The sequence below is a fragment of the Streptococcus sp. Marseille-P7376 genome (assembly GCF_902460385.1).
In the GTDB taxonomy this organism is placed as follows: Bacteria; Bacillota; Bacilli; order Lactobacillales; family Streptococcaceae; genus Streptococcus; species Streptococcus sinensis.
On record NZ_CABPTS010000007.1, the window covers coordinates 1 to 57,671 of the forward strand.

The window sequence follows — 57,671 nt, forward strand, 5'->3', positions numbered from 1 at the left end:
ATCGATAAGGCTGTCTATGCCGTATTATTGGAACACCTTGTTTCAAAAAATACCAGATGAGGTGTTTTTTTTGCATGCCCTTTTATGGCTCAAAAAGTGTTAAAAATAAGACAGTAACCTCGGAATAGCTACTGTCTTATCTCATTTTTCACTTAAAGCCTTGACAGACTTGACAAATGGTAGAAAAGAGCCCAAAAAGTTTCAGGTTCTTTTTCATTCTCCCCTCCATCACCAACCGCTCCCAATATAAAATAATTGGCTAGAATGTGACATTGTAGAGGGAGATTGAATCATGTAACTCTGCTACAAGATATAAACTGAATTAATCTCGTTTGAAAATATCCCTAGTGTAAACTTTTTCTTGTACATCTTCTAAGCTTTCATCAAAACGATTGGCAATAATCACTTGACTAAGTTCTTTAAATTTTTTGAAATCATTGACCACCTTACTGCCAAAGAAGGTAACACCATCCTCAAGTGTTGGCTCGTAAATAATAATGGTGACACCCTTGGCCTTCAGACGTTTCATAACACCTTGAATAGAAGATTGCCTGAAATTATCTGAGTCACTTTTCATTGTCAAACGATAAACACCGACAGTAATGTCTCGCTCCCTAGCTGGCTCATAGGAGTCATTGCCAACATAAGCACCAGCAAGATCTAAAATCCGATCGGCAATATAATCTTTCCTTGTCCGATTACTTTGTACAATCGCTGTCATCATATCCTGAGGAACATCAGAGTAATTTGCAAGAAGTTGCTTGGTATCTTTAGGAAGACAATAGCCACCATAGCCAAAGGAAGGATTGTTATAGTGAGAGCCGATCCGTGGATCTAAACAAACTCCATCAATAATAGCTTGAGTGTCTAGACCCTTCATCTCAGAATAAGTATCCAGCTCATTAAAATAAGAAACGCGCAGAGCGAGATAAGTATTCGCAAACAGTTTCACCGCTTCAGCTTCTGTAGAGCCCATATACAATGTATCAATATCTTCTTTTAAAGCTCCTTCTTGGAGCAATCCCGCAAAAGTTTCAGCAGCGCCTACCAAGTGCTCATTATTTTTATCTGTCCCTAAAATAATTCGACTCGGGTACAGATTATCATAAAGTGCTTTTGATTCACGCAAAAACTCAGGGCTAAATAAGATATTTTCAGTCTGAAACTTCTTCCGCGCTGACTCTGTATAGCCCACAGGAACTGTACTTTTAATCACCATGATTGCCTCAGGGTTATATTTCAGCACTGTTTTTATGACAGACTCTACAGCAGACGTATCGAAGAAATTCTTTTTTGGATCATAATTAGTTGGAGCTGCAATCACAACAAAATCTGCATCCTGATAAGCTTCTTCTGCATTCAATGTAGCCACTAAATTTAACTCTTTTTCTGCAAGATATTTCTCTATATAGTCATCTTGGATAGGAGACTGTTTTTGATTGATTAAGTCGACTTTCTCAGGAATGATGTCCATCGCTACTACTTGATGATGCTGAGACAACAAAACTGCAATGGACAAACCAACATACCCTGTACCTGCTACTGCTATTTTCATACTTTTTCCTTTCATGGAAGAATATTATCATTCATTATAATATTCTTTATACCATTCTGCAAATTTTCTTAAGCCTTCTCGCAAAGAAGTTTTTGGCTTAAAACCAAAATCTCTCTCTAGAGCACTTGTATCTGCATAAGTAACGGGAACATCCCCTGGCTGCATAGGAACTAATTTTTTATGATTATCGAAGTCATAATCCTCTGGTAAAACTCCAGCTCGAATTAGTTCTTGCTGCAGGATATCAACAAAGTTTAAAAGATTTTCTGGCTGATTATTACCAATATTATACACTTTATATGGTGCTAAGGGTAGATTATCAGTTCCTATTTGTTTTACCGGAGCAGATTGCATCACCCGTAAAATTCCCTCAACAATGTCATCTACATAAGTGAAATCTCGTTTACAATTACCATAATTATAAATTTCAATATCAGAACCACTTCGTAATTTGTCTGTAAAACCAAAGTAAGCCATATCTGGTCGACCTGCAGGACCGTAAACCGTAAAGAAGCGTAAACCTGTAGAAGGAATATTATAAAGCTTCGAATACGCATGAGCTTGAAGTTCATTAGATTTTTTAGTTGCAGCATAGAGCGAAACAGGATTATCTACCTTGTCTTCCGTTGCAAACGGAACTTTTGTATTTCCACCGTATACTGACGAAGATGAAGCATAAACCAAATGTTCTACACCACCACCGTAAATCTCATAAGACTGGCGACAAGCTTCCAAAATATTATGAAAACCAATAATATTACTTTCTATGTATGCATCTGGATTTGTGATCGAATAACGAACCCCCGCCTGCGCTGCTAGATTAACAACTATTTGAGGATGATATTGGTTAAAAACTTCATCAATGAAAGTTTTATCTGAAATACTTCCTTTAAGAAATATCCAGTTTTTTTCTGGATACTTCTCACTAAGCTTGTCAATCTGATCTAATCGATAATCTTTGAGTTCAACATCATAGTAATCATTCAAATTATCCAAACCAATGATTGTCATCGGTCCGTCTAACTCTAATAATCTCTTAACAAGATTTGAGCCAATAAAACCAGCAGCTCCTGTAATGAGGATTGTTTTATTTTTAAAATTGATATTTTTTTGTTCCATTATTATTTTCCTTTTGATTATCTTGCAAATCCAATATCATCATATTAAACATATCCTCTAAATCATATAGCGGCTTCCAGCCCAACTGCTTTAACTTACTTGTATCTAAATTCATACAAAGAGTAGGAGCATAACCATATTTGTTTTCTTCTTCCGCTATTATTACTTTGATTCTTTGCTTAGATATTTTACGAGATACAAAAACAGCCATATCATAGATACTACAATATGTAGCCTCATTAGCCACATTATAAACATTGCCACTGTCAGCTAGATAGAGCACTTGAAAAATAGCGGTCAATGCGTCGTACACATGTAGGTAACTTCTTTTTGTTAAACCTTTTGTTTTTAAGCAAATATCTTTATTTTCAAGTACGCAACGTGCAAACTCTGCAAAAATTCGTCCATCGTTGTATTCAACTCCAGGTCCAAAAGTTTGAGTTAAACGTAAAATATTAATAGGCAAATCATATTCCCGGCTGTAAGCTACACATAAATTTTCACATAGCCTCTTGCTTTCAGGATAGCATGAACGAACATCCATCGTATCAATATTAGTCCCTGAGGTTTCAAAGATTTTTTCATCAGATTGAGGATAGCCATAAACCTCCATCGTTGATAGATATATGAATTTTTTTAGTTTACTTTTTCTAGCAAACTCCAGTAGATTTTTAGTACCATCTATTGCAACAGACAACGTGTCTATTGGACTTTCTATAAATCCTTTGCTTGAAGTTTGGCTAGCAGCATGAATGATATAATCCACGTGGAGGTTGCTTAAGTCAACAGTTCTAACATCTCCTACTAGGTATTCTAAGTTGTCTACCTCTTCTCCAAAACATGCTTTAAGTTTTTTAACATCCCGAACTAGAGCGATTATTTTTAATTTCTGCTTTGATTTTGCATTCCATGCCAATAAAAAACGAATTAAGGTTTTTCCAATTAACCCTGTTGCACCTGTAATTAAAAATGTTTTTCCGTTATCCTCTTGTTCTAACAATTCATTTAATATTTGAAATTCTTTTTCGAACATCTGCATCTAAACTCCCTGAAAATATCAATTTCTTTTAAATTTTTAAGCAAATAATCTTTTAGATATAATTAGAAACAATGACACACCAATTTCCTTATAATACTTTATAAGACTTGGGAGAGCTTCTAAATATAGTTGATTATATCTATAAAATAAATGATAGATCACGACTAGTAATATAGCAATGCCTCTCAGTCCTTAAAGCTACGTGTTTCGTTCTCTCATTGCATCACCTCTTTTTAAATCTTTTTACGATTAGTTTAGTTGATAATTGAAAAATCATTTTTCGATAGCTAGGAAAACACAAAATAACAATACTATAGATGAGCATAGCAAATACTATAGTAAAAAATTCCCATCCAACACCACTTGATAATGGCAGTAAAGCAAAGACTACAATTCCCATAACAGACGAACTCATATAAGGTGGCAAAAGATTTTTCAACATCTGCAAGAAAGGAATTTTGAGGTATTTTTTAGCTAAGAAGAGATTAATGAAACCATAAAATAATCTAATAAAACATCTCACTACAACAATTACTTCAAATCCAAAATTCGAACAAACTGCTAACAAAGGAATCATGAGAGTCAACTGGAGGCCTTGAGATAATACTGATAATTTTGGCAGTCCTTTGGCAGTAAATATCAAACTAATATATTGTCCAACAAGAATTGCAAAACAGTTCACTAAGCTATACAAACCAATTAAAAAGCTAGCTTCTTTCCATTGGCTTCCTAATAAAATATATGTAACTAAGTCCTGATACAGAAAAACTCCAACGCTTAAGGGAATTAGAATGATGCCAACTGTTTTCTGAAAAGTATAAAATAATTTATAAAATTGTTCATCATCACCTTTAGTTGCTGCTAACGCCGACAGTAGAACTGAACTTGTTGCCGCAATAATCATATTAAAAATGCTATTTGTTAGAGTAATGGAGTTTTTATACAAACCAATATAATAAGACGAAAGTGTTTGACTTAGTATAAAGATATCACCATTAGTTGTTAGCCACAGCAAAATAGATTCAACTAATATCCAACTACTAAAAGAAAACATTTCCTTCAGCTTGACAAGACTGTATTCGAAAGAAGGTCTCCATTTAGATTGTATTGTCAAAACCAATGCAACTGAAAACTGAGCTACTAACGACCCGATAATAACACTCCAATAGCTAAAACCTAAAAATGCTAAAGGTAGAGTTACACCAACGGGAATAACGACCATTAAAATACGTATCCAAAATAACACTTTGAATTGAAAATTTTTCTTCAAAATAGCCGATTGTATACTTGAAAATGAGGTGAAAATTAAGCTGATGCTAGAAAACGATATCGCATGTCCTAATCCACGACTCCCAACCATGCTAGCAATCTGCTCTGAAAATATTACAATCAGTAACATTAAAAGACAAGAAATTCCCATGTTAGTCCAAAATGCCACATTTGCGTTATCAATTAACTCTTTTTCATTATTAAATTTTTTTTGAATAATATATTTTTGAAATCCAGCATCTGTAAAAACATCCGCAAAACTGATGACCATATTAACTGTTGCAATAACACCAAATTCCGAAGGAGTTAGCAAACGTGCCAAAATCATTGCAGTTATTGGAGTTATTAATTTTGTTGCAATTTCTGTTAAACTTGACCATTTTACAGAATTGACGATAGTTCCTGACATTTTTGTATCTAACATACTAGCTCTTTTCCAAATCTGTATTCAAAGATAATACTATTAATATTAATATTGTCCTAAAATAAAAAACAATACGAGAATAAAAAGTAACTGTTATCATATCTGACAGGATCAAACTAATTATTAAAATCAATAACATATCTTTCAACTTAGATTTTTCTTTCAAAAAAATAGTTATACTAAGAAGCGATAAGTACCCATAATAAATGATAAATCCTATTATTCCACCACTTACTAACAGTTCTAAAAAAGTATTATGGCTGTAATATCCATATCCCCCAAATTTTGCAAATGCTCCAATCCCCCAACCAAATATAGGCTTTTCTGAAAACATTCTCCAGGCCGTTTCCAACATATCTATCCGCTTAAGTGTTGAAGTAGCATCTACAGACACCCCGGCTATATCACGTCCAATCCCTAATGTTAACAACATTTCATCAATTCTTTTTCCGACCAATGTATATAATAGTGGGTTATGCTGGATAGAAAACCACAAGATTCCTATTGCTAAAATAATAAGTATGGTTATTTTAATATTGAGTGTAAATAAACTTTTAATTCCGTAATATAAAATAGGAATTAACATAAAAAGTAGTCCAGCTTTTGATCCACTTAATAGTATAAAGATAACTTGAAGAACAATTAAAAACAAATATGTCTTGTGACGCTCATGAATGTATAGGAATAAAGTTAGCATGCCCAGTATTCCAAATAACCATGCGATTGTATTCGGATTTATATCTGAAGACAAGCCTAATCTATAACCTATATGTCCTTTTAAATAATCGGTCCACCTATACCTTAATATAGGAAGCTCACTTAAAAATATAAAAAACGAAGTGATAATAGTTGTAAAAAACAATGTATTCTTTAGGATATAAAAGAAATCTTCACTATATTTCAAAAATAATAGATAGATATTTAAAATATTCAAAAAAGAAACTATATTATATAAGAGAGAGAAATTCTCAGTGTTATCCGATAATTTTACTCCAATTAAAGATGTGTAAATTGATAATAATATTATCCATACGACTCCTGTGTTGATTTTAATTTTTTGATCATCAAACAATAAAAGAAACAATCCAATTATTGGAGTTATATATAATTCTCTTCCTCTGAAGTATAATTCATCAAACAATATAAAAGCTATGAAAGCCCCAATAAGCAATAAATTAAACTTTGTTCGTTTTTTATGTATAACAATTTTTCTCATTATAAATGATTCAACCCTCTATTAAACCTCGGATTTTTATTTAAATTATTACCTAATATACAAATTTCATCTGATGGAATTTGATTTTTCCATATTAAATATGGCAAACTTAATTGATCCCGAGTTGGGAATTTTAAATATTCCTCCCACCATTTATCCATTAATTTGCACATCAATTGACTATTATGATTTCGAATCATAATAGTATTTTCGTACAGGCCATTATGTGATGGGAAACCTTCATTTCGATAAATCTTGAGCTGTTGATTAACAATTGACATATCTGCTTTTTTAGCATACTTAATCATAATTGCTTCGTCATAAATACAGTCTCTCTGGTTGTGAAAATGAACTCCTAAACTAGATGATTTCATATTTTCAATTAAAGGTTTCATACTACAAACTATTTCAATCAACCCATCTACATAGATACTATAATCATAATCTTTCAGATAAACATGTGGCAACATTTTTATTTTACGGTTTAATTGAATAGGTGAAAGTTTATTATACTCTTCGAATTGTGTAATATCTATTTTTTTCCATTTGGAGTCACTTGGTAAATCTAAATCAGTAAACATGAAATAGTCAATATCGCAATCAATGTAAAGAGGTTCTATAATAGAATCATATCGTCCGACGATACAACTATAAACTGCAATTTTTTTTCCTGTTATATCTAACTCTCCTGATGTATTAGGCTTGATAACATTTCCGGCTGTTGATGACGGTATCTTAATAAAGATTTTAAAAAATATATCTTCAATAATCTTTTTAAAATTACCATTTTTAAAATAGTTTATATATTTTTCATTTCTACGTTTTTTTTGAAATGATGAAGAATAAAACAACTCCTGATATCTTTTATTTATTTCTACAGCAGTTTGATCATATTTTTCTTCATTCTTTTTCATTTTATCCACTATGTATTCCCTCTCATAATCAGTAATAGTTGAGAAATGAGCAACAGACTTCTGTATCTCTCTTTTATAAATAACATAACATATAATCTATCTTTAAATGAAGCATTTAACACTATCGAACTGTTCGCTTCTATATCAAATGCAACGCTATTTTTTAAATCTTTTAATTTAACTATTTTATCTAGAAAAGATAAACCACTCTCACGATGCATCATTACTTTAACTATTTGTCCTAAATACATCGCCATACTGTGGGCATAATATTCATTCTGAATTTTTTCATTAATTAGCAACTTCAATTCAGACTCTGCTACTTTTTTTATAGCTACAATTCTATTTTCCTGATATTTGGTAGAGGTGCTATGAGATAATCTTCTATAATAAATATAAAGAATATCTGGAATAAACAGTATGTTTCTAAATACTGCATATAATTCCAAGTTCAACAACCAATCTTCTCCACCGAATTTTATGTCTGTATCAAATCTAATTTTATTATTTTCAAATAATTCCTTTTTGAAAACTCCATTCCAAATACCAGAAAAACAACCGCTATTGCGCACTCTAGGATAGCTATTGAAAAATTCAGCACGACTCATATAAATTGGAGCATCATTTATACAGAGCCCTTTACAACCATATATATCTTCCTTTACTTTATTTTCAGTAAATATTTGGACTCTCTTACGATTAAATCGAACTATATCAACATTGAACTTATTTATATAATCACAAAGAACATTTAATGCATCTTCACTTATTTCATCATCATTATCCATAAACATTAAATACTTTCCTGAAGCATTCTCTATGCCAGTATTTCTAGCCGAACACAGTCCCTCATTCTTCTGACTATATAATTTCATCCTAAAATCGTTTTTACAGAATTCCTCACAAATACTCTGGCTATTATCTGTCGAGCCATCATTAACAAGAATAACTTCAAAATTCTTAAAAGACTGATTTTGTAATGAAGTCAAAGCAGGTATCAGGTATTTTTCAGAATTATATACAGGCATTATAATGCTAATCAGTGGTATCATAAAATATTTATTTCCTTTCAAAATATCCTTTTATGTTAAATACCAAATATCTGCGAATTTTCTTTAGCTTCTAAGATTGCTCTAAAAACATAGTAATCTGAAGGAAAAGTTATCTTGATATTCTCAGAAGGACCCTCGACAGTATGTAATGTATATCCAAAGAAACTCATTAAACTGGCCGAATCAATAAAATCATTAATCCCTTGTTCTTGGGCTTTTAAATGAGATTGATAAATATCCTTAAGTATAAAACATTGAGGAGCTTTTGCAATTTGACATTGACTTCTATCTATAATTTTGCCAACGGTATCATTCTCTCCTCTTAAGCTTATTGTTTCGCTGGCTACTGATACTGTTATAGCAGAGCGATTTTTTTGCACACATTCTATATCCTTGGATATAGTTTCAGCATTAATTAACGGTCTAACCCCATCATGTATTAAGACAATGCTATCCTCTGGGAACTTTTTAAAAGCCTCATCCAATCCATTAAAAATTGATTCTTGCCCAGTCGCTCCTCCTGAAACAATACTGCATACCTTAGTAATTTTAAATTTTTCTATCAAGTCCTGGCAATAGTCTTTCCATTCTGATAGGCAAACCAAAACAATAGCATCAATTTGTTCATGTCTTTGAAACTGTTCTAATGTATATATAAGAATAGGTTTCCCGTGCAATTCTAAAAATTGTTTTGGCTTGGTCTTAGAATTCATTCGTTGACCTGTTCCTCCAGCAAAAATAATGGCAATATTCATATTATTTCCCCACTTTTATAATTAAGTTTATTCATTTTTTATGCAGTAATAAATACCTTTGAATTGTTCATATGGTTCCGTGGTACTAATATATATAGTATCGTGCTTAGGCACTCTAGATTCAACTGGTGGTAGTTGCATATAATCTCCCCATATCTTTGATAAATATTCCTTGTAACCTCTCATAACTGGCAAACTGTAACCTTCAAAATCACACCGTATAACACTATCAAAATCTTCTTTTGGATGTTCTATCAACATCCCTTTAACAGCTCCTATTAATTCTGTAACCTTACTACACTGTTCCCAAGAATACTTAGACATTTGTTGTTCTGAGTATTTCCATAACTTATATCTAATATTTTGAGAGGGAACCAAAAAATACATAATTTTTGCCATGTTTCTAAGCAGCCCCCCCTTATTATCAGGTAATCTCTGGACATTAAACAGAGAGAAGACAAAAGCATGAAACAATTGCAAACATCGTCTAATTCTAGAATCAGGACAAGCATCAATCGGCATTATTTCGATTCCTATACCATGGCAAATATCATCATTAATACTATGTCTATTAATAAATGTTGTACTCCTATCTCGTATAGAAGCTCCTGCATCATGATAATTATGTTTTCGATCGGTTCTACAATAAACATATCTTGATTTTTGATTATATTTCGACCAAATTACCGCCAATCTTTCATAATCTTTTCTAGGCATAAAGATATCCACATCATCATCCCATGGAATAAACCCTTTATGCCTTTCAACACCAATTAGACAACCTCCACAGAGAAAATAGGTCAAATTATGTTCTTTGCAGAACGTATCAAAATACACTAAAATTTCTAATGTTTTCTCTTGCAGTTTTCGTACATTAACAGCAGTCATTAAATTTCCTCTTACTATTATTCATCAAACAATTGATTCAATATAAATTTATAGTTATCAATAATATATTCCACTTCCTTATCACTTAGTTTGGTATGTAACGGTAATGTAATTTCATTTTCAAAATAGCGATATGCGTTTGGATAATCTTTGATATCGAATCCTAAATCTTTATAGGCTGTCAACATTGGTAGTGGTTTATAGTGTACGTTGCACGCAATGCCTGCTTCAGCCATCTTTTGAATAATCAAGTTACGTTCTTCTAAACTGATTCCTTCGACATGTGTAACATACAAGTGTCTAGATGACTGATAGTGAGGCCCATCATGTTTCAGGGGTGAAATAGGCATACCTTCAAATGCCTTATCATATTGAGCAACAATCGCTTTTCTTCGTTCCAGTAATTGAGGATATCTTTTTAATTGTACTAACCCAATTGAAGCCATGATATCTGTCATATTACACTTATAAGCTGGCTTCACAATGTCATATTCCCAAGATCCTAACTGAGTTTTTGCTAATGCGTCTTTGGTCTGACCATGAAGTGATAAAATCTGAAATTCTTTATACAATTCATCATCATCAATATCAGGATGTGATTTCCAAGTGACACTGCCTCCTTCTGCTGTTGTAAAGTTTTTTACAGCATGAAAAGAAAATGATGAAAAATCAGCAATATCACCAGCAGGAACATTTTTGTACGTTGCGCCTAAGGCATGAGCACTGTCAGAAATAACTACAATCCGATTAAAGACATCTTGTAACTTACCAGTCGCTTTAAATAGATGCTGTTTTGTAAAAACAATATCGAAAATTCTATCATAATCACATATAATTCCAGCTAATTCTACAGGGATAATCGCTTTTGTATTGGATGTAATGGCTTTTTCAAGCAAATCATAATTCATTTCAAAAGAATTTTCCTGAATATCAACCATGACAGGAGTCGCACCTACATGAGTGATAACACTACAAGAAGCTGTATAAGTCATCGCTGGGACGATAACCTCATCTCCTTCACCAATCTCTAAAACTCGCAGAATAAGCTCCAAAGCTGCTGTAGCAGAGTTTAAACATACCGTACGATTAGTATGGGTATACTCTGATAAACGTTTTTCTAATTCTTTTGTTTTAGGTCCGGTTGTAATCCAACCTGAACGCAAGGTGTCTGCAACTTCAGCGATTTCTTCCTCTGTAATATCTGGGGGGGAAAAAGGGATATTATATTCTGTCATGATAGATCACTCTCCTATTTAACTACTTCCACTACTGTCTGAATCATGATTTTTAGATCATTAATAAAACTAAACTGTCTCAAATACTCTAAATTATAGTGCATTTTTGCGGGCAAAACCTCTTTCACATATGCATCATCAACCGTTAAGCCACGTTCGACACAGCCATTGATTATAAGATCTTCATCTTTGAACGAAATGCTTGCTGGAGAGGTTATCCCAGCTGGCAATAATAAAGTTGCTTTCATTTCATCTGTATACTGATTGGTATATTTAGGAACTTCTGGTCTGGTACCAACAAAACTCATATCTCCTAATAACACATTAACCAATTGCGGCAGTTCATCTATCCGATATTTCCGAATAAACTTTCCAATTTTAGTAATGCGGTTATCATTGTGAGAGGTTACGAGAGAGCCTTTTTTATCAGCTCCCTCAACCATGGTCCGAAATTTCCAAATTTTGAATTCTCTGCCATACTGCGTAATTCGGACTTGCTTATAAATAGCCGGACCCGGACTATCTAGTTTTATCCAAATCCCAATTATCAAAATAACTGGAAAAAATAAGACAAGTAGTACAAAGGCTAATAAACGGTCCATTAAGAATTTAAAAAACAATGAAAACCTTTTATCTCTGAGAAATTTGTAATACCTTTTTACTTCTTCGTTCCTAATTTGGATTGGTAAATCTTCGAACTTTATCATCTATACCCCTACTGCTGTGCAAATTCTACTAACTTTTCTTTCAATTCCGAACCATCTAAATTAGAAATAGACTGAATGAACGCATCCACTTCTGTATTAGAAACGGTCTGCACATTCCCTACAAATATCTTTTCATAGATTTGCTCATCAACCCGCTCCTCGTTTGAGAGTAGCTCCTCATATAATTTCTCTCCTGGTCGAATCCCAGTCTCTACAATCTGTATTTCTTCTTCCGTATGTCCGCTTAGTGTAATCATTTTTTTAGCTAAATCTAAAATTTTAACTGGCTCACCCATGTCTAATACGAAAATTTCTCCGCCATGCATTAACGCTCCCGCTTGAATGACTAGGCGACTTGCCTCAGGAATTGTCATGAAATACCGTGTCATTCGGAAATCTGTCACCGTAATTGGAACACCATTTGCAATTTGTTCCTTGAATAGTGGCACAACACTTCCTCGACTGCCTAAAACATTTCCAAAGCGAACTGCAGCAAATAAGGTTTTCCCCTCTTCGTTTAAACTTGTGACAATCATTTCGGCAACACGTTTCGTAGCCCCCATGACATTTGGAGGATTCACAGCCTTATCGGTAGAAACCATCACAAACTTAGCAACTCCAGCCGCCTTAGCAGCCTCAGCAACATTTCTTGTTCCATAAATATTATTTTTAACTGCTTCAGTTGGATTATACTCCATTAGAGGAACATGCTTATGTGCAGCTGCGTGATAGACACGATCTGGTCGGTACTCTTTCATAATATGAAATATCCGCTCTCTGTCCTGAATATCCGCTATGATAGGAACAATTTCTACCTCTTCTCCGTAGTTAGTAGTCAGCTCTTTATGGATTAAATAGATAGAATTTTCTCCATGGCCTAATAGTAATAACCTTGCAGGAGAAAAACGAACTATCTGGCGACAGAGTTCTGAACCAATTGAGCCTCCAGCTCCCGTAACCAAGACTGTCTTACCTTCAATATTGGACTGTAAACTTGTTTGGTCAAGTTTAACTTCTTTTCTCCCCAACAAATCAGCAATATCAATTTCTCTTAATTTGTGTACTTTTAACTTCCCTGTAACAACTTCTTCATACTTTGGCATAGCACTGACTTTAGCGCCTGTCTTTTTACAAAGAGAGAGAATGCGCTCATACTCATCTGGTTTAAGCGACGGAATAGCCACTACTATTTGACTTATCTCATAATTTGCTACAATTTCTGGAATTTGTTCGTCTGTGCCTACAACCTTAATACCATGCAGGAGCGAACCCTGCTTACTTACATCACGATCCACCACTGCAACAATTTTTAATTCTGGTGAGTCTTTTAGAGCGGTTGTGATAAATAAGCTTCCGCCATCTCCTGCTCCGACGACCAAGGTTCTGCTAACTTTACTTTCTTCAACTTCCGTATAAGTAGTCCCGTTCTTAAAACTGTACCACATTCTCCAGCCAAGTCGCATAGATATAGTAAACAAAATAGAAAACATGCAGCTAAGCAACAGAAAACGATAACTAATTTTCAGCGAGAATGCTATTTCTATAAGGAAAGTAATAAAATAGGCACCTAATAAAATAAAACTTATGGTACTGAGAGTCTTATAATCTGTGTAACGATTAATGATCGAAAACAATCGAATTTTAAGACCAATTATGAAATAAAGGGCGGCAACTCCTGTTAAAGTTTGTATTAAATTCAAATCTGATAACAGAACATACTCAGATAAGAAAAAGTATGCTACATATCCACTAAAATATATCAGAGTAGCATCAGCTAACATCAAAATAATTCTTTTTTGTGATCGTGTTAGTTCCATTGTCCCCCCCAGATTTATATTATCTACTTAGTATTTTCTTTCCCATAGTTTCCGTAATTACCATACGCACCATAGATTCCGTATGAGCCATATTTATCCATAGCCACGTTGTATTTATTTAAAATAACTCCTAGGAATGGTGTGTCTGTTTGTTCCAGCTGTTCTTTAGCCTTCTGAACCAGCTTGCGTTTGACAGCTCCTGCCTCTGTGACCAGGATAGAAGCATCACATTTTTGTGCAATGATGGCTGCATCGATAACAAAACCGATTGGTGGTGTATCGACAATAACATAATCATAATATTTGCGCAAAACATTCATCATAGAGTCAAAGTTTTTGCCCTGAAGAAGTGCTGTTGGATTAGGAGAGGTTTGTCCAGACTCAATAACAAAGAGATTCTCTACATCCGTCTCACACAAACCTTGAGACAGATCCGTCTTTCCTGCTAAATAGTCTGTCAAACCAGTTATTTTCTCTTTTGATTTGAAGACCCCAGACATGACTGAATTTCGGATATCCGCATCAATCAAAATAGTTTTATAGCCAGCTCTGGCAAAAGCAATGGCCAGATTTGTTGAAGTCGTTGACTTTCCTTCATTGGGCTGAACAGAGGTCAAGGCAATAATTTTGAGGTTGTCCCCGCTCAACTGGATATTGGTACGAAGGGCGTTGTAATACTCTTCTGTCTTCTCAATAGAAGCTTTTCTGCTTCTTGATAATTCTAATCTCGGCATACTATCTCCTTATTTCAGTTTATTCATGTCAGGTACAACGCCAAGCAAGGTCAAACCCATAACTTCTTCAATATCTTCTGGCTTCTTCACTCGGTCGTCTAGAATATCTACCAACAGTACAACTACAACCATCACAACGCCTCCCGCAAGGAAGCCAAGCAACACATTGCGGCGGACATTTGGTGAAGATGGCTCTTTAGGCACTTCCGCTTCTTCCAAGGTTGTAACATCTGACACTTTAGTAACCGCAATGATTTTTTCTGCAGCCACTTCGCGAAGCGTATTGGCTATTCGGCTAGCCTCGTTCGGATTCCCATCCGCTACCGTGATTGATACAATCCGTGTGTCGGTCGGTACTGCAACAGTCACTTTTTCAGATAATCCAGCCGGTGTCGTCGGCAGATTTAGCTCTGAAATCACGCTCGCTAAAACGTCTTGGGATAAAATGATTTCTTTATAGTCTTTTACCAGATAAGCCCCTGCTTGCAAATCTTGATTTGTCAAAGCATTGTTGTCAGATTGCTGGCGATTGACAACGTAGATCCGTGTCGTACTCTGATAAGAAGGTTTCGCTAAAAACACACTGTAACCCAATGCTAAAATAGCCATTACTAAAGCTGTCAAAACAATCAGAAACTTTCTTTTCCAGACTGTTTTCAACAAGGACAAGACGTCGATTTCAACCATTTGATTTTCTTGATTCATTTTCCTATTTTTCTCCTAAATTAAGATTGATGGTTTAACAATGCGAGGAACCGCTCCACAAATTAAATAAACTCATCACTTAACAGAATTTCCTGATTTTTTCTAAATATTCGTTCTGCATATGATTCTCCGTATTTCTTAGCGATGATATCATAGGCTTCTTTTAGATATGGTGGACGGGAAGCCAAATTATGCATATCACTCGCTACAAAATGCACCAAATCATGGTCAAGAAAGAATTGAGCTCGTTTTTTCATAAATTTATATTTGTCACCAAACAATTTTGGCTTCAGAACACTGGAGCTGTTAATCTGCATATAACAACCCATATTTATCAACTCACGGACTCTTTTCTCATCATTTTCTAAGCAATGGTAACGCTCAATATGAGCAACTACTGGAGTCAGCCCCAGACGCAAAACATTGCTCAAAGCTGAGTGAATTTCCTTGTAAGGAGTACTCATACTAAACTCAATCAAAGCGTAAGTCGTCCCCCCTAATTTGGGAATCCGCCCCTGCTCTAACTTTTCCAGAACATCACTTGTATAATAAATTTCTGCTCCGTAAAGAATCGTCAAATCATCTGCGATTTCCTTGGCCAACTCCTGTACTTGCTTGAAGTTTGCTGCAATCTTTTCTTCCGGAGTCTCAAACATTCCTTTTCTGCGATGAGAAGTTGAAACAATCGTCCTCACTCCTTGGCGATAGCTTTCTTCTAGCAAAGCTCTGCTATCTTCAATCGTATTCGGACCATCATCAACATCAAAAACAATGTGAGAATGAATATCAATCATGTTTTACTTTCCTTCCATAGTATCTTGAATGGCTGCTTTAGCCGCATTCAAGCTGTTTTGATCAATTTCCATCATATAAAGACTAGCATCTGGCATGGCATGAGATGGCAGGCCAGTCGTGCCATTTCCTGTTAGGGCTTGGGAAACTACATTATAACTACCACCAGATTCTAGCTGTGTATTCACTAAGTTAACCATGGTTTCAAGGGTCATATTTGTTTGCACAGAATCCTGCAGACCAGAGATAATACCATTGTAATTTCTCAAGGCGTCTGTTGACGTTAATTTCTGGATAATGGCCGCAATGACTTTTTCTTGATTTTTTCCGCGATCGTTATCGCCACCGCTAAGGGAATATCGTTCCCGAACAAAGGTTAACGCTTGTTCTGAGTTCAGAGAGATCGTTCCGATCGGATAGTTTGTATTTCCCACAGTAAATTCCTGGTCATTATAAACATCAATTCCGCCAAGCAAGTCAATTAATTTCAAGAAAGAGGTGAAATTGAGACGAACATAATAATTGATGTCGATCCCATAAAGATTTTCTAGGGTGTGAACGGAAGCATCAACACCGTAGATCCCAGCATGGGTTAATTTATCAGACTGGTTGAGACCGCCATCTGCAATTGGCACATAGGCATCCCGCGGTGTTGTCGTCAACAAGACTTTCTTAGTCTTCCGATTGACTGTCATAATGATATTTACGTCGGAACGAGACACAGATGAAATCGGCCCGTACGTATCAATTCCACTAACATAAATATTGAAGACATCCGCATTTGGATCTTGTTTCCCTATGGCTGTTTCAATCTTTTTAGTTAATTTATAAGAATATATTTTCTTAATCTTGGAAGCGTAGTCTGGATCCTCACTGCGAAGCGTATCCTCAAACACACTATTCAAAACAATGGCCTTTGCTTCCCCGTTTGTCAGAGACCGATAGGCAGCTAAGTAAGATGTTGCTGTGTCAACTGTCAAGTCAACTTTTTTTAGTTGAGCTACATTCTGCGTCAACGCATTGATGTTGTCAGCATCTGTCCCCGTCGGAGCTAAAACATTTGTTAAATCCTTAACATCTGTAATTTCACTGTCTGCCAGAACAGCAATGCTCATTTCATATTCTGAATAATTAGAAGTAGAATTTAAACCACTCGATAAATCCATGACTTCCTTGAAAGCATACATAGATATGGATCCTGCAAACAGAGCCAGAACAAGAACAATGCTGGTAGTAACACGCGCCTTATTTTTAAAGATAAGAAAGGCCGATGCGACTGCTAGCAGCAGAATGAAAAAAATGGTGACAATATTCAAATATCGGAAAGCCAATAGATTGTAACGAATAATCGTAAAAATTAGCAGGGCTGCTAACAAAGCATAGACACCCAAGAGTGCACTGTTCAGAATTCTAAAACGTTTTGTGTTCTTTGACGAGATCCTTCTTTTATGAGACATTACCGTTAACTACCTTCTATGTAAAATTACTCTAGTCTATTATATCACAAAAGTCCCCCTTTTTTAAGAAATTCTTAAGAATATTACATAATTGTAAAAAGTTTCTACTTTTTTGTGAACAATTTTAAATCTAAAATAGATGCCCTTTTTAAAATCAAAATAAGAAAACGATGCCTTAAAATAGGCATCGCTCGTTTCGGAAATATGTATAAAAATAGCGACAATCATTACTCTGCTAGTCTCGGATATTGACTTAAAAAAAGTAATTCTTTCGTCAAAAATAGCGCTTTGAATTATTACCAGTAAGAATCTACACTTTTTTGATTTATAACAAGGATAAAATACCAAACCCATTGGTTACACTTTATTCATTACACTAGTTTATCTCGGTCAACTTGTTCATAGGCCTGCAGCCCGTCATTGAGCTTGTCCCAGATGATTACCTCACCTGCCTGAAGGGATTTCTGCACATCGATGATGCGCTGATTAGAAGAACCGCGGAATTGCAGCATGAGATTCTTCTTTGTGATATCAAAACGGCCGTCCACCAAGATGTCAATCAGACTCAGCAGCTCCAGCTTGTCCTCCGTTTCCAGCATCATCTCCTCCCAGGTGTAGCCCGTCCAAGACCAGATATCCTTTTCCGGCAGCTCACGCCGAATCCGCTTGACCAAGGGCAGGAGAATGCCTGTATTGAGAAAAGGTTCACCGCCTAGGAGGGTCAGCCCCTGCACATAGGGCTCCGCCAAGTCTTTCATAATCTGCTCCTCCAGCTCTGGGGTATAGGGAATGCCAGCGTTGAAGGACCAAGTTGCGGCATTATAGCAGCCCTCACAGTGAAACATACAGCCACTGACATAGAGGGAGTTGCGGACACCTTCGCCATCTACAAAGTTAAAGGCCTTATAGTCAATGATTCGCCCCTTACTCAACTCCTCACTTTTCCATTCTTGGGGTTTAGGATTGTTCATCTTTATCCTCCAAACTTATCCAGTAACGCTGACTTCTATCGATTGTATTTTCGTAAACACCACCACCAGAGAGAATCGTGCGTCGACTGGCTTCGTTGTCTTCATCGCAGGTAATCAGCACTCGTTCCAATCCTTGCTTTCGAGCCTCTGCCATCCCTAGGTCTAACTGCAACTTAGCCAAGCCCTTTCTGCGTTGACTGGGCCGGATAGAATAGCCAATGTGACCACCCTCTACAAATAATTTGTCATTCAAGGACAAGCGCAGGGCTAAAAAGCCCAGAGGCAAGCCAGTCTCATCAAAGGATAAAAATTTGATTGCAGGAACCCAGCCTACTGGCAGGTTGGCAGCATCCTCCTGCTGCTCTACAATCTTTAACCAATCCTCATAATCCTTTGCTTGCTTCCAAGCGGAGCCCATGCCACCGTGCATATAGGATTTTGCAGCATCAAACTCCGCAATCATCTCTAATATCGCGTCTTTATCTTCCAAAGTTGGTCGTCTTAGCTCCATGCTCCCTCCTTAATCGACATCAATCCAGTAACGCTCTTTCCCGCCTCGAATATCCTCTAAAGCTCCGCCATTAGCCAGAATCACCGCTCGACTGGCAGCATTATCACAATCGCAAGTCACTAGGACTCGTTTAATATTTTTACTTTTGGCTACTTGCAAGCCTTGTCGCAGCTGCTCTTTGGCAAATCCTTGCCCACGCGCAGAAGGACGGATACTATAGCCAATATGCCCGCCTTCTTGGAGCAAATGGTCATTGAGCCGCAAGCGCAGATTGAGAAAGCCCACAGCCTGACCATCCGTAGCAAAAGAGATTAGTTGGATGTAAGGCACAAAACCTTGCGGCAAGCCTAGACCTGCCTCAGCTAGCTGAATAGTCTCCAGCCAATCCTCGTAGACAAAACCCGCTCCGCCAAAGAAGCCGTCGTGACGACCACCAGCTACTTCAAAGTCAGCCAGCATCTCTAAAATCTTTTCCTTGTCTTCTAGTTTCGGTCGTCTCAGCTCCATAGTGCCTCCTGATACGAAGAGAGTGAGACCGCCTTGCGCCCCACTCTGACTTCTATTATTTCTTGTTTTTTTCTAAAAATTGCTGGCGCAGTTTAGCTAACCGCTCTTTTTTGCCGCTACCGCCCTGTGAATGCTTTTCATGGAAACGCTGCACCTGAGCCTTTCCTTTGTCGTCCAATTGATACTTGCCCATCTTAATTTCCTTCGTACTTAATAGTCGAGCCATTCATGTGCTTGACCCGAGCTGATATTTCCTTGTGACGGCCATTGACCATTGGACGGGCTTGCGGATTGCCTAGGTAACCACAGGTCCGCTTGACCACATCAACCGTCTTGGGATCGCTGTTGCCACAGTTTGGACAGGTGAAGCCCCGCTCGGTCGGCGTGAAGTCTCCCTCAAAGCCACACTTGTAACAACGGTCAATCGGTGTATTGGTTCCCAGATAGCCGACCCGATCATAGGCATAGTCCCAGACCGCTTCCAGAGCTTTAGGATTTTGCTGCAGTACAGGATACTCGCAGTAGTGGATAAAGCCACCTGAGGCTCCGACTTCGGGATAAATCTTCTCAAAGTCCAGCTTTTCAAAAGGCGTTGGATTCTTGCGCACATCGTAGTGGAAGGAGTTAGTATAGTATTCCTTGTCAGTAATATCCGGAACGACCCCAAACTTCTCTGTATCCAAACGACAGAAACGGTCGGTCAGGCTTTCAGATGGCGTCGAGTAAACAGAGAAATGATAGTCATACTGATCTGACCACTCTTCCACCCGACGCTTCATATCTTTGACAATAGCAACCGTAAAGTCCTTGGCTTCAGGATTGGTTTCCCAGTCGCCACCATAAAAGACTGCTGCTACTTCATACAGACCGATATAGCCTAGGGAAACCGTTGCACGACGGTGAGTAAAGAGCTGATCCACCTGATCATACTTACCCAGACGTTGGCCAAAAGCCCCATACTGATAAAGAATCGGTGCATTGGCTGGACTGGCTTCCTTGGTCCGCTCCACTCGGTAGACCAAAGCATCCTCAGCGATATTCATCCGCTCGTTAAAGAGTTCCCAGAATTTATCCAAATCCCCCTCGGATTCAAGCGCAATCCGCGGCAGATTGACAGTCACGACACCTAGATTCATACGGCCGGAGTTGACTTCCTGACCATTTTCATCCTTCCAGCCTTGTAGGAAAGAACGGCAGCCCATCGGTACCTTGAAGGATCCAGTCAAGTCGATAATCTTGTCATAGGAAAGGACATCTGGATACATGCGCTTAGTGGCACACTCCAGAGCCAGTTCTTTGATGTCGTAGTTAGGCGTTCCCGGCTCGAGATTGAGTCCACGCTTAAGGGTGAAAATCAGCTTAGGGAAAATTGCTGTGCGGTGCTCGCTTCCCAGTCCCTTGATACGGATATTGAGAATGGCCGTCTGAATTTCCCGCTCAAAACGATTGGTCCCCAGACCAAAGCCCAGCGAAGTAAAAGGAGTCTGACCATTAGAGGTAAAGAGAGTATTAATCTCATACTCCAGCGACTGCATGGCATCATAGATGTCCTTCTTGGTCTTCGCCCAGGCGTACTCTTCCTGCTTATCCGGCAAAACCCATTGCTCCGCATCTTTGAGATGCTTTTGATAATTAAGCTCAGCATAAGGCGCCAAAACTTCATCAATCCGGTCCGCTGAGCAACCTCCGTACTGACTAGAAGCTACATTGGCAATGATTTGCGAGATTTGCGCCGTCGCAGTCTGGATAGACTTGGGACTCTCTACTTCTGCATTCCCAATCTTGAAGCCATTTTTCAGCATGCCGTCAAAGTCAATCAGACAGCAATTAGTCATAGGTGTATAAGGGCTGTAGTCCAAATCATGATAGTGGATGTCCCCCTTCTGGTGGGCATTGGCCACATGAGGCGGCAGCATCTTGAGCCCGATAGACTTGCCGACAATTCCTGCAGTCAAATCCCGCTGAGTATTGAAAACATCACTGTCTTTATTGGCATTCTCGTTGACTACCGTACGATCTTTGTTGAGAAGCTTGTCAATGCTAAAATTAATGTCTGTCGCTTTTGAGCGCTCAAAATCCCGTTGGGTGCGGTAAGTGATGTAGTTCTCCGCGATGGCATATTCCTTTGCATTCAAAAGCTCATGCTCAACGATATTCTGAATTTCATAGATTTTGACATACTTAGCGAAGCGACTAGAAATCTCGGCCACAACACGGTCCGTGATGGTTTCCAGTTTAGCTTCCAGCATAGGCGTCATGGGGCCAAGGTCTTGAGCTGCCCGAACCATGGCCTTGTAAATCTTACTGACATCAAAATTTACTCTCCGGCCATCCCGTTTTTCAACATAGATGGTTGGGGCTGTATCAAATTTTGTTTCTCTTAAAATCATCACGAACACTTCCTCTTCTTAATAAGTCATCTACCAAACATTATATCACTCCAAAATAAAAAATCAATATGTTGTGGTAAAAATCTGTTTTTTTTATTTCACACACAACATATTGTTTTGACTATTGGAGCTGATAAAGCTTGAAGTGACTGAGTTTGAGGTTTGTTTCTTTATAGTTTTTAGAAATTTTTGTATCTACATCAGGCAGAAGTTGAATATGATTATTTACTAAAATAAATTTTGGTTCAACTTGATTTAGGGTATTTCGCAAATAAATCTGATTTTCATCTGTTCCTGTGTAAAGGGACGGAGTCAGAATTGAAACAGCAGACAGACGCTGGCTCTGTTGGTAGAGGCTTGCTGTGTTATCCCAAGCATAAATCGTGTCTTTGGCGGAACTATTCTCCCGGATGTACCGAGCAGCCATCGCTCTTTCGCCAGAAACACCATTAGACAAAATGTACTCCTGTACAAAAGGAAAGCCAATCAAGTAAATCATCCCCACAAGAGGCAAAAAGACCTGTTTTGAAAAATAACGATTCCAAACCGATGTCTTGTGCCGTTCACGACGGCGTCTCCCTTCGTTTTCTACGCTAGTCTCCCCATTTTTGTTAAACCATAGGGCAAACAAGATAATAACAAATGGCAAAGCCGGGAGTAATTGGTAAGCCCCCTGTTCAGGCAAGCCCAGCGCTCCAATGAAGACGGTCAGAAAACCAAATAAACTGAGAATACGCATAAGACGAACAACCGCAGCTTCTTTTTTAAATTGAAAGCCCAAAACGAAAGCTGTTACAAAGCCCAGCCCAATCGTCAGCAGACCATAATAGAGAGCATTACTCGGCAGATGGCTGCCCGTCAATTTAAAAGCATCAATGGTATAGGTAACCTGACTAATGGCTACCCCAAAAGAGCCATTCCACACCGTGTAATATCCTAAAGGATAAAAGAGCAGAGAAAAACCAAGCAGGACAGCTAAACATTGATAAAGCCCCCTTGCTTTGCGCTTGGATGCAATATTATACACAAACAGAACTAGACCTGCCAGGGTATAAAAGACTATACTCAGCATTGGTTCGACAAGGAAAGATAAGGCTCCTACAGCACCATATAAAATGAAAACTTCATCTTTCACCGCATTTTGCACATAGCATACCAAAAAGGACATGCTCCAAAATACAAAGGGAAAAACAAAAATACTAGAGTAGAGGCCACCAAATCCAAGCGTCGCTGTCAACAAGTAAAACAAGGGTAGCAGATTTTGCGCAAGACTGGAGTTTGTGGTAATGTAGGAAATCGTTTTAAATAAATAGACTCCCGCTAAAACAAGGGCAAGGACTTGAAAAATCAAAAACAAGATTTGACCAAAGGCCATACTGCCAGCCCAATTAATAAGATAGTAGAGCAAACCACTAGTTCCATAGATATGGGAATAAATCGTTTGGCCCTGTGCCATAGCCCAGCCGGCATAGAGATTCTGAGATTGTAAGTTTGTAGCTAAATTCGTCAAAAGTGGATTGACAACACTGAACAGACTAACAAGAATACTCCAAGAAAGCACTTTAAAAAGCGGAACAGGACTCGTTTTCTTACGAAAGCGCTGAGTTCCTTCCTGCTCTGAAACTTCTACATTTGCTTCAGAAATTTCTGTCTTCATTTCAGGAATTTCCAAATTCTGTTGTTCATTTATATCATGCATAAAAAGCTTCTCCTCGATATCAGTCCTATATAGTATATCAAAAAGCTTCCTTTCTGTCAGCCTTATCCTGCATTCCTTTTTGCTTTTTACTCTTTTTAGCTGTTCTTTCTAAATCTCGAAAACGCTGATACGCCCTCCTTTCATAAATCTCTTGGCCTGTATACAGTATCTCCAGCAACGTCATGAAATCTTTCCTTTATTTTTACTATTCGGAAAAGAGACAAAAAAAGACCTGAATGAATCTCAGATCTTTCATTTACAACATTGGTGCAAACAACTGCATAATTTCTTTCACTAAGCGTTTATACCAAGAATGGTTCATGTTCTCAGGCAAAATTTCTTCGCAAATTTCAAACATTTCTTTAAAATCTTGCTTAATAACGGGAATCGTCTCCGTTTGATACATCAATACAGCATTCTCATAATGGTGAACCAGACTGCGATAATCAAAATTAATCGTTCCCACCACGGCCAGCTCATCATCTGAAACAACATGCTTGCTATGGATAAAGCCCGGCGTATACTCATAAATCTTAACACCAGCCTCCATTAAATCTGGATAGGCTCCGCGCGTAACAATCTGAATCAGCTTCTTATCAGGAATGAATGGTGTCACAATGCGCACATCCACCCCTCTCATGGCTGCATTCTTGATATCCTCTGTCAAATCGTAGTCGATAATCAAATAAGGGGTTGTGATATAGACATAATCGATGGCTTGATTGATAATATTCTGATAAACAGCTTTCCCCACCTGTTCCTTATAAATCGGCTTAGGCCCGCTGCCATACGGAATATAGAGCCCCTTGCCTTCAACCCGCTGGCTATCAAAATGGTAACGGTCAAAATCCGTAATTTCCCCACGATTGATGTACCAGTTCATCAAGAAAAGACGCGTCAAAGCCTTCACCGCTTGACCTTCCAAGCGAATACCGCCATCTTTCCAATGACCGAAACGAACGATATGATTGATATACTCGTCCGCTAGATTAATGCCACCCGTATAGCCAATCTGCCCATCAACCACCAAAATCTTGCGGTGGTCACGATTATTATAGGCTACCGTCATCCGCGGAATCACTTTGTTAAACTTATGGGCATCAATTCCTAGGTTGCGTAATTTTTGAGTATAATCACCAGGAAGAGTCGCCATGCAGCCAATATCATCATAAAGCAGCTTAACCTCAACACCTTGCTTGACCTTTTCAAGCAAAATATCCAGCACACGATTCCACATCAAACCTTCATCAATGATATAAAATTCCAGAAAAATGAACTTCTTGGCTGACCGTAAATCAGCCAGCATGGCCGTAAACATCTCCTCACCTGTAGCGAAATACTGCGAGGCTGTCCCATCATAGACATCTGCATTATGGTCCATACTCAAAAGAGATTTCACAATCCCAAAAGCCGATTTATTCTCCTGCTTGAGCTCTACCCGCAAATCATAGCTATTGTCTTCTCGAAACTTCACCGAGTCCATATTTTCTAGTTGCTGGACTTCCTTTTTGGACAAATGCCGCTCTCCAAACATCAGATAAAGCAGGAAACCAAAAATCGGCACAACTGCGATTAACAGCCAAGTTACCTTGCTTTCTGGCGGCATATTGCGATTGACAATCGCTAAAATCGTTCCAATATACAGAAAAATAATCACAAGCGCTGATAACCAATTGGGAACAAGCTGACTAAAATAGAAAAAAGCCACAAACACCAGAATCAATTCCAGCAACATAATAATAACACTGAACCCATACTTGGACATTAACAAACGAAATTTTCTGAAATTCATTCCCGCTCCTATCCTTTTACATATATTCTAGTATAACAGTAAATGAAGATTAACACAATCTTCACTCTGCTAAAAATGAAAAAGGCCCCTTTTAACAGGACCTTCCTATCAATTTTTATTCTTTTGTAAAGACGATTGTGTCATCATCATCATTTTCCTGCGATAAATCTTCCAGAGTTAGTTGATTGCCCTCAAGTCGATAGCGCGCAACATCATCTCCAACAATCATAGTTTGATTAGTCGGATCAATCTGCACCTGCTTAATTTCCTGTTCACCATCGCGTTCGATTTTTGTCAGCGTCCCTTTATTTCCATAAATTTCCAGGGTTAGGGAATCCCCTTCATGAGTCGCCTTATAGACTCCATCTAAGTCACCGACAGCTGTTTGACTGGAAGTAGAAGCCTCTGAACTACTACTATTTGCACTACTGTTTGCCTTGCTATTTGATGACATCGTCTCAGATGACTGAGGAACAGAGGAACTCGCTTGAGATTGAGAAGATTGCTTTGAGTGATTCTGACCAGAATTTCCACAAGCCACCAATACAAAAGCGGTCATAGCCGTAAAGGCTGAAAGAATTATTTGTTTCGAAAACTTCATATCGTTTCTCCTTTCTTCGTTCCACTTCTATTTTATCAAACAGGCCTTCCCAAGGTCAACTTATACACGATAAAGATAGGCTCGAACCTCAGCAATAAAATAAAGCGATCCTGTGATAAAAAGAAGCTGGTCAGCAGCTTGCTCCCGCTTAAACCTCTCTATAAACTCTCTGTAATCTGCTACATAATCAAAGTTCGCAGCCTCTCCTTGTCCCACGGATTCTCCATAGGCAAAGCTAGTCACTGTCACCTGAACTTCCGGCAAAGCCTCTTGCAAATAGGCCAGCATACCGCTGTAATCCTTGCGCTTCAAAGCACCAAAAAGAAGATTGCATTTCTTACCCTTCTGTTCCTTGATAAACTCTACCAAACGAGTCAGAGCTGGCAAATTATGGGCACCGTCCAAATAAATCCCCGGACTAATCTCCTCTAGACGACCCGCCCAATGAGTCTCCCTCAAAGAAGAAGGAAGAACTGAAAAATCAATCTCCCAGCCCCTTTGCTTCATAAAAAGTAAAAAAGCTTGCAAGGCCAGAGCTGCATTTTCTTCCTGATAAGCACCTTGCAGACCCAAGACTACATGCGATAAGAGAAGGTCTCCATTTTTAAATGAGCCATTAGAAAAAGAAAAATCTTTGCCATATTCATAAAAATCTAAGCCCAAGGCTGCTGCTCGCTGTTCACAGACCAGCCGAGCTTCTTCCGGCAAGGGACCAATGACTGCAGAACAACCTTTCTTGAAAATTCCAGCCTTCTGCTCAGCAATAGCTGTAAGCGTCTGCCCCAGCGTCTCCTGATGATCCAAGCCCACTGATGTCACTACTACAACTTGGCCATCCAGCACGTTGGTCGTGTCCAAAAGTCCTCCTATCCCAACTTCGACTAAAGCCAGATCAACCTTCTCCTCCCTGAAATAAAGGAAGGCCAGCAAGGTCAAAATTTCAAAATAGGATAGCTGGTCATGACTCTTGATCAATTCTCTTTCCATCTCCTGAATCTGCCGCCCCAAGCGGATAAAATCAGCATCTGAAATCGGAAGGCCATTGATACAGATACGGTCATGAATGCTGACCATATGCGGCGATGTAAAACTAGCTACCTTTTTACCCTGATCTGCAAAAAGATTCCGCAGAAAGGCAATTGTCGACCCCTTGCCGTTGGTTCCCGTTACATGAATGACTGGGTAAACTCGTTCAGGATTCCCTAATAAATCTACTACTCGCTGCATCCGATCAAGACCTGAGCGAAAGTTTAGACCAATACGGCTGTTCAGCCATTCTTCAATTTCATTCATTTTTTCACCTATATAAAAAGAGAAGCGAAGCAGACTTCAAATGTGAATCGCAACTCGCTTCTCCCTTATTTTCTATTCTTTGCATTTCAGCTTAAATTTTAACAGAAATATCTTTCACAGATCAAAAAGGTCCCTCGAACCTTCCTCGCTCTCTAGTTTTCAAGCTCGGGCTAAAAAGGTCCCCCGGACCTTTTTACTCCTCCATAAAGCTGTTGAAGACTTCTTCAATCATATCCCACTCTGCATCAGAGTCTTCTGGGATTGGTTGGAGATCCCCTTCTGTTCCATCTTCATTTTCTGTGAATGAATAGGCTTGGATTTCTACCTCGCCATTCTCATCTTCTTCAGCATTGGCTGGAATCAAAAGAACATAGTTCTTACCAAATTCTTCCTTGCCATCAATGGTCAGGAGAATTTCAAACAAGGTTTCATTTCCTTGCTCATCTACCAGTGTGATTAACTCACGTTCTTCATGTTCGTGGTCATGGTTATGATCATGCGCCATACTACTATTTCCTCAGTTCTTTCTAAAAGTTTCGATCCAAATAATTCTGTAAAATCAGCTGAGCAGCCAACTTATCAATCACTTTTTTTCGCTTGCTGCGGCTAATATCTGCCTGCTCAATCAGCATGCGCTCCGCCGCTACCGTCGTCAGACGCTCATCCTGATAGTCTACCGGGATTTGAAAAAGCTCTGCAATTTTTTCACCATAGGCTCTACTAGCGTCCACTCGCGGACCGCTGGTATTATTCATATTTTTGGGCAAACCAATTACAAACTTATCCACCTTGTATTGCTCGACAAGTTCCGTCAAACGCTCAAAACCAAACTGCTCCTTTTCCTCATCAATCTGAATAATTTCAAGTCCCTGAGCAGTAAAACCGAGTGGATCACTAATCGCAACACCCACCGTTTTTGAGCCGACATCCAGTCCCATAATTCTCATCAGAGGTCGATGCCTTGCCCTTTCAGATAATAACGCACTAATTCTTCTACGATTTCATCTCGTTCATATTTACGAATCTGATTCCGAGCATTATTATAACGAGGCACATAAGCAGGATCGCCACTCAGTACGTAGCCTACGATTTGATTGATTGGATTGTATCCTTTGTCATTGAGCGACTTGTAGACATCGGTCAAAGTCTCGCTAATTTCTTTTTTATTTGAATCATCAAGATTAAAACGTACAGTTTCATCTGTAAATCCCACAATTACACCCTCTTTCTTTAGAATATTACTATTATAGCATATTTACAGGCTTTTCACAAATTTAATTAACGTTAATTTTCTATTTTTTCAGCATTTTCTAACTGTTTTCCATATGACCAGTTCAAAAAAACCAGCCCTTTTTCAAAGGCTAGTTTTCATCAGCAGAATTAGGATGGATTTGCGACTTCCTTGCCACCTTCATCTTTAAATGACTTGATAAACTCTTCCGGCGTCTGAGACTTCATTTGAGTAAAGAGTTGTCCATAAGTAGGGATCTTAGCAGCAGCATCGTAATCAAGATTTGTAGGATCGATAATAAATTCAATATTTACAACACCTTGTTCAGTAATGTCCACCTTAACTTCAATGCCTTTGACTTTTTCAAGCTTATCCACTCCAGCACCCTGTTTAATTGTGGAAATCAACTCGTCTTTTAGTGAAGACAGATCCTGATTAGCCAAGAATTCCTTGCTTTCCTCCGGCAAGTTTTGGTCAATACGAATGTTGACCTTTTCATATTTCTTGCCTTTGTATGTAACTGTCAATGTCATCGTTTGATCAAGGCCTTCGACTTTCTGATCTAACTGATAAGATTTTGTAACCGAAGCCTCCTTACCCGCATTTTGAGAAGATTGATTGCCACCAGACTGCCCACTATTTGATTGTTGACTGCAAGCTGTCAGCACCGCCAAACTAGCCACTAAAAGAATGAATGATTTTTTCATTTCTTTTCTCCTTTTAAAATTTTTATTACATTGTTGACAAAATATACAAATACGAAAAAGACTTCCGTCAACTGCTCAAGATGGAAGTTTTACTGTTGCTCCTCGGCTCCGTTCATCAGTAAATTATTGATGTATTCCTCAGGAGACATTTTTTCCATTCCCTTTAAATCAACATTTTTAAAATAAGACATTGAAGAAGCTTTTTCAATATCCAACTTTTCGAAATCGTAGGTGGATGTGATATTTAATTCATCTTCATTCGCAATGACTACCGAACTTGTAAAACCTGAAACCGTCTTAGCCTGAGCATATTCTTCATCTTTAGCAACCGACTCATCCAAGTACTTTTGAGCTTGCTCTATACCAACTTCTTTGATGGCCTCTTTTAGCTCTCCTTCAGTCGGCACAATCTTCTCCATCACAACTGTCAAAAAGCGTTTCCCTTGATAAGTTATCGTTTGACTCGACTGAGCTCCTTTCTCATCTTTGGGAAAGACTAGTTTCTTTGTAATAATTTCTTGTTGCTCAGCATTGTTGATAATCGGAAGATTGGTAGTGATATCTTCTTTATTTCCCTTTGCTTTTTCTTCTTTTTTCTGTCCACATCCTGTCAATATAAGCGTTACAAGCCCCAGGACGAGTAAAATTTTTTTCATGACAAGTCTCCTCAAGTATTATTCTATCACAGTTCCGCTACATGTCAATTATTTTCCAGTAAATTCAATATAAAAATATACTTGAAACAATAACCGTTTAATATCGTTCAGTTCTATCCTTAGCTAATGTAGAAAACTCCACGCAAGAAAGGGGCAACTTTAAACAGTCCCCCTTTTTTCATGTTAGAGCGCAGCTCGCAGACGCGCTTCAGCGTTTTCTACGTTTCGTACAGATCGCGGCAAGAAAGCACGAATATCGTCTTCCTTATAGCCTACTTGGAGACGCTTATCATCCACCAAAATCGGACTTTTCAGAATCCGCGGTGTTGTCATGATAATATCAATCACTTCATTGACACTGAGGTCTTCAATGTCAACACCAAGTCCTTTCGCATAACGATTTTTTGAAGATACAATGCTAGCAATCCCATTTTCAGTTTTTGCTAAAATATCTAAGATTTCTTCCTTAGTAATACCTTCCTTCCCAAGGTTTTGCTCCTTGTAAGTCAGCTGATGTGCGTTTAGCCAGGTTTTTGCTTTTTTACAACTAGTACAACTTGAGACAGTATAGATTGTAATCATGTAAGTGCTCCTTTCGCTACGCGATACTATTATCATAGTATATTATACCACAAAAACCATCGGTCTTGCGACCTATTTTGAAAAATTATTCCTCAATTTCAATGGCATCATCTAAATCAAGAGTCACTTCTTCCAGTTTTTCCACAGGAGTTTCAATCTTACCTTGAGCTACTTCTGCTGACTCATCATCTTCAATCAAACCGTAACGTACACGGACTTGACGGTCAATTTCGTCAAAGACCTCTGGATGATCAGCCAAGTATTTTTTAGCGTTTTCAGAACCTTGACCAATTTTTTCATCATTGTAGGAATACCAAGCACCTGCTTTTTTGATGATATCCAAGTCAGTTGCAATTTTAAGCAGTTCACCAGTCTTAGAAATTCCTTCTCCATACATGATCTCCACAAAGGCTTCTTTGAATGGCGGAGCTACCTTGTTTTTCACAACCTTAATCTTGGTTTCCTTACCGACATTGGTATCCTTTGCATCGCCAGTACCCTTGATTTGGGTATTGCCACGGACATCCAAACGGACAGAAGCATAGAACTTCAGTGCACGGCCACCTGGTGTTGTTTCAGGATTACCAAACATAACACCAACTTTTTCGCGCAGCTGGTTAATGAAAATCGCAATCGTCTTCGTTTTGTTGATAGAAGCTGACAGCTTGCGCATAGCCTGACTCATCATCCGCGCCTGCAAGCCGACGTGGCTATCACCGATGTCTCCGTCGATTTCTGCACGCGGTACCAGAGCAGCCACCGAGTCGATGACAACCAAATCAACCGCTCCAGAGTCAATCAGCTTGCCAGCAATTTCAAGGCCTTGCTCGCCAGAGTCAGGTTGAGACAGCAGCAACTCATCAATATTCACACCCAGAGCAGCTGCGTATGACGGATCTAAAGCATGCTCTGCATCAATAAAGGCTGCGATGCCACCTTCTTTTTGAGCTTGAGCAACAGCGTGGAGAGCAACTGTGGTCTTACCAGAAGACTCTGGACCGTAAATTTCAATAATCCGTCCTTTAGGATAGCCACCAGCACCGAGGGCGATATCCAAAGCCAGAGAGCCTGAACTCATGACCTGAACCTTTTGCTCAGCTCGCTCGCCCAGACGCATAATAGCGCCCTTACCAAAGTCTTTTTCAATGTTCTTCAGGGCATTATCCAAGGCTTTTTGGCGCTCATCGCCGAATTTCTTTGTGATTTCATCTAATTTTTTTTGTTTCTTTGCCATTTATTTCTCCTGTTTTAAAATAATCTTTTGAGCATCTTTACATTATATCAAAAATCAGTTCTTTAATAAAGTTTTTCGTACGAGGTTGAAGGCGTGCATGACGGCAATCTTCCGCACATCACGTCGGCTACGGCCAGCAATATTGACCTCAATAATTTCCGTTTCCGATTCACTAGCTAAGCCAATAAATACAGTTCCAGCTGGATGACCTTCCAATGAATCTGGTCCAGCCACACCTGTTAGACTGACAGCCAAGTCGCTCTGGGTCAGCTTTCTAGCCTGCTCTGCCATTTTCCCAGCCGTAAAAGCAGAAACAACACCGTGCTGCTCCAGCTCTTCCAATGGAATATCCAGCATCCGGCTCTTTTCCTCCATACTGTAGGTGACAAAGCCACCTGAAAAAATAGCAGAAGCTCCGGCAAAATCTGCCAAAATCGCTTGAAAGAGTCCTGCAGTCAGACTCTCCGCCGCTGAAATCGTCTTTGCTTGACTCTTGAGTAAGTCAAAGGCAACTTGAGCAAGCGAATTGTCGTCCCCATAACCGTAGAAAATCTCAGACAAAGGCTGCCCCTCAAAAGTCTGATAGGCCAAAATAGACTTTTCCACAGCCTCAAACTTGGCATCTGCTTCTGCCTGACTCAGAGCCTTGGTAGACAGTCGCAAGGTGACCTCTCCTGTCTTTGCATAAGGCGCAATGGTCGGATCGCTTTGACAATCAATCATTTCTGCTAAAATGGTCACTAGCTGACTCTCACCGATGCCAAAAAAGCGCAGCACCCGTGAATACAGCTTTTGACCTGTGGAAAGGAGCGGAATTAGTTCGTTATTGACCATAGGCTTAAGCTCGCTAGGAGGACCTGGCAGAACTACATAGGTCACTCCGTCAACTTCTAGCAAGCCACCAACAGCGAGACCTGTTGCATTTTGTAAAGGAGTTGAGCCTGTAACCAACTGAGCCTGCCGCTCATTGTTGGGCGTGCGAGTATAGTCCGGCCGGCTGGCAAAAAAACGGTCTAGCTTTTCCACAGCCTCTGGATCAAAACTCAGCTCCCGCCCTACAAACTTAGCCAAGGTCTGCTTGGTCAAATCATCCTCTGTGGGCCCCAAGCCTCCTGTTAGGACAATTAAATCACTGCGCTCTTTGGCAATTTCTAGGACAGAGAGAAGACGGTTTTCATTGTCCCCCACTGCTGTCTGAAAATAGACATCAATTCCTAGACTCGCTAGCTTTTCAGATAAAAATTGGGCATTGGTATTGACAATCTGACCTGTTAGAATCTCTGTGCCCACAGCAATAATTTCTGCTTTCATAGAACCTCCTACCTTACTATTCGGAATTGGCTTTATTTTATCACAAAAAAGAGCAAAAAAGTTGATTTTCATTTCAGGAAATAAAAAGAGCTGTCAACTTTATTGACAAACTTGTCAACATCCTGTGGAAAACTTTTAAAAAGCTGTTTGTTATGGAGAATAACTGGATTGTTAGGCCGATGCTATTGGCAAATGGTTTGAATCTTTTTATAATGGAGATAAAAAAAAAGGAAATCATCTAAATATTTTTATTCAAAGAAAGGAGATCATCATGAAAATCTCTCAAGTTCTCAAAGATATTCGTCAACAAAATCAACTCACTCAGGAGGCTTTGGCAGAAAGACTCAAGGTTTCCCGCTCCGCCATTGCCCGCTAGGAAAGCGAAAAAGGTATCCCTGATATTGGCAACCTGATAGCCATTAGCCGCGAGTTTGACCTCAGTCTGGATCAGCTCATTAAGGAGGATGAGCGCTTGGAGAAAAAGGTTATCGAAGACAGCAAGGCCAAGAAATGGCACTATTTGGTCATTTTCTATCTCTTCTCCGTTTTGGTTGAGATTGCTATTTTTGCCTATTTGCATCATATCTTTATGGCTGGCTTCCTCATCTCCACCCTCTTTATGCTTTTCTATGAGCTGCGCATCTTTATCAAGGAAAAGATTTGGATGCAGAAAGGAGAGTAAGGATATTCACAGGGTATAGAAAAAGGCTAGACAAGATATTTGTCTAGGTTTCTTTCTCGTCATTCTTTAACTTACTTTCATAGCGTAGACGGATGGTCGGCTCTCCTCGAAGGCTCAATCCCTCCTTTTCCCACATCAGTGTCATACCAATTTTTTCCAAAACTCGTTGACTAGCAAGATTAGGCTTAGTCGTGTGGGCAAGAAATATCTTTATCCCATGCATTTTCTACACCAATTCTTTCAAGGCTAATGCTGCTTCAGTGGCGTAGCCTTTTCTGTGATAGTTAGCATTGACAGTATAGCCTATTTCCGCCGTTTCTTATTCCGTATCTATTCGAAGAGAGATATTGCCAATTAATTTGCCTTCAGATTTCAACTCGATACCGTAGCGACCCAAAGGAGCGCTTAAATTATATAAAACAAGACCCTCTCGGCTCTCTTCTATGCTTTGGTGCTCTGGATAATCATATTTTAATAATTCTCCATCTGAAGTATATTCATGATAATCCAACAAATCATCCATGGTCATGGGACGTAGGAGGAGACGCTCCGTCTCCAAGATACGATTCTCCGCCAAATATATCAAGGCTCTACTGTCCATCCTTCATTTCCTTTCTGAATAATCTTAAAAGTGACTAGATCACAATATCTTCTTTTTATTGACTTAGCAGTCTACTGGCTTATTAAAAAAATTGTAATCACAAAAGCAATGATATTGTTGCAACAATGGAGGACAATTGGATACCAGATATTTTTGTCCTTTCTCAGATACAGGAGCGAGAAAAGAAGACCTCCGGCAACATACGAAATGGCTGTCACCCACTCAGACAAGGCCCAACCGTGCATATGGAGGGTGGCAAATAGAACAGTCGTTAAAATAATTCCAATCCAGTTAGAGAATTTTTCCAAGAAGGTGCCTAGGAAAAAGCGACGGAAGAAAAACTCTTCAACAACTGGTCCAATGAAGCAGCCGATCACCAAGATTAGAAAGGGATTTTTCAACAAGGCACCTTGAATACTAGCATCATTCTGCCCCTGCAATGGCAAGCCCAGACTCTGTTTAATCAGAACTGAAAGCAGGTTGCAGGCAATGGACAGGAGGAAAACAAAGAACATATACAAGGAGATCGTTTTTAGAAATTCCTTCTTCTTGGTCAGAATCAAGGCTAGCTGCTCCTTTAATTCTTCACGATAAGCTAAGATTCCCAAGATAAATAAAAGGAAATAAACTGGGTAAATCAACCAATTTATCCCAATCAACTGCAAGCCTCTACCTAGGAATAAGATCGTATAGAGGGTGATAAAAATAAGGAGAAATTTTCTTGTTTTCATTGTTCTACTTCCAATCACAATTATTTTCATGGTCATTGATAAGGCCAGCTGCTTCTAAGAATGAATAGACACAAACGGGTCCGACAAATTTGAAGCCTTGCTTTTTCAGCGCCTTGGACATAGTTTCTGACAGCTCTGTCTTAGTAGGGGCTTCCTTGTAGTTCGTAATTTGATTGTCAATCGTTTTGAAATCGACAAAGGACCAGATATAGTCGTTAAAAGAGCCAAACTGCTTTTGAACAGCCAAAAAAGCTTGGGCATTAGCCCTGGTAGCATAAATTTTCATCTTGTTACGGATGATGTCGGGATTGCCCAACAAATCATCCAGATCTGCATCTGTCATCTGAGCAATTTTCTGGGCATCATAGAAATGAAAAGCTTCCCGAAAAGCCTGGCGTTTATTCAGAATGGTCTCCCAAGAAAGTCCAGCCTGATAGGTCTCCATGCAAAGTAGTTCAAATAACTTCTGATCATCATGGAGGGGCTGGCCCCACTCCTCATCATGATAGGCCACATACAAGGGGTTGTTCATTTTTACCCAGCCGCAGCGTTTGGTCATCGCTTTCTCCTATTTCACCAACATCTTGAGAGCAGACTTGATATAGTTTTCTGCTGTATCCGTCGTTCCTTCAAAGAATTTCTTTATTTTCTTAAGCTCAGCAGCCTTATAGCCTAGTGCCAGCATGGCTTCCATGGCTTCTTCCAACTCCTGATTATCCGCAGTCTGGACGGGTGCCTTACTTTCTGCTGGACCATCCGACGCCACTACCTTGCCTTCTAAATCCAGCACCATCTGCTGAGCTGTTTTCTTACCAATTTTAGGAAACTTGGTCAGGTAGGTGATGTTTTTTTGCTCAATAGCCTGCACCAAGCCAGCATTATCATCCGCCGCAATAATAGCCAGAGCAGAAACTGGGCCAATACCTGAGACTGAAATCAAGCTGAGAAAGAGTTGCTTCTCCTCCTCGGTCGCAAAACCGTACAGGAGCTCCGCGTCTTCTCTCACCACCTGGTGGACATAGACCTTGGCTTCCTGATGGAGATGTCCTGAGTAAGCATAAGGATTAGCCACATGAAGAATATAGCCGATAGAGTTGACTTCCAATACAATGTACTTGGCTGTAATTTTACTGATGATTCCTTTAAAATATTCGTACATAATCTTCCTTCTTTTTGTATCATTTTGCCTATCTAGTATATCATATTTTCTGTCTGGAAACTGCAAACAGAAGTGCAACCATTGGTTGACAAAATGTACAGGAAGCTGTATTCTCAAGATAACTAAAAGCTGTTAGGATAGAGTTAGCAAAGAAAAGGAGGCTGCGAACATGAAACTCGCTGATAAATTATTTGAACTAAGAAAAGAAAAAGGCTGGTCACAAGAAAAACTGGCTGAACAAATCAATGTCTCTCGTCAGAGCATTTCCAAGTGGGAGTCTGGCCAAGCGCTGCCAGAACTCGAAAAAGTTGTAGAGCTGAGCAAGATTTTCCGGGTGACGACAGATTATCTGCTTTTAGAAGACAGTGACAAGTCGGAAATAAAACCCGTCCTCTCAGAAGACGAAAAAAATCGCTACTACAAGGAAGTAAAATCTTATGGCTTCTGGCAGGTTCTGTATATTTTTGTATCAGCCTTGGCTATTTTTCTCTTCTTCGCAGGTTCTAGCTTTCCAGCAAAATTCACTGCTCTGGTCTGGTTAACCTTTTTCCTCTTAATCGCATCAGCAATGGCTATTAACAAGGCTCTAAAAATCAAGAAAAAGTATCTGGACAAGGTTATAGGCCTTGATGATTTTAAGAAAGAAGGTGCTCAAGATGAAACTAAAAACTGACAATCCCATACCTGTCAAAACTCGTCTGAAAGAGCTGCTTGGAGACTGGCTCTTCATCTCATTCTATCTCATTTCTCTTTTTTTACTAGCTATGGGCTTTTACAATCTAGTTCTAGGAGATATTCCTACATTCACTGAATCCCAGAGCCAGCTTCTGGCTTTTTCTACCTCTGTCCTGCCTCTAACTGTTATCTTTGCTTGGCTAGACTATCGAAAAGGAAGTTTTGGCAAGCGTTGGGCAGGTTTACGGTTGGTTTACAAACATAAGAGCCTTTCCCACAGCCTTTTGCGCTCTGCTATGAAGTTTTTCCCTTGGCAGCTGGGGCATATGGGAGCTATCCGTAGTGCTTATCAAGCAGATGCTCTGTCAATTTTCTTGTCAAGTTCAGCAGGGATTCTCTTCTTGATCTTTCTGCTGATGGGACTACTTCGCAAGGACAAACGCCATCCAGCTGATTTGCTTGCTGGAACGCAAGTTCAGCTCAAAAATTCAAAACAGCTCTAGTTCTATGACTAGGGCTGTTTTATCTTCTATAAAGTTTAGTATTTCCCCAACTCACGTAGGCTAGTATGATTTTCCTGAATGCGGCGGAACATTTTTTCCATATCCGACTTGGTAAAGTTGACCAAGACCGGTCGGCCGTGTGGGCAGTTGTAAGGATTGTCACACTGGGACAGCTGAAAGAGCAAATCACGCGCAGAGTAGTCATCTAGACTGTGATTGGCCTTGATGGAACGCTTGCAGCTCATCATAATGGCTAGCTCCGCTCGATATTTTTTAATGGAAACTTCCTTGGCAAGGAGAAGCATATCACACATCTCATAGATACCGGCCTCAATCTCCTCTTCCTTGAACCAAATAGGATGTTCACGGAGGATAAACTGATTGGATCCGTACTCTTCTAAAAAGATGCCAGCATCTTCTAACAGCTCCATCCGCTGCTTGATTCGCAGCATGTCGTCTGCTGGAAATTCAAAGATATAGGGCACTAAGAGCTGCTGCTGGCTATTGTCCACATCCCCAATCTTCTCCCGATAATACTCATACTTAACCCGCTCTTGGGCAGCATGCTGGTCAATAATGTAAAGACCGCCCTTGCCCTGAGCAAAGAGATAAGTACCATGCATCTGGCCGAAATATTCTAACTCTGGGAAGCTTGATTTCTCTTCCTGCTCCAACTTATCCACAGCCCGCTCCAGACTAGCCTGGTCTAGCTCTGGATGGTCTAGTTGGTCATAGATGACTGACTTTCTCTCTGCGAATTTGACCGAAGTCGGTTGCAGTTCTGTTTTTTCATCTGTCGCTTTATGAACAGGCTCTGCTGATTCTTCAAAGGATAGTTGTTGCTCGGCCACCTGTGGCTTGAGGAAGAAGTCATTCTGCTCCTTATCGTAGTAGAGGCGATTTTCTTTCAGCGGAAGACTGGTCTGTTCGGGCTTAGTCGCACGCTTGACAGTTGATTTGGCTAGATTTTCCAAAGCATCTGGGATAAGGTCCTGCTCCTTGAGACTGGTCGCAATGGCTTGCGAAATCAGGGCCATGAGTTCCCTCTCTTTAGAAATCCGCACCTCTTGCTTGGTCGGATGGACATTGACATCAGCTAGATAGGGATCAATCTGAATATTGATGACCGCTAGTGGAAAGCGGCCTACCATAAGCTTGCTGCCGTAGCCATCCAAAATGGCACGATTGAGCAGGAAATTCTTAATATAGCGGCCATTGATGAGAATCGTAATATAATTGCGATTCGCACGAGTCAGCTCAGGCAGGCTGACATAGCCGCTCACCTCAAAGTCCAAATCTGAAGCAGAGATTTCCACCATTTTCTTAGCTGTTGCCAGACCATAGATACCTGCAATAGCCTGACGCAGATTGCCACTACCGGCAGTCCGTGTCATTTCGCGGCCGTCACTGACAAGGGTGAAAGCCACTTCTGGATGAGCCAGACTGAGCCGATTAATCACATCAACGATATGGGACAGCTCAGCCTGCTGGCTCTTCATATACTTGAGCCGGGCTGGAGTATTAAAGAAGAGATCTTCTATCTTGATTTTCGTTCCCACCGGACTGCTAGTAGGCTCATGCTCTTCAATTTCACCGCCTTTGGCAACTAGCAAGGTCCCGTGCTGGCCGGCTTCCGTTGCTGTCTCAATGGTAAAACGTGAGACAGAAGCAATGGAAGGAATGGCCTCACCACGAAAACCCAGTGTTCGAATCCGAAAGAGATCCGCCTGCTTCTTGATTTTACTGGTAGCATGGCGTCGAAGGGCCAGAGGGACATCTTCGTAGTCTATGCCCTCGCCATTATCCGTCACCTGAATGCTCTTGAGTCCGGCCTCCTCGATTTCGATGGTAATCTGGCTTGCACCCGCATCAATTGAATTCTCCACTAGCTCCTTGACCACGCTGCTGGGCCGCTCAATGACTTCACCGGCCGCAATCTGATTGGCTAGAATTTCTGGAAGTTCGATAATTTTTGACATCTTTTTCTCCGTATTTGTTCTGCTATCTATTATAACACATTGGACTCTTTCTATCAGAGGTCAACCTTGTCTCGACCATTCTGCTTACAATCCAAACCAGATAGACACTAACAGCTACCACATAGACAAAAGGGCTTGTTTTCTCTGCTGAGTTGCGGTTTAATAAGGGTGAAAGGAGGAAGTTATGAAAGTTAAGCTAAGAATCGATTCTCAAGTCTCAGAAGACTCCATCAGCATTGAGGCTCGCCTCATGACAGAAAGCATTCAGGAATTGGTCCGCTTTGCTCAAAATCTAGGCAAACAGGACAAGATTCATGCCAAGAAAGAGGATGAAATCTATTTGCTAGACACTAAGGAAATCCACCGAATCTATACAGAAAATCGGCAGGTTCAGATCCGAACAGCAAAAGACGGATACCGAGCTCAACAAGCTCTTTATCAGTTGTTGCAGGTTCTGCCGGACTATTTCCTGCAGATTTCTCAGTCGGAGATTATCAATAGCCAACAAATCAGCCACCTCAAGCTGACTCCAAATGGTCTGATTCAAATATTTCTGAAAAACGGTGACCAGACATACTCATCCCGCCGCTATCTCAAATCTATCAAAGAAAGGTTGCAATTATGAAAACTCGTCTTAAAGAACTATTTTTCGGAGGGATTGGAGGGATTTTCATCGGTCTCTTCTTCTCCATGATTGTTTCTTATTTTTACAATCCAGCTTATCTACCCCTTCACCCTCGCTCTCCTATCGGCCAATTCTTTTTGAGCCAGCATGTCCATGTTTCCCTCATCATGCTCTACTGCATGCTTATCTGGTTTATTATGGGAGCTATCTTCAGATGGAGTGGAAGCTTCTTCCAAAGAGATTGGAGCATCCTGCGCTCCGTCGTCAGCCACTATGGCGTGATGATTCTGACCTTTGCACTTTTGGCTAATCTAGCTGGATTTTTCCCAAGAGAAAAAATACTCAGCCTGACACTGACTGCCGTCGGGGAATTCACCCTTATCTATCTAATTATTTCAGGCGCCATCTACTGCCACACCTACCGCAACATTCAAAAAATCAATAACGGTTTGTCTAGTAAATCGTGAGAAATAAAAACAGTTCGAGTTCGAACTGTTTTTATCCTACTGGCGGAATTGGAGGCATAAACATCTCTTTCAAATCATCAACTGTATCTGCTCTCATCCATTCTGCCATTCCTGGTTTCCAGACTAAGGTTGAAGGGAGGAATTGCCCTGATAGAGACATTTGTGTTAGGGTATTTCTATCATAAGGTCCAGATGCTTGTCCATTGTCAGCAATATGGTAAGCAGTTGTTGGAATCGGAGGAGGCGAAACAACTGACTGTTGTTGGGAGTTGCCTGACATCATATTATTCATAGCTCCAGCAATATTTTGGCCTACAGCACCTCCTACTGCCATTCCTGCCACCATAGCAGCGGGGTTGAAGCCTGCATCGCCTCCCAGAGAAACTGTTCCCGAACCATTAGCGCCCATTTGCCCCAATGCATCAGCGCCAGCAATACCAACTTCGGACTGCTTTTCAACTTGAAATGCACCTAGGTTTGCAGATTGTGTTTGCTTATGTTGCGCATATTGTCCTTCTTCACGTTGGATACGTATCCGTTCAACATAGTCAGTAGTTTCAGCTTGTATTTTAGCTGTGGTAACATCCTTGGTAACCAACATAAGCTGTTGATAGCCTTGACTTGATTTATCTATCTCTATTGAAGCTATATCAAGACTTGAAACAGTGACACCAAAATTCTCCTTTAATCTTTTCATGACATCATGTTCAAGAGCTTCATTGATTTGTGAAATTTTGCTTTCAAGATTAATGACAGGAATGTTATTGTCTGCAGGAGCATTCGTTACAATATGTTTAGCATATCGGGCTACAGCATCCCGAATTTGCTTTTGAAAATCATCAAGATTAAAAGTATTCAGCCTGTGTAACTTGATAAATTCTTTATAATCAGTAATTTTAAAATTAATCATACCACGAACTGCAACAGGTACACCAAAATCTAAAAACCTTGGATCATAGACATCAAAAAACGGCACTGCAAACTTGACTTGAATAATTTGCGCAAGATTTATGAAATAGACTTCTGCCGGAAATGGTGTGCCACCTTCATAAGCCAGACCTACTATGCTTGCCAGCACAGGAAAGTTAGAGGTCTTAATAGTCTGATCATATGGACCTACAATAAAGTCCTGCAGTGTGCCATCTTTTTGTTTATAGACAAAGACAGCAACCTCTCCATCTTTGACTCGCAGAGAAGAACCCCAACGAATGGCATTTTCTCTATTACCTACACCCTGTTTCACTCCTACAGGGTGCCACTTCCATATCAAATAGGACACTTCATCACAACGAATCTCATCCATGAAACCGCCTATTTTTTTATTACCAAATAATAGCATTAGAGTCCTCTCTACTGTTTCAAATATTTTTTGAATAATTTATATCCCACAAAAGCTAAAACAACTACTCCTATAGTCACCCCAACTGTAGCAATAGTATAGTGCCAAAGCAAAAGAGAATAAAACAGAACAAAAACAAATGCAAAATAAACGTAAAATATTAATCCTGATTTAATTTTTAGAATTCTTATTTGTCTTTTTTTCTCTGTATAAATCTTATTTATTTTATAAAAATGAGGTGTGTCTCCCATTACTAGCTGAGCTTTTTCATAAATTTGTTCCAACTTTGAAATCCAAGCTTTTGTCTCTTCATCATTCAATTCTTTTTTCATGTTAATATTAGAAGATACTAGAATCATAAACTCAAGTATGTCTTCTTTTGTATTTGGCACAGGAAAATTAACTATTATATTAGATTTTTGCTCTCCTTTTTGTCTATCAAATCTTTTTTGTGCTTCCGCAACTTCATCGACATCTTTGAAGTCACGACCAAATACTGACTTTATAAGCGATTTTTTAGATTCAATATGAGGCATTTTTTGTGCTTCAATTTCTTCTAGTTTAATAGCAAGATCTCTTGCTGAACTTATTGAGTGAAGATTTCTAAACTCATAGCCACATGATGAACAATGGCTTTTAAAAGAATCAACTAACTCTCCACAATTCGAACATTTATGCAGTTCACCATCATATAGTATTTTTCGTTTTGATGTCTCTGCTTCCCTTTCTCCTACAGCTGTTCCGCAGGCACCACAAAATTTAACACCTTCAGCAAGCGCAAAACCACAGTTAGTACAAAATCCCATTGCTTTTACTCCGTTCTCCTATTTAACACCAATGTAGTATAAGCTATATAGTCTAATTATACAGCATTCCCACCACCATGTAAATATAAATTATCGCCTCAGTAACAAGCTTCTAAGCGATTACAAAAAGTGACTGAAGCAAAAAAAGAGCTTGAACAAGTTTCAGGCTCTTTAGGTTTGTTTTTACAGCTTTTTCTTGAGCTCGGCTACCGCCGCCATGACTTCCAGCGGAGTCATATTATAGATATTCAAATTTCTCAATTCAGTCAGAACTGGATTTTCCGGCCCTTCTGCAAAAAGAGAAATTTGTTCAGCCACTTGCTGACTACCTGCTGACTTAGGAGAAGCTGCCAATGTCTGTCTTTCTTGACTTTCTAGCTGACTTAGAATATGGTCAGCTCGGCCTAATAAGTCATCCGGAAGTCCGGCAATCTTCGCCACATGAATCCCATAGGATTTATCAGCTGGTCCTTGCTCAATCTTATGGAGGAAAGTGACTCGGCCATCCTGTTCCAAGGTAGCAACATGGACATTCTCCAAGTGCTTTAGGCTATCCTCCAAAGCCGTCAGCTCATGATAGTGGGTCGCAAAGAGAGTCTTGGCCCCTGTTCGGTCATGAATGTACTCGATAATAGCCTGAGCCAGAGCCATTCCATCATAGGTAGCCGTCCCGCGCCCCAGCTCATCAAAGAGAATGAGCGAACGATCGCTAGCCTGCCGAATGGCTCGGTTGGCCTCCATCATCTCCACCATAAAGGTAGATTGGCCGGACACCAAATCATCCGCCGCCCCGATCCGAGTGAAAATCGCATCAAAAATAGGGAGACTAGCAGATTCCGCCGGTACATAGGAGCCCATCTGTGCCATGATGACGATGATGGCTAACTGGCGCATATAAGTTGATTTCCCACTCATATTAGGGCCGGTAATCAACTGGATATTGGTAACTGGATCCAAGGTGATACTATTAGGAATATAGCTCTGGGCTCCCATGACTTTCTCAACCACAGCATGCCGCCCCTTTTCGACAGTTAGAGCTCGCTCCTCGGTAAAGACCGGGCAAACCAGATGCTGGGTCTCAGCGACAACCGCAAAGCTCTGGAGAACATCCACCGTGGCCAAGGCAACGGCCAGTTCCTGCAAGCGTTGGATATACTTACCTACTTCCTCCCGAATCCTCATGAAAATCTCATATTCCAGATTGGCGGACTTGTCACGCGCCTCCAGCATCTCTCCCTCAATCCGCGCCAGTTCCTCTGTCCCAAAACGCTCGGAATTTTTCAGCGTCGCCTTGCGGAAGAAATGGCTAGGTACATGAGCTAGCTGGGAATTAGTCACATGGAAGTAGTAACCATCTTTTTTATTGTAATCAATTTTTAGATTATTGATTCCACTGGCTTCCCGCTCCTTAGCCTCGATAGCAGCAATCCAACCAGCCCCATCCCTCATGACCACCCGGTACTTGTCCAAGGTCTCATCAAAACCGGTCCGAATGATATTACCCTCAGTGATGATATGAGGGGCATCTGGAGAAATAGCAGAGCTAATCAAGGCAGCCAATTCTGGGATTTCATCCAAACGACCAATCAGCTCATCCAGCACCGGACTGCCAATGCCCTGCAAAATAGCTTTGATTTGAGGGACATTGCTCAAGGTTGAAGCCAGCTGCAGCAGATCCTTGGGATTGGTCTTACCAAAGGATACTCGGCTGGCTAGCCGTTCAATATCATAGACTCCCTTAAGGCTTTCTGTCAAATCACTCCGCTCAAAGAAATGATCCAGAAAAATCCGGACTACATCCTGACGGCGGACAATCCGCTTCTGGTCAATCAAGGGCTGTTGAATCCACGTCCGCAACAAGCGTCCTCCCATAGCTGTTTTGGTCTCATCCATCAGCCAGTAAAGACTACCATGCTTCTTACCAGTTCGGGTATTCTCTGTAAGGTCTAAACTAGCCTTGGTGGCATAGTCCATCTGCAAATAGTCCTGAATTTGATAATGATGGGCTTTCTTAAGGTGGCTGAGCTCCCGCATCTGGGTCTGGCGAACATAAGCCAATAGTTTCCCCGCCGTCTGGTACTCAATAGGCAACAAATCACTGCCTAAGAGCTGGACATCATCCAAAGGCTCCTTGACAGGAGACAAAAGGAGATTCATCTGACCTGCCAGGACCTGCTCCTCCGCCTCAGACAAGGTATAACCCAATACTACCTCTCGAGCCCGCAGATTGCGAATCTCTCCGCAAACTAGAGAAAAGTCCTTCAGACTGGTCACCTGAAACTCACCTGTCACCAAATCCATGTAGGCTAGACCATAGACTCCGTCTGCCCAATCCAGAGCAACCAAGAAATTATTTGCTGCATCAGGTTTGCTAGAGTCTACAACTGTCCCTGGGGTGATGACTTGGACCACCTCCCTCTTAACCACACCGACTGCATGTTTGGGGTCCTCCATCTGCTCAGCAATCGCTACCTTATAACCTGATTCGACTAAAACATCAATGTACTGTTGAGCCGAATGATAAGGCACTCCTGCCATAGGAATGGGATTGTCCGCATTTTTATTGCGGCTGGTCAAAGAAATCTCTAAAATCTGAGCCGCATTGACCGCATCATCATAAAACAACTCATAGAAATCGCCCATACGAAAAAGCAGAAAGGCATCTGGATAGTCCTTCTTGATATCCACATACTGCTGCATACCGGGTGATAATTTTTCTGCTGCCATTTTTATCCTTTCCAAAAACCTAGCCAGAGACTTTCCCTGAAAATAAGTCTTCTCATGCAAAATAAACGAGGCTAAGACTCTGTCTCCAACCTCTTTGCCCTCTCCAACATAGCTATCTATGCCATCCGTTCCTTGACATTCCCCTCTATTTCCTCAGCTGCCGCCCTATCTCGACAAATAACCAATAAAGTATTGGCGCCAGCCACAGTTCCTAAAATCCGGTCATCCAAGGCTCCATCAACAACATTAGCCAACACAGTTGCTTCTCCCAAACCAGTTCTGAAAACCAGTGAAAATTCAGCCCTAGCAACACTTTGAATATGCTTAGCTAAGAATTCAACCAAGTTCATTTCCTCTGTTTCCTGCGCTACAATATAATAAATTTGATTGTTTTTCCGAAGCTTTGTTAAACCAATCTCGCGCAGATCCCGCGAAAGAGTCGTTTGAGTTACAAAAATTCCCTGTTTCTCTAATCGTTCCTGAATCTCTTTCTGCGTCCCTAGCTTTTCTTGCTTAATCATCATTTTGATTATCTGATGACGATCGATTTTCTTCATTTTTACCTCATTCTTTTGAATATTTATCCCTTAATTATACCAAAAAATTCAGATTAGGCCCAAAAAAATTGAAGATTCCATTAAAAATGTGATAGAATAGTAACAAAAGACCCAAAGGAGTAAATATGGATAATAAACAATTAATAACCAGCGAATTGGCTAAGGTAATTAACGGCCTTGACCAAGACGCTATTTTAAATTTATTAGAGCAACCAAAAAGTTCCGATCTTGGGGATATTGCCTTTCCTGCCTTCTCTCTTGCAAAGGTAGAACGCAAGGCTCCACAAGCTATCGCTGCTGATATTGTAGAAAAACTTGACACCACTTATTTTGAAAAAGTTGTTGCAACTGGGCCTTACGTCAACTTCTTCCTCAATAAGGCAGAAATCTCTGGCCAAGTCATCAAAGAAGTGATTAAAGAAGGCGCTGATTATGGCCAGCAAGATGAAGGCAAGAATGGAAATGTCACAATTGACCTATCCAGCCCTAACATTGCTAAACCTTTCTCTGTCGGTCACCTTCGTTCGACCGTTATCGGAGATGCTTTGTCTAATATCTTCCGCAAGCTAGGCTACAATACCATCAAGGTCAATCACTTGGGTGATTGGGGCAAACAATTCGGGCTCCTCATGGTTGCCTATAAAAAATGGGGTAACAAGGCAGCTGTCGAGGCCAACCCAATTGATGAACTCTTGGAACTCTATGTCCGCATCAACGCTGAAATCGAAAATGATCCAAGCTTAGATGACGAAGGACGTCTCTGGTTCAAAAAGCTGGAAGATGGAGATCCAGAAGCAACCGAACTCTGGCAATGGTTCCGCGATGAAAGTCTGGTCGAATTCAACCGTATCTATGACTTGCTAGGCGTCCAATTTGATAGTCTAAACGGTGAAGCCTTTTACAATGACAAGATGGACGAAGGTGTACAAATCTTGGAAGACAAGGGCCTTCTGAAAGAATCTAAGGGTGCCAGCATTGTGGACTTGGATGATGTCAACCTTCCACCAGCTATGATTAAAAAATCAGACGGTGCCACTCTATATATCACCCGTGATATCGCGACAGCAATGTATCGTGCCCGCACGTATAACTTTGTCAAAAATGTCTATGTAGTAGGACAGGAACAATCCAACCACTTCCGTCAGCTCAAGGCTGTCCTGAAAAAGATGGGCTTTGACTGGAGCGACGATATGATCCACGTGGACTTCGGTCTAGTCACCAAGAACCGTCAAAAACTGTCAACACGTAAAGGCAATATCATTCTGTTAGAGCCCACTCTTCAAGAAGCTATCAGCCGTGCCAAGGCGCAGATTGAAGCGAAAAATCCAGATTTGGAAAACAAAGAAGCCGTTGCCCATGCAGTCGGTGTTGGTGCCGTTAAATTTTACGATCTTAAGACGGATCGTCGCAACGGCTACGACTTCGATTTGGAAGCTATGGTTTCCTTTGAAGGAGAAACTGGTCCGTATATCCAATACGCTTATGCTCGTATCCAATCTATCCTGCGCAAGGCTGACTTCCAGCCAAATCCAGAGGCAAATTACAGTCTAAACGATGCTGAAAGCTGGGAAATTATCAAACTGCTCCAAGACTTCGCTCGTGTAGTCAAACGTGCAGCTGACAACTTTGAGCCATCTCTGGTTGCCAAGTATGCCATCAGTCTAGCTCAAGCTTTCAACAAATACTATGCCCATACCCGCATCTTAGACGATAGCCCTGAACGCGACAGCCGCTTGGCACTTAGCTACTCAACCGCTCTGGTATTAAAAGAAGCTCTTCGCTTGCTCGGTGTCGATGCTCCTGAAAAAATGTAATAGATAAGGCTCAGAAAGTAATCCGCTTCTTCCATCTAACATTAAAAGAAGACAAAAACGCATGAAGTTCATTTCACAAAACGTTGACTTCCTGCGTTTTTCTTGTCTTAATCCTCGATTCGGTAGAGATTCTCAATGATTCCAGCCACTTTTTTGATATCTCCCAACATTCCACGCATTTCAAAATCAGCTAATACGGGGAAGCCAAAGCGTTTTGCATATTGCTTGGCAGTCAGACAATATTGATTGTTAAAGTTGCGATTGCCACTGCCGACAACCCCAAAACACTTGCTGGCATTATTGCCGTAGGCAATGAAATCTGCAACATCTGTCGTTAAAATTTCGACATCACCATTATCAACACCATTTCCGCCTTCTAAATAGGTCGGCAGAAAAGCAATAAATTGGTTTTGCATTTCAAAGAAAGGCTGGCCTTCTTTAACCAAGTCTTTGATATGGATTTTTTCCACTTCTAAACTTGGATGATGTTCCAGCAAATAATCTGTCAAACGGCGGACAAAGCTTTCTGTATTGCCACTCAGGCTGATATAAACTAAGGAAACTTTCATATTTTCTCCATTCTAAATAAAAAACATCTGAGAACTCCTTAAATTGTAAGCTCTCGGATGTTTTTTGTCAAATCTTAATCTGCTATCGGGAAGAGCTCTTATCCCAACTCATCCTTTTCCAATTCTTTTTGCTGCTTCATTAATTTATAAAGAACCAAGCCTAAAAAGATAAGGTTTATAACTAGCATAACAACCGTTGAAATTAAAAGTCCACCTGATACAAGCTTACGATACTGCGCGTCTAAAACGTTTAGCAAAGAAGAAGCGCCGATATAACTATAGGCAATCCCAATGATGCTAATTACAAGATAGGCAAGATAAGTTAAGTTTGCATAGACAATATTCTTACGAATCAAGAAGACTAATGCCGCAATGATCACAATCAGACTGAGAATAGCCAAAATTTTGTTTAGTGGATTCTGTACAAATTCACTATTTTTAGCAGTGTAATCTACCAGCTGTTTTACAACATCTTCAGGAATACCTGCTCCTTCATAGGCCGCTGCACTTTTAGGAGTGGAAGGCACCATCGTAGCATATATTCCCAATAAAGACAAGAGCAAAGACAGACCGACTAAAATATAAAGATAAATTGGCTTTTTCATCACTTTCTCCTTTTTCAAAAACATATATGTTATTATACACCGAAAAAGCTCCAAAGGCAAGAGCCCCTCCTGTTCTTAGAAATTACTCTTTTAGAAGACAAGCAAAAAACTCTCAAGAAAATTTTCTTGAGAGTTTTAATGGTCATTGGAATTAGTTCTCCAAATGCCATACTTCGTCATTGTATTGTTGGATTGTACGGTCTGCTGAGAAGAAACCAGCTTTTGCGATGTTCACAATGACTTTTTCCATCCAAACATCGCGGTCTTCGTAGTCTGCAAGCATTTGCTCTTTGACTTTGATATAGTCTTCCAAGTCAAGTAGAGTCATGAACCAGTCTTTGTTCATTAACTCATTGTAAAGGCGTTCCAAACGTTCTTTCTTACCAACGGCCAGAATAGCATCGCTTACGATGAAGTCCACCAATGGTTTGATTGCTTGACGAGCGTAGAATTCGCTAGGCTTGTAAGCTGACTTAGCATAAAGGTCGATAACAGTTTCTGAATCTTCACCAAAGATGTAGATATTGTCTTCGCCAACCAATTCAGCAATTTCCACATTGGCACCGTCCATGGTACCAAGTGTCAAAGCACCGTTAAGCATGAATTTCATGTTACCAGTACCTGAAGCTTCTTTAGAAGCAAGTGAGATTTGCTCAGAAATATCACCAGCTGCAATCAGGAAGCTAGACGCTGTAACATTGTAGTTTTCAACCATAACTACTTGCAGGTGTGGAGCCACTTGAGGATCATTAGCAATCACTTCTGACAAGCAAAGGATGAGGTGGATGATGTCTTGAGCAATTGTGTAAGCAGGAGCTGCTTTACCACCAAAGAAGACAGTGATTGGACGCGCAGGAATGTTACCAGCCTTGATATCCAAGTATTTGTGGATCACATACAAAGCGTTCATTTGTTGACGTTTGTACTCGTGCAGACGCTTGATTTGGATGTCAAAGATAGAGTCTGGATTGATTTCTACACCTTGAGCCTCCTTCAAGTGACGAGCCAATTTACGCTTGTTGTGAGACTTAATGCCTTCCAGTTTTTCTTTCACTTCTTGCTTACCAGCAAAGTCAAGTAGGCCTTCCAACTTAGCAGCATCATGGTGCCAGTCGCGACCAAGAAGTTCATCTAAGTAGCTAGACAAACGTGGGTTAGCGTGCATAAGCCAACGACGGAATGTAATACCGTTTGTCTTGTTGTTGAATTTCTCTGGATAAATATCGTAGAAAGCTTTCAACTCAGAATTCTTCAAGATTTCAGTGTGGAGTGCTGCAACCCCGTTAACACTGTAGCCATAGTGGATATCCATGTGGGCCATGTGTACACGGTCGCTCTCGTCAATGATTTGAACAGCTGGATCTTTGTACTCTGCTTTGACACGACGATCCAATTCTTCAATGATTGGTACCAAGTGAGGAACCACTTCTTGCAAGAATTCAAGAGGCCATTTTTCAAGGGCTTCAGCAAGGATGGTGTGGTTTGTGTAGGCAGTCATGTTACGAACGATTGAGATCGCTTCATCAAGCTCGATACCACGCGCAGTCAAAAGACGGATCAACTCAGGAATAACCAGCGATGGGTGAGTGTCATTGATTTGTACAACTGCGTAGTCTGCAAGATCATGCAAGTTGCTTCCTTTTTCGATCGCTTCGTCGATGATCAATTGCGCACCGTTTGAAACCATGAAGTATTGTTGGAAGATACGGAGCAACTCACCTTGCTTGTCACTATCATCTGGATAGAGGAAGAGTGTCAAGTTGCGAGCGATATCTGTCTTATCAAAGTCGATACCATCCGCAATAATGCTAGAATCTACTGAGTCCAAATCAAAGAGACGCAGGCGGTTTTTAGCAGGTGTCTTGTAACCTGGCACATCAATATCGTAAAGAGTTGATGTCAGTGTGAAGTGAGCAAACGGCACCTGGTAGCTACGGCTTGAGCGAACCAGCCAATTTTGTTCTGTCAGCCAGAAGTTTGGAATAGTGGTTTGCTCATTGTTTTTCAGAACTTGCTGGAAGAGACCGAAGTGGTAGTTAAGACCCACACCGTCACCGTTCAATCCAAGTGTTGCGATAGAGTCCAAGAAGCAAGCTGCCAAACGACCCAAGCCACCGTTACCAAGAGATGGCTCCAATTCCACTTCTTCTACTTCGATCAGGTCTTTACCTGCTGCTGCCAACTCATGTTTAACATCATCATAAAGACCAAGGTTGATCAAGTTGTTAGACAAAAGTTTACCAATCAGGAACTCAGCTGAGATATAGTAGAGTTTCTTTTTCCCAGTATTTACTGGTTTTTGAGCGCTGGCTAATTTAGTATAGTTTAAAAGAGCCAGATAAAGTTCTTCATTGCTGCAATCAGCAAGATTTTTTGAATAAGTATTTTTGATATAAGTTTGTAAGTTTGACATGATTACTCCCTTCAAGTCTAATTAGCTATTCTTTATTTATTAATTAAATCGGTATTCATACGACGGTAAGTCTTGGTCAAGCTGTAAAGCTCACCTTCGACGATTGGATTCAGCTCGTCAGCCGTCATCCGCCATGCCCAGTTACCGCCAATAGTAGATGGATAGTTCATCCGTGCTGAGCTGTCCAATTCCAGCAGATCCTGCATAGTAGCAATGGCCATAAAGCTGACAGAAGCAAAGATAGTGCGAAGCATAGCATGCGGAACTGTTTCGTATTCTTTACGATTAGTGTACTGAGCCATGTATTCGCGGGTTGGATCATCAATTTCATCACGATACCAGCCAAGAACCGTGTTATTATCATGAGTTCCTGTGTACATAACGGAATTGTTTGGCGCTAAATGTGGGCTGTCAATACTTTCATCATTCGGATTGAAAGCAAATTGAAGAATCTTCATACCTGGGAATCCAGTGCGTTCACGCAGCTCAATTACTTCATTGGTCATGAAGCCAAGATCCTCTGCAATAATATTGAGTTCACCAAGTGCTTCTTTAACAGCTGCAAAAAGTTTGTAATCAGGACCTTTCACCCATTTACCAGTTGCAGATGTTTCAGAATCAGCTGGTACTTCCCAGTAAGACTCAAAGCCACGGAAGTGGTCAATTCGAACAATATCGTAAATCTTGAAACTTTCGCGCAAACGATCAATCCACCAAACATAGCCGTCACGGTCCATTGCTTCCCAGTCATAGATTGGGTTGCCCCAAAGTTGACCAGTTGCAGAAAACTCATCTGGCGGACATCCAGCAACACAGGTTGGTTTGCCTACTTCGTCTGTTTTGAAGAAATGAGGCTGAGACCAAACATCGCAGCTGTCAGCCGCAACATAAATCGGCATATCTCCAACAATTTCAATATGATGCTTGTTTGCATAGGCTTTGAGTTGTAGCCATTGCTTGAAGAAAAGATACTGAGTCACACGGTGATAAACCAATTTATTTGATAATTCGCTGCGGTAATGAGCCAAACGGTCAACTTCACGACGACGGATAGCCTCATCTGGCCACTCTGTCCAAGCTAGGTTATCAAAATGTTCCTTGATAGCCATATATTCTGCAAAAACTTCCAGCCAAGCTGCATTTTCTTCAGCAAAGCGATAAAAACTGTCAACATCTCCAATTTCAAGGAAGCGAGCAACCGCTTTTTCCAAAAGCGGACGACGAGCCTCAAAAATTTTTGCATAATCCACTTCTCGAGGATTATCGCCAAAATTAATACCGTGCAGATCTTCTTCGCTCAGTAAACCTTCATCAACTAAAAAGTCCAAGTCAATGAAATGTGTATTTCCAGCAAACGCTGAGAACGACTGATAAGGAGAATCTCCATAACTGGTGGTTCCCAAAGGCAAAATTTGCCAATAGCGTTGCTTAGTTCTAACTAAGAAATCCACAAAATCATAAGCAGACTGACCAAAAGAGCCAATCCCGTATTTACCTGGCAAAGAGGAAATGTGCATCAATACACCACTTTGTCTTGCTTTCATGTTGTCACCTCAAAAAAATTTTTCCTGCCGTTTCCTACTTTATTAAGTGAAAACGTTTGCGTCGATTAGATTATAACTTATTTTTTTTTAAAGCGCAAGCTTTTTTGATATTTTTTTATTTTTCACACTAAAAAACTGTATCTATTCTATTATAAATAGGGTGAACACAGACCTTTTTAAAAATTTTTTAATTTTTTTCAAAAAGATATTGCAAACGTTTACTTTTTGTGTTAAAATTATTTTTAGTCAAGAAAACGTTTGCGCTGAGTAACCGCTTTCTTAGAAATCATTACATTTTTTTATTCTTTAGGAGGAATAATCATGAAAAATAGAGTGTTAAAGAGCGTGGCTGTGTTAGGAACCGTTACTTTAGCTGGTTTACTTTTGGCGGCCTGCGGAAGCAAGTCTTCTAATAAAGATGCTGCTGCAAGCAACGAAATTACAGCTTATGTAGATGAAGGCTACAAGAGCTACATGGAAGAAGTTGCCAAAGCTTATGAAAAAGAAACTGGCACTAAAGTTACAATCAAAACAGGTGACGCCCTTACAGGTCTTGACAACCTTTCACTCGACAACCAATCTGGCAAATCCCCAGATGTTATGATGGCTCCGTACGACCGCGTAGGAAGCCTTGGTGCAGATGGACAACTTTCAGAAGTTGAGCTAGAAAAGGAAGCTAAGACTGATAACACTACTAAATCTCTTGTAACAATTGATGGAACTACTTATGGTGCTCCTGCTGTTATCGAAACTTTGGTAATGTACTACAACAAAGACTTGATCCAAAAAGCTCCAACAACTTTTGCTGAAGTTGAAGAATTGGCAAAAGACAGCAAGTACGCTTTTGAAGGCGAAGAAGGTAAAACATCTGCTTTCCTTGCTGACTGGACAAACTTCTACTATGCTTATGGTCTCCTTTCAGGAAATGGCGCTTATGTCTTTGGTAAAGACGGTACTGATCCTAAAGATGTAGGCTTGGCTAACGAAGGTTCTATCAAAGGAATTGAATACGCTAAATCTTGGTATGAAAAATGGCCTAAAGGTATGCAAGATACCGAAGGTGCTGCTAACCTGATTCAAACTCAATTCCAAAACGGAAAAACTGCAGCAATTATTGATGGTCCTTGGAAAGCTGCAGCTCTCAAAGAAGCTAAAGTAAACTACGGTGTAGCTACTATCCCTACCCTTCCAAACGGCAAAGACTACAAAGCCTTCGGTGGTGGTAAAGCTTGGGTTATCCCTGCTGGTTCTAAGAACATTGAAGGCGCACAAAAATTCGTTAACTTCCTTGCATCAACTGCACAACAAAAAGCTCTTTACGATGCAACAAACGAAGTTCCTGCTAACACAGAAGCACGCGAATATGCTGTAAGCAAGAAAGATGAATTGACAGACGCGGTTGTTAAACAATTTAAATCTGCAGAACCAATGCCAAACATCTCTGAAATGAGTACTGTTTGGGATCCAGCTAAAAACATGCTCTTTGATGCTGTAAGTGGCAAGAAAGACGCTAAGACTTCTGCTGAAGATGCTGTTAAATTGATCAAGGAAACAATCGATCAAAAATTTGGTAACTAATAAACAAGCTTAAATAGAGGGGTGGGAATTTTCCCTACCCCTTGTTTGATAGAATAGGGCTTCTGCTCTGATTGCCTCATATTCTAATAAGCAAAACTCGGATTAGGGATTGTATTTGTGCAATTCCTCAATCTTTCTCGTATCTTAAGGAGACTACAATGACAAAAAAAGATCCCAAACAAGCCATGTTGCGCTCCCTCATTCCAGGGTTGGGGCAAATCTATAATGATCAAAAAGCCAAAGGATACATCTTTCTTGGGGTTACTGTTGCATTCTTAGCTTATTTTGTAGCTATTGCCCTGCCAGAAATTGAAAATCTCATCACTCTTGGGGAAGTACGCGGTGATAATTCACTCTTCATGCTGATTCGTGGTGCCTTCCATCTCATCCTCGTGATATTTTTCCTGATTTTCTATGGCTTCAATTTGAAAGATGCCCGTACGGTTGCTAAGCAGTGGAATAATGACTACCCTGTTCACACTACCTTAAAGGAAATGACGAACGGAATCTACGAAAATGGCTTCCCTTACTTGCTCATCATTCCTTCCTACCTTGCGATGACCTTTGCAATCATTTTCCCTGTCTTGGTGACACTCTTGATCGCCTTTACAAACTATGATTTCAAACACTTGCCACCAAATAAACTGTTGGATTGGGTTGGCTTTACCAACTTTGCTAACATTTGGCAACTGAGCACCTTCCGTGCTGCCTTTGGTTCTGTCTTGACTTGGACCATCATCTGGGCGTTGGCAGCCTCTACTCTACAAATCGTAGTCGGTATTTTTACTGCTATTATTGCTAACCAGCCATTCATCAAAGGAAAACGGATTTTCGGTGTTATCTTCTTGCTTCCTTGGGCTGTTCCAGCCTTTATCACTATCTTGACCTTCTCAAATATGTTCAACGATAGTATCGGGGCCATCAATACTCAGGTCATCCCGCTTCTCAGCAAAGTTCTTCCTTTCTTGGATGGACATCTGATTCCGTGGAAGACTGATCCGACTTGGACTAAGATTGCCCTTATCATGATGCAAGGTTGGCTTGGATTCCCTTATATCTATGTCCTAACCTTGGGTATTTTGCAGTCCATTCCAAATGACCTTTACGAAGCAGCCTACATCGACGGAGCCAATGCTTGGCAGAAATTCCGCAGCATCACTTTCCCGATGATCTTGGCGGTTGCGGCACCAACTTTGATCAGTCAATACACCTTTAACTTTAATAACTTCTCAATCATCTACCTCTTCAATGCAGGTGGTCCTGGTAGCGTCGGTGGAGGAGCCGGTTCAACCGATATCCTTATCTCTTGGATTTATCGTTTGACTACAGGTACAGCACCGCAGTATTCAATGGCGGCGGCCGTTACCCTCATCATCTCCATCATCGTCATCTCTATCTCTATGATTGCCTTCAAGAAACTACACGCATTTGATATGGAGGATGTATAAGATGAATAGTTCTGTTAAATTTAAACGTTTTATCAACCACAGCTTGACCTATCTCTACCTTGTAGTGCTTTCCATTATCATTCTCTATCCGCTCTTGATCACGATTATGTCGGCTTTCAAGACGGGGAATGTCGTGGCCTTCAAGCTAGACACAGATATCAACTTCAGTCTGGACAACTTCTCTCGTCTCTTCTCAGAGACTCTTTACGGCACCTGGTACTTTAATACCATTATCATCGCCGTCTTGACAATGGTTGTCCAAACTAGTATAGTGGTACTTGCAGGTTATGCTTACAGCCGTTATAATTTCATCGCAAGAAAGCAAAGTTTGGTCTTCTTCTTGATTATCCAAATGGTGCCAACGATTGCAGCTCTGACCGCCTTCTTCGTTATGGCACTGATGCTCAACGCCCTCAACCAAAGCTGGTTCCTCATCTTCCTTTATGTGGGTGGTGGTATTCCAATGAATGCTTGGTTGATGAAAGGCTACTTCGATACAGTTCCTATGTCTCTGGATGAATCAGCTAAATTAGATGGCGCTGGTCATTTCAGACGCTTCTGGCAGATTGTCCTGCCTCTCGTTCGTCCAATGATTGCTGTGCAAGCTCTCTGGGCTTTCATGGGACCTTTCGGAGACTACATCCTCTCCAGCTTCCTTCTTCGTGAAAAAGAATTTTATACGGTTGCAGTTGGTCTTCGTACCTTCGTCAGCGATGTCAAGAATCAAAAAATTGCCTTCTTTGCTGCCGGTGCGATTCTTACTGCCCTTCCAATCTGTATTCTCTTCTTCTTCCTGCAAAAGAATTTTGTATCTGGTTTAACAAGTGGTGGAGACAAGGGATAATCTTGTCCCACCCTGTTTTTGTTTTAAAACGATTATAGTTATATGGCAGCCAATAAGTTCTTTATTGGCCACCACCTGATTGTAATTTTAGAAAGAGACAGCTATGTTACCTTATCCTTTTAATTATTTTTCGAGCTTGATTGGTTTTAGAAAAACCTTCGCTAATCGTCGCATGCTCAGCTGGTTCCAGCTCATCTTTACCAGCGTCTTTTTGATTTCTCTATCTTTGATTCCTGTGGCGATTCAGACAGCGTCTTTGACGAGCTATGCTCTGGATACCTTTGTTGACAAGGCTTTTGACACTTTGGATGAAGACGTGATGATTGACTTTGACCATCACGCTCAGATGAAAGACCACATACTGACCACTGAAAATCCTGAAGGCATTCATCGCAATGCCGCTGGGACCGTCATTATCGGCCATCACGAGGAACTAAAATTAGGCAAGGAACTGACGCTTTACTTCGACAAAGAAAATCTCAAAATCACTAAAGAAGGCAAAGAACTGGCCAATATCCGCTATCAAGCCATTGATCAAAAAGCTCTGAAAAGTAAAGAAGCCCTGACCAAAGCAATTTCTGCAGACTGGTTCCAACAAAACCGCTTGGTTGTCAGCCTCTTTCTAGTCCTCTCTGCAGGTTTCCTCTTTAGTATCAACTTTGCCTTTCTGGCACTCGGTGCTTCCTTCCTGCTCTATCTGACCAAGAAATCACGGCTATTTTCTTTTAAAACCTTTAAAGAATGCTATCATTTCATCCTCAACTGCTTTGGATTGCCAACTATCATCGGACTGGTTTGTGGATTATTTGGACAAAGTCTGCCTACGATTATCACCGTACAAA

The 57,671-nt window shown here is 40.2% G+C and carries 56 protein-coding genes and 1 pseudogene (1 of these 57 running past the window's edge); 10 read left to right on the forward strand and 47 right to left on the reverse strand.

Annotated features, from left to right (window positions below):
- Positions 1–322 precede the first annotated feature (322 nt).
- From FZ952_RS05045 to FZ952_RS05210, 34 genes are all read right to left on the reverse strand, one after another.
- A complete protein-coding gene (locus tag FZ952_RS05045; protein ID WP_148880838.1) occupies positions 323–1,555 on the reverse strand; it encodes a nucleotide sugar dehydrogenase in 1,233 nt (410 codons plus the stop codon).
- 27 nt (positions 1,556–1,582) lie between these two features.
- Positions 1,583–2,674: a UDP-glucuronate 4-epimerase Gla gene (gla, locus tag FZ952_RS05050; protein WP_148880839.1), complete on the reverse strand. Its 1,092-nt coding sequence runs from the start codon at positions 2,672–2,674 to the stop codon at positions 1,583–1,585.
- Complete coding sequence (locus FZ952_RS05055) at positions 2,649–3,713, reverse strand: NAD-dependent epimerase/dehydratase family protein (protein ID WP_262366335.1); 1,065 nt, start codon at positions 3,711–3,713, stop codon at positions 2,649–2,651. Before FZ952_RS05055 ends, gla begins: the two co-directional genes overlap by 26 nt.
- A 36-nt stretch (positions 3,714–3,749) precedes the next feature.
- The gene (locus tag FZ952_RS11935; protein ID WP_148880907.1) at positions 3,750–3,902 is read right to left on the reverse strand and encodes a heparan-alpha-glucosaminide N-acetyltransferase domain-containing protein; all 153 of its coding nucleotides are present in this window, start codon (positions 3,900–3,902) and stop codon (positions 3,750–3,752) included.
- Positions 3,903–3,936: 34 nt separating this feature from the next.
- A complete protein-coding gene (locus tag FZ952_RS05065) occupies positions 3,937–5,406 on the reverse strand; it encodes a lipopolysaccharide biosynthesis protein (RefSeq protein ID WP_148880840.1) in 1,470 nt (489 codons plus the stop codon).
- A 1-nt stretch (position 5,407) separates the two neighbouring features.
- A complete protein-coding gene (locus tag FZ952_RS05070; RefSeq protein WP_148880841.1) occupies positions 5,408–6,622 on the reverse strand; it encodes an O-antigen ligase family protein in 1,215 nt (404 codons plus the stop codon).
- Positions 6,622–7,536, reverse strand: coding sequence for a glycosyltransferase domain-containing protein (locus tag FZ952_RS05075; RefSeq protein ID WP_148880842.1), 915 nt, complete (start codon positions 7,534–7,536; stop codon positions 6,622–6,624). Before FZ952_RS05075 ends, FZ952_RS05070 begins: the two co-directional genes overlap by 1 nt.
- 8 nt (positions 7,537–7,544) lie before the next feature.
- Positions 7,545–8,588, reverse strand: coding sequence for a glycosyltransferase family 2 protein (locus FZ952_RS05080; protein WP_148880843.1), 1,044 nt, complete (start codon positions 8,586–8,588; stop codon positions 7,545–7,547).
- A gap of 35 nt (positions 8,589–8,623) precedes the next feature.
- Positions 8,624–9,343, reverse strand: coding sequence for a 2-C-methyl-D-erythritol 4-phosphate cytidylyltransferase (locus tag FZ952_RS05085; protein WP_148880844.1), 720 nt, complete (start codon positions 9,341–9,343; stop codon positions 8,624–8,626).
- Positions 9,344–9,370: 27 nt separating this feature from the next.
- Entirely contained in the window at positions 9,371–10,231 is an 861-nt protein-coding gene (locus tag FZ952_RS05090; protein WP_062201433.1) for a phosphorylcholine transferase LicD, read from the reverse strand.
- 17 nt (positions 10,232–10,248) lie between these two features.
- Positions 10,249–11,466: a DegT/DnrJ/EryC1/StrS family aminotransferase gene (locus FZ952_RS05095; RefSeq protein ID WP_148880845.1), complete on the reverse strand. Its 1,218-nt coding sequence runs from the start codon at positions 11,464–11,466 to the stop codon at positions 10,249–10,251.
- 14 nt (positions 11,467–11,480) lie between these two features.
- Entirely contained in the window at positions 11,481–12,173 is a 693-nt protein-coding gene (locus FZ952_RS05100; protein WP_148880846.1) for a sugar transferase, read from the reverse strand.
- Between the two features lie 8 nt (positions 12,174–12,181).
- Positions 12,182–13,990 carry a polysaccharide biosynthesis protein gene (locus FZ952_RS05105; RefSeq protein WP_148880847.1) on the reverse strand — a complete coding sequence of 603 codons (1,809 nt, stop codon included), beginning with the start codon at positions 13,988–13,990 and terminating at the stop codon, positions 12,182–12,184.
- Positions 13,991–14,013: 23 nt separating this feature from the next.
- On the reverse strand, positions 14,014–14,724 hold the full coding sequence (locus FZ952_RS05110; RefSeq protein WP_148880848.1) for a tyrosine-protein kinase: 711 nt from the start codon (positions 14,722–14,724) through the stop codon (positions 14,014–14,016).
- Positions 14,725–14,733: 9 nt separating this feature from the next.
- Positions 14,734–15,429, reverse strand: a complete 696-nt coding sequence (locus tag FZ952_RS05115) for a CspC family polysaccharide chain length determinant protein (RefSeq protein ID WP_148880849.1) — start codon at positions 15,427–15,429, stop codon at positions 14,734–14,736.
- Positions 15,430–15,491: 62 nt separating this feature from the next.
- Complete coding sequence (gene cps4B / locus FZ952_RS05120) at positions 15,492–16,223, reverse strand: capsular polysaccharide biosynthesis protein Cps4B (protein WP_062201444.1); 732 nt, start codon at positions 16,221–16,223, stop codon at positions 15,492–15,494.
- A gap of 3 nt (positions 16,224–16,226) precedes the next feature.
- Complete coding sequence (locus FZ952_RS05125) at positions 16,227–17,678, reverse strand: LCP family protein (RefSeq protein WP_148880850.1); 1,452 nt, start codon at positions 17,676–17,678, stop codon at positions 16,227–16,229.
- A gap of 371 nt (positions 17,679–18,049) precedes the next feature.
- Complete coding sequence (nrdG, locus tag FZ952_RS05130) at positions 18,050–18,649, reverse strand: anaerobic ribonucleoside-triphosphate reductase activating protein (RefSeq protein WP_148880851.1); 600 nt, start codon at positions 18,647–18,649, stop codon at positions 18,050–18,052.
- The gene (locus tag FZ952_RS05135) at positions 18,636–19,160 is read right to left on the reverse strand and encodes a GNAT family N-acetyltransferase (protein WP_148880852.1); all 525 of its coding nucleotides are present in this window, start codon (positions 19,158–19,160) and stop codon (positions 18,636–18,638) included. The genes nrdG and FZ952_RS05135 overlap by 14 nt, the downstream gene beginning before the upstream one ends.
- 9 nt (positions 19,161–19,169) lie before the next feature.
- On the reverse strand, positions 19,170–19,667 hold the full coding sequence (locus FZ952_RS05140) for a GNAT family N-acetyltransferase (protein ID WP_148880853.1): 498 nt from the start codon (positions 19,665–19,667) through the stop codon (positions 19,170–19,172).
- 55 nt (positions 19,668–19,722) lie between these two features.
- Positions 19,723–19,860, reverse strand: a complete 138-nt coding sequence (locus FZ952_RS05145) for a hypothetical protein (protein ID WP_187423871.1) — start codon at positions 19,858–19,860, stop codon at positions 19,723–19,725.
- Between the two features lies 1 nt (position 19,861).
- A complete protein-coding gene (gene nrdD / locus FZ952_RS05150; RefSeq protein WP_148880855.1) occupies positions 19,862–22,057 on the reverse strand; it encodes an anaerobic ribonucleoside-triphosphate reductase in 2,196 nt (731 codons plus the stop codon).
- A gap of 121 nt (positions 22,058–22,178) precedes the next feature.
- Complete coding sequence (locus FZ952_RS05155) at positions 22,179–23,756, reverse strand: heme transporter CcmD (protein WP_148880856.1); 1,578 nt, start codon at positions 23,754–23,756, stop codon at positions 22,179–22,181.
- Between the two features lie 256 nt (positions 23,757–24,012).
- The gene (gene cls / locus FZ952_RS05160; protein WP_148880857.1) at positions 24,013–25,548 is read right to left on the reverse strand and encodes a cardiolipin synthase; all 1,536 of its coding nucleotides are present in this window, start codon (positions 25,546–25,548) and stop codon (positions 24,013–24,015) included.
- A 115-nt stretch (positions 25,549–25,663) separates the two neighbouring features.
- Positions 25,664–26,149: an SP_0198 family lipoprotein gene (locus FZ952_RS05165; protein WP_148880858.1), complete on the reverse strand. Its 486-nt coding sequence runs from the start codon at positions 26,147–26,149 to the stop codon at positions 25,664–25,666.
- Between the two features lie 60 nt (positions 26,150–26,209).
- Positions 26,210–27,442, reverse strand: a complete 1,233-nt coding sequence (locus FZ952_RS05170; RefSeq protein WP_148880859.1) for a bifunctional folylpolyglutamate synthase/dihydrofolate synthase — start codon at positions 27,440–27,442, stop codon at positions 26,210–26,212.
- Between the two features lie 193 nt (positions 27,443–27,635).
- Entirely contained in the window at positions 27,636–27,947 is a 312-nt protein-coding gene (locus FZ952_RS05175; RefSeq protein WP_037618287.1) for a DUF1292 domain-containing protein, read from the reverse strand.
- Positions 27,948–27,969: 22 nt separating this feature from the next.
- Positions 27,970–28,389: a Holliday junction resolvase RuvX gene (ruvX, locus tag FZ952_RS05180; protein ID WP_148880860.1), complete on the reverse strand. Its 420-nt coding sequence runs from the start codon at positions 28,387–28,389 to the stop codon at positions 27,970–27,972.
- Positions 28,389–28,655: an IreB family regulatory phosphoprotein gene (locus FZ952_RS05185; RefSeq protein WP_005592119.1), complete on the reverse strand. Its 267-nt coding sequence runs from the start codon at positions 28,653–28,655 to the stop codon at positions 28,389–28,391. The genes ruvX and FZ952_RS05185 overlap by 1 nt, the downstream gene beginning before the upstream one ends.
- Before the next feature lie 167 nt (positions 28,656–28,822).
- Positions 28,823–29,380, reverse strand: coding sequence for an SP0191 family lipoprotein (locus FZ952_RS05190; protein WP_148880861.1), 558 nt, complete (start codon positions 29,378–29,380; stop codon positions 28,823–28,825).
- 89 nt (positions 29,381–29,469) lie between these two features.
- A complete protein-coding gene (locus FZ952_RS05195) occupies positions 29,470–30,036 on the reverse strand; it encodes an SP0191 family lipoprotein (RefSeq protein ID WP_148880862.1) in 567 nt (188 codons plus the stop codon).
- 183 nt (positions 30,037–30,219) lie between these two features.
- Positions 30,220–30,618, reverse strand: a complete 399-nt coding sequence (gene spx / locus FZ952_RS05200) for a transcriptional regulator Spx (RefSeq protein WP_062201466.1) — start codon at positions 30,616–30,618, stop codon at positions 30,220–30,222.
- A gap of 85 nt (positions 30,619–30,703) precedes the next feature.
- Positions 30,704–31,852, reverse strand: coding sequence for a recombinase RecA (recA, locus tag FZ952_RS05205; RefSeq protein ID WP_148880863.1), 1,149 nt, complete (start codon positions 31,850–31,852; stop codon positions 30,704–30,706).
- A 54-nt stretch (positions 31,853–31,906) separates the two neighbouring features.
- Complete coding sequence (locus tag FZ952_RS05210) at positions 31,907–33,163, reverse strand: competence/damage-inducible protein A (RefSeq protein WP_187423872.1); 1,257 nt, start codon at positions 33,161–33,163, stop codon at positions 31,907–31,909.
- Positions 33,164–33,434: 271 nt separating this feature from the next.
- Here FZ952_RS05210 and FZ952_RS05220 point away from each other — a divergent pair.
- Positions 33,435–33,845: pseudogene (locus FZ952_RS05220) on the forward strand (helix-turn-helix domain-containing protein).
- A gap of 319 nt (positions 33,846–34,164) precedes the next feature.
- On the opposite strand, the gene FZ952_RS11775 reads toward FZ952_RS05220, so the two are convergent.
- The 4 genes from FZ952_RS11775 to ruvA all read right to left on the reverse strand — a co-directional run bounded on the left by FZ952_RS11775 (position 34,165) and on the right by ruvA (position 36,336).
- On the reverse strand, positions 34,165–34,446 hold the full coding sequence (locus tag FZ952_RS11775) for a GNAT family N-acetyltransferase (RefSeq protein ID WP_262366336.1): 282 nt from the start codon (positions 34,444–34,446) through the stop codon (positions 34,165–34,167).
- A gap of 71 nt (positions 34,447–34,517) precedes the next feature.
- A complete protein-coding gene (locus FZ952_RS05230) occupies positions 34,518–35,177 on the reverse strand; it encodes a CPBP family intramembrane glutamic endopeptidase (protein WP_148880865.1) in 660 nt (219 codons plus the stop codon).
- A gap of 4 nt (positions 35,178–35,181) precedes the next feature.
- Positions 35,182–35,736 carry a DNA-3-methyladenine glycosylase I gene (locus FZ952_RS05235; protein WP_148880866.1) on the reverse strand — a complete coding sequence of 185 codons (555 nt, stop codon included), beginning with the start codon at positions 35,734–35,736 and terminating at the stop codon, positions 35,182–35,184.
- A 9-nt stretch (positions 35,737–35,745) separates the two neighbouring features.
- Positions 35,746–36,336 (reverse strand): Holliday junction branch migration protein RuvA, encoded by a 591-nt coding sequence (gene ruvA / locus FZ952_RS05240; protein ID WP_148880867.1) that lies wholly within the window; start codon positions 36,334–36,336, stop codon positions 35,746–35,748.
- Between the two features lie 169 nt (positions 36,337–36,505).
- Between ruvA and FZ952_RS05245 the strand changes: the two genes are divergently transcribed.
- A complete protein-coding gene (locus tag FZ952_RS05245; protein ID WP_148880868.1) occupies positions 36,506–37,009 on the forward strand; it encodes a helix-turn-helix domain-containing protein in 504 nt (167 codons plus the stop codon).
- Entirely contained in the window at positions 36,993–37,514 is a 522-nt protein-coding gene (locus tag FZ952_RS05250; RefSeq protein WP_187423873.1) for an RDD family protein, read from the forward strand. Before FZ952_RS05245 ends, FZ952_RS05250 begins: the two co-directional genes overlap by 17 nt.
- Positions 37,515–37,549: 35 nt before the next feature.
- Here the strand turns inward: FZ952_RS05250 and mutL are convergent, their stop codons facing one another.
- Positions 37,550–39,493, reverse strand: a complete 1,944-nt coding sequence (gene mutL / locus FZ952_RS05255) for a DNA mismatch repair endonuclease MutL (RefSeq protein WP_148880870.1) — start codon at positions 39,491–39,493, stop codon at positions 37,550–37,552.
- A gap of 184 nt (positions 39,494–39,677) precedes the next feature.
- Between mutL and FZ952_RS05260 the strand changes: the two genes are divergently transcribed.
- Both FZ952_RS05260 and FZ952_RS05265 read left to right on the forward strand, forming a co-directional pair.
- Positions 39,678–40,118 carry a LytTR family DNA-binding domain-containing protein gene (locus tag FZ952_RS05260; RefSeq protein ID WP_148880871.1) on the forward strand — a complete coding sequence of 147 codons (441 nt, stop codon included), beginning with the start codon at positions 39,678–39,680 and terminating at the stop codon, positions 40,116–40,118.
- On the forward strand, positions 40,115–40,585 hold the full coding sequence (locus tag FZ952_RS05265; protein WP_148880872.1) for a DUF3021 family protein: 471 nt from the start codon (positions 40,115–40,117) through the stop codon (positions 40,583–40,585). The genes FZ952_RS05260 and FZ952_RS05265 overlap by 4 nt, the downstream gene beginning before the upstream one ends.
- A 31-nt stretch (positions 40,586–40,616) precedes the next feature.
- Here FZ952_RS05265 and FZ952_RS05270 read toward each other — a convergent pair whose 3' ends face one another.
- The 4 genes from FZ952_RS05270 to argR form a co-directional block, all read right to left on the reverse strand.
- Positions 40,617–41,924 (reverse strand): SPFH domain-containing protein, encoded by a 1,308-nt coding sequence (locus FZ952_RS05270; RefSeq protein WP_148880873.1) that lies wholly within the window; start codon positions 41,922–41,924, stop codon positions 40,617–40,619.
- A gap of 11 nt (positions 41,925–41,935) precedes the next feature.
- Positions 41,936–42,730, reverse strand: a complete 795-nt coding sequence (locus FZ952_RS05275) for a zinc ribbon domain-containing protein (RefSeq protein ID WP_148880874.1) — start codon at positions 42,728–42,730, stop codon at positions 41,936–41,938.
- 183 nt (positions 42,731–42,913) lie between these two features.
- Positions 42,914–45,457, reverse strand: coding sequence for a DNA mismatch repair protein MutS (mutS, locus tag FZ952_RS05280; RefSeq protein ID WP_148880875.1), 2,544 nt, complete (start codon positions 45,455–45,457; stop codon positions 42,914–42,916).
- A gap of 116 nt (positions 45,458–45,573) precedes the next feature.
- Complete coding sequence (argR, locus tag FZ952_RS05285; protein WP_037617813.1) at positions 45,574–46,014, reverse strand: arginine repressor; 441 nt, start codon at positions 46,012–46,014, stop codon at positions 45,574–45,576.
- A gap of 125 nt (positions 46,015–46,139) precedes the next feature.
- Here argR and argS point away from each other — a divergent pair, with 125 nt between their 5' ends.
- Positions 46,140–47,828 carry an arginine--tRNA ligase gene (argS, locus tag FZ952_RS05290; RefSeq protein WP_148880876.1) on the forward strand — a complete coding sequence of 563 codons (1,689 nt, stop codon included), beginning with the start codon at positions 46,140–46,142 and terminating at the stop codon, positions 47,826–47,828.
- Positions 47,829–47,935: 107 nt separating this feature from the next.
- Here argS and nrdI read toward each other — a convergent pair whose 3' ends face one another.
- From nrdI to malQ, 4 genes are all read right to left on the reverse strand, one after another.
- Entirely contained in the window at positions 47,936–48,397 is a 462-nt protein-coding gene (nrdI, locus tag FZ952_RS05295) for a class Ib ribonucleoside-diphosphate reductase assembly flavoprotein NrdI (protein ID WP_062201494.1), read from the reverse strand.
- Between the two features lie 98 nt (positions 48,398–48,495).
- Positions 48,496–49,002, reverse strand: coding sequence for a hypothetical protein (locus FZ952_RS05300; RefSeq protein WP_148880877.1), 507 nt, complete (start codon positions 49,000–49,002; stop codon positions 48,496–48,498).
- A gap of 151 nt (positions 49,003–49,153) precedes the next feature.
- Positions 49,154–51,415, reverse strand: coding sequence for a glycogen/starch/alpha-glucan family phosphorylase (gene glgP, locus FZ952_RS05305; protein ID WP_148880878.1), 2,262 nt, complete (start codon positions 51,413–51,415; stop codon positions 49,154–49,156).
- Between the two features lie 32 nt (positions 51,416–51,447).
- Positions 51,448–52,959, reverse strand: a complete 1,512-nt coding sequence (malQ, locus tag FZ952_RS05310) for a 4-alpha-glucanotransferase (RefSeq protein WP_148880879.1) — start codon at positions 52,957–52,959, stop codon at positions 51,448–51,450.
- A 321-nt stretch (positions 52,960–53,280) separates the two neighbouring features.
- Here malQ and FZ952_RS05315 point away from each other — a divergent pair, with 321 nt between their 5' ends.
- From FZ952_RS05315 to FZ952_RS05330, 4 genes are all read left to right on the forward strand, one after another.
- The gene (locus FZ952_RS05315) at positions 53,281–54,537 is read left to right on the forward strand and encodes an extracellular solute-binding protein (RefSeq protein ID WP_148880880.1); all 1,257 of its coding nucleotides are present in this window, start codon (positions 53,281–53,283) and stop codon (positions 54,535–54,537) included.
- 158 nt (positions 54,538–54,695) lie between these two features.
- Positions 54,696–55,985, forward strand: a complete 1,290-nt coding sequence (locus tag FZ952_RS05320; protein ID WP_062201504.1) for a carbohydrate ABC transporter permease — start codon at positions 54,696–54,698, stop codon at positions 55,983–55,985.
- A 1-nt stretch (position 55,986) separates the two neighbouring features.
- Positions 55,987–56,829, forward strand: coding sequence for a sugar ABC transporter permease (locus FZ952_RS05325; protein WP_148880881.1), 843 nt, complete (start codon positions 55,987–55,989; stop codon positions 56,827–56,829).
- Between the two features lie 103 nt (positions 56,830–56,932).
- A protein-coding gene (locus tag FZ952_RS05330; protein ID WP_148880882.1) for a DUF1189 family protein crosses the window boundary here: on the forward strand, positions 56,933–57,671 show its 5' portion. The gene runs 74 nt beyond the window's last position; 739 of the gene's 813 nt are visible here — the first part of the coding sequence; the start codon lies at positions 56,933–56,935; its stop codon lies off the right edge, out of view.

What these genes read in the sequence shown, in the direction of transcription:
- cls (WP_148880857.1), bottom strand. Translation starts at nt 25,548, where the DNA reads ATGAATTTCAGAAAATTTCGTTTGTTAATGTCCAAGTATGGGTTCAGT.
- FZ952_RS05055 (WP_262366335.1), bottom strand. Translation starts at nt 3,713, where the DNA reads ATGCAGATGTTCGAAAAAGAATTTCAAATATTAAATGAATTGTTAGAA.
- spx (WP_062201466.1), bottom strand. Translation starts at nt 30,618, where the DNA reads ATGATTACAATCTATACTGTCTCAAGTTGTACTAGTTGTAAAAAAGCA.
- ruvA (WP_148880867.1), bottom strand. Translation starts at nt 36,336, where the DNA reads ATGTACGAATATTTTAAAGGAATCATCAGTAAAATTACAGCCAAGTAC.
- FZ952_RS05325 (WP_148880881.1), top strand. Translation starts at nt 55,987, where the DNA reads ATGAATAGTTCTGTTAAATTTAAACGTTTTATCAACCACAGCTTGACC.
- FZ952_RS05170 (WP_148880859.1), bottom strand. Translation starts at nt 27,442, where the DNA reads ATGAATGAAATTGAAGAATGGCTGAACAGCCGTATTGGTCTAAACTTT.
- FZ952_RS05140 (WP_148880853.1), bottom strand. Translation starts at nt 19,667, where the DNA reads ATGGAGCTGAGACGACCGAAACTAGAAGACAAGGAAAAGATTTTAGAG.
- FZ952_RS05270 (WP_148880873.1), bottom strand. Translation starts at nt 41,924, where the DNA reads ATGCTATTATTTGGTAATAAAAAAATAGGCGGTTTCATGGATGAGATT.
- FZ952_RS05235 (WP_148880866.1), bottom strand. Translation starts at nt 35,736, where the DNA reads ATGACCAAACGCTGCGGCTGGGTAAAAATGAACAACCCCTTGTATGTG.
- FZ952_RS05320 (WP_062201504.1), top strand. Translation starts at nt 54,696, where the DNA reads ATGACAAAAAAAGATCCCAAACAAGCCATGTTGCGCTCCCTCATTCCA.
- FZ952_RS05195 (WP_148880862.1), bottom strand. Translation starts at nt 30,036, where the DNA reads ATGAAAAAAATTTTACTCGTCCTGGGGCTTGTAACGCTTATATTGACA.
- FZ952_RS05135 (WP_148880852.1), bottom strand. Translation starts at nt 19,160, where the DNA reads ATGGAGCTAAGACGACCAACTTTGGAAGATAAAGACGCGATATTAGAG.
- FZ952_RS05045 (WP_148880838.1), bottom strand. Translation starts at nt 1,555, where the DNA reads ATGAAAATAGCAGTAGCAGGTACAGGGTATGTTGGTTTGTCCATTGCA.
- malQ (WP_148880879.1), bottom strand. Translation starts at nt 52,959, where the DNA reads ATGAAAGCAAGACAAAGTGGTGTATTGATGCACATTTCCTCTTTGCCA.
- mutL (WP_148880870.1), bottom strand. Translation starts at nt 39,493, where the DNA reads ATGTCAAAAATTATCGAACTTCCAGAAATTCTAGCCAATCAGATTGCG.
- nrdI (WP_062201494.1), bottom strand. Translation starts at nt 48,397, where the DNA reads ATGAAAGTTTCCTTAGTTTATATCAGCCTGAGTGGCAATACAGAAAGC.
- nrdD (WP_148880855.1), bottom strand. Translation starts at nt 22,057, where the DNA reads ATGATTTTAAGAGAAACAAAATTTGATACAGCCCCAACCATCTATGTT.
- cps4B (WP_062201444.1), bottom strand. Translation starts at nt 16,223, where the DNA reads ATGATTGATATTCATTCTCACATTGTTTTTGATGTTGATGATGGTCCG.
- FZ952_RS05260 (WP_148880871.1), top strand. Translation starts at nt 39,678, where the DNA reads ATGAAAGTTAAGCTAAGAATCGATTCTCAAGTCTCAGAAGACTCCATC.
- FZ952_RS05115 (WP_148880849.1), bottom strand. Translation starts at nt 15,429, where the DNA reads ATGAATCAAGAAAATCAAATGGTTGAAATCGACGTCTTGTCCTTGTTG.
- mutS (WP_148880875.1), bottom strand. Translation starts at nt 45,457, where the DNA reads ATGGCAGCAGAAAAATTATCACCCGGTATGCAGCAGTATGTGGATATC.
- FZ952_RS05095 (WP_148880845.1), bottom strand. Translation starts at nt 11,466, where the DNA reads ATGACAGAATATAATATCCCTTTTTCCCCCCCAGATATTACAGAGGAA.
- FZ952_RS05175 (WP_037618287.1), bottom strand. Translation starts at nt 27,947, where the DNA reads ATGGCGCATGATCATAACCATGACCACGAACATGAAGAACGTGAGTTA.
- argR (WP_037617813.1), bottom strand. Translation starts at nt 46,014, where the DNA reads ATGAAGAAAATCGATCGTCATCAGATAATCAAAATGATGATTAAGCAA.
- glgP (WP_148880878.1), bottom strand. Translation starts at nt 51,415, where the DNA reads ATGTCAAACTTACAAACTTATATCAAAAATACTTATTCAAAAAATCTT.
- recA (WP_148880863.1), bottom strand. Translation starts at nt 31,852, where the DNA reads ATGGCAAAGAAACAAAAAAAATTAGATGAAATCACAAAGAAATTCGGC.
- FZ952_RS05210 (WP_187423872.1), bottom strand. Translation starts at nt 33,163, where the DNA reads ATGAAAGCAGAAATTATTGCTGTGGGCACAGAGATTCTAACAGGTCAG.
- FZ952_RS05145 (WP_187423871.1), bottom strand. Translation starts at nt 19,860, where the DNA reads ATGGGCAAGTATCAATTGGACGACAAAGGAAAGGCTCAGGTGCAGCGT.
- gla (WP_148880839.1), bottom strand. Translation starts at nt 2,674, where the DNA reads ATGGAACAAAAAAATATCAATTTTAAAAATAAAACAATCCTCATTACA.
- FZ952_RS05250 (WP_187423873.1), top strand. Translation starts at nt 36,993, where the DNA reads ATGAAACTAAAAACTGACAATCCCATACCTGTCAAAACTCGTCTGAAA.
- FZ952_RS05075 (WP_148880842.1), bottom strand. Translation starts at nt 7,536, where the DNA reads ATGAAAAAGAATGAAGAAAAATATGATCAAACTGCTGTAGAAATAAAT.
- FZ952_RS05105 (WP_148880847.1), bottom strand. Translation starts at nt 13,990, where the DNA reads ATGGAACTAACACGATCACAAAAAAGAATTATTTTGATGTTAGCTGAT.
- FZ952_RS05275 (WP_148880874.1), bottom strand. Translation starts at nt 42,730, where the DNA reads ATGGGATTTTGTACTAACTGTGGTTTTGCGCTTGCTGAAGGTGTTAAA.
- argS (WP_148880876.1), top strand. Translation starts at nt 46,140, where the DNA reads ATGGATAATAAACAATTAATAACCAGCGAATTGGCTAAGGTAATTAAC.
- FZ952_RS05085 (WP_148880844.1), bottom strand. Translation starts at nt 9,343, where the DNA reads ATGAATATTGCCATTATTTTTGCTGGAGGAACAGGTCAACGAATGAAT.
- FZ952_RS05065 (WP_148880840.1), bottom strand. Translation starts at nt 5,406, where the DNA reads ATGTTAGATACAAAAATGTCAGGAACTATCGTCAATTCTGTAAAATGG.
- FZ952_RS05230 (WP_148880865.1), bottom strand. Translation starts at nt 35,177, where the DNA reads ATGAAAACAAGAAAATTTCTCCTTATTTTTATCACCCTCTATACGATC.
- FZ952_RS05100 (WP_148880846.1), bottom strand. Translation starts at nt 12,173, where the DNA reads ATGATAAAGTTCGAAGATTTACCAATCCAAATTAGGAACGAAGAAGTA.
- FZ952_RS05165 (WP_148880858.1), bottom strand. Translation starts at nt 26,149, where the DNA reads ATGAAGTTTTCGAAACAAATAATTCTTTCAGCCTTTACGGCTATGACC.
- nrdG (WP_148880851.1), bottom strand. Translation starts at nt 18,649, where the DNA reads ATGAACAATCCTAAACCCCAAGAATGGAAAAGTGAGGAGTTGAGTAAG.
- FZ952_RS05070 (WP_148880841.1), bottom strand. Translation starts at nt 6,622, where the DNA reads ATGAGAAAAATTGTTATACATAAAAAACGAACAAAGTTTAATTTATTG.
- FZ952_RS05110 (WP_148880848.1), bottom strand. Translation starts at nt 14,724, where the DNA reads ATGCCGAGATTAGAATTATCAAGAAGCAGAAAAGCTTCTATTGAGAAG.
- FZ952_RS05080 (WP_148880843.1), bottom strand. Translation starts at nt 8,588, where the DNA reads ATGATACCACTGATTAGCATTATAATGCCTGTATATAATTCTGAAAAA.
- FZ952_RS05125 (WP_148880850.1), bottom strand. Translation starts at nt 17,678, where the DNA reads ATGTCTCATAAAAGAAGGATCTCGTCAAAGAACACAAAACGTTTTAGA.
- FZ952_RS05300 (WP_148880877.1), bottom strand. Translation starts at nt 49,002, where the DNA reads ATGAAAAAGCCAATTTATCTTTATATTTTAGTCGGTCTGTCTTTGCTC.
- FZ952_RS11775 (WP_262366336.1), bottom strand. Translation starts at nt 34,446, where the DNA reads ATGGACAGTAGAGCCTTGATATATTTGGCGGAGAATCGTATCTTGGAG.
- ruvX (WP_148880860.1), bottom strand. Translation starts at nt 28,389, where the DNA reads ATGAGAATTATGGGACTGGATGTCGGCTCAAAAACGGTGGGTGTTGCG.
- FZ952_RS05090 (WP_062201433.1), bottom strand. Translation starts at nt 10,231, where the DNA reads ATGACTGCTGTTAATGTACGAAAACTGCAAGAGAAAACATTAGAAATT.
- FZ952_RS05265 (WP_148880872.1), top strand. Translation starts at nt 40,115, where the DNA reads ATGAAAACTCGTCTTAAAGAACTATTTTTCGGAGGGATTGGAGGGATT.
- FZ952_RS05190 (WP_148880861.1), bottom strand. Translation starts at nt 29,380, where the DNA reads ATGAAAAAATCATTCATTCTTTTAGTGGCTAGTTTGGCGGTGCTGACA.
- FZ952_RS05155 (WP_148880856.1), bottom strand. Translation starts at nt 23,756, where the DNA reads ATGCATGATATAAATGAACAACAGAATTTGGAAATTCCTGAAATGAAG.
- FZ952_RS05315 (WP_148880880.1), top strand. Translation starts at nt 53,281, where the DNA reads ATGAAAAATAGAGTGTTAAAGAGCGTGGCTGTGTTAGGAACCGTTACT.
- FZ952_RS05245 (WP_148880868.1), top strand. Translation starts at nt 36,506, where the DNA reads ATGAAACTCGCTGATAAATTATTTGAACTAAGAAAAGAAAAAGGCTGG.